Below are 57671 nucleotides of genomic sequence, written 5' to 3'. Positions count from 1 at the left end.
GGTATGTTGCCCAAACTGGCGTGCGCTACCGATGCGATTGCTGCCGGTGCCAAAAGTGCCAGCATTATTGATGGTCGAGTGCCGCACGCAGTGTTGCTGGAGCTGTTGACGGATCAGGGCGTGGGGACGATGGTGACGCCTTAAGCAATTTGCTTAAACGTTCCCGGTCTTTTTCATAACGCTGGCGCAGACGGTCTTGCTCGGTTTGATTTTCTTGCAAGGCGTGATCGTAAGCCGCCAGTGTCTTTTCGGCATCTTGAATGTAACCGTTGAGTTTTTCACGTTGTTCAGGCTCGGCGACTTTGCTGGCTTGCTCTCTGACCGCCGCTAACTTGGTTTCCAGAGACTCACGCCGTTCCGCAATGGATTGGGTATTTTTATCCAACACGGCTAATTTGCTGTGAAATACGGCTTCCAGTTCCGCTACATCCGCGTAATTAGCCAGCAGGTGGTTGTCTTGTTCTTGTTGCTTGTTATCCAAGGCATCGCGCAATTTTGCCAAGGTCTCGCGGCGTTTGCCTGCGGTAAGCTCTGCTTCGCTGGGTGCTCCCGGCACGATTTCAACGGTCATGCCTTGCTTGTTTAACTGGGCGTGACCCTGCTTTTCGACGGAGGGGGGAACCACATCAGAATAATGCACCATGCCTGCGGCATCTACCCAACGGTATAAACCCGCTTGCACGCTGTTAGCGAATAGCAACAAGGCAAATAAAGCAAAGTGCGGTAATAGGGCAATTCGTCTCATGGCGTATAAAAATCTCAAATGATTTGTATACGTGTATTTTTAGCATCTATACCGCAATAAATCGTGTGATGAGCAGAAGAGCGGGAGAATTAGCGTTACGAAGTGCGCAATGCCCCTTACAACAGAAGCATTGCGACACCCTTAAACCTTAGCGAACGGTGTAAAAAGCATCCGGCACACTGGAACGAATGCGGCTCAAATTGGCTTTAGCTTCGCTCTCGCTGCTGAAGGGGATACGCACTTTGTAATAGCCGCCCACTTGATCAACCACTGCATTGAAACCGGCGGATTGCATTTGGCTGCGCATTGCATCGGCCGTGCCTCGGTTCGGGCTGGCAACCACTTGTACAGCATAAGAGCCGCCAGCCGAGTTGCTGTAACTGCCCGCAGACGAACTGCCTGACGCAGTGTAGTCGTAATAGTTACCCGTAGAAGCCGTGGTCGTACCACTGCCGTAAGCAGAACCTGTCGATGCAGTGCCAGCGCCGTAATCATAATAAGACGTGTTGGCTGTAGTGCCTGTATTAGTCGTAGCAGGGACAGCGGCGCCGTAACCGTAATCGGTGGAAGCTGTCGTTGTACCGTAGCTATTGTTATTGTAAGGCGCGTAATCGCCACCCGTGGTTGCGCCTGCCTGCGTGTTAGCACCCGGCACAGGTGTGCAGCCAGCCATCAAGGTTGCCAGAGTCAGCGCAATTGCGCCCATTTTCAATTGATTGTTCATACGTTTAAGCCCCAAGTGCTAAGTGATTGTTGTTTTGATAGACAGTGTTAGGTTTATGAAGGTTCCCAAACGCACTGCCATTCTCAAGAAAAATGTTCATAACCTTGCCGTTTATCGGAAAAGGTATAATCCACGGATAAACCCGTTTGATTATCATCCACTTCTCCGATAACTGTAACCTGAATGTGATACTTATTAGCCACTTGCTGCACCTCATCTAAATGCTGCTTTGGCAAGGTAAACAATAATTCGTAATCATCGCCGCCCCTCAGAGCAAAATCCAGCCGCTGCGCTAACGCCAGTGGTTGCAATGCGGCTGAAACAGGAATCGCCGTGTGCTGCAAACGCGCCCCCACCCCCGAAGAAGCCGTTAAAATATGCCCCAAATCTGCCAACAACCCATCAGAAATATCCATACAAGCGCTCGCCAACCCACGCAAACACTGCCCCAACGCCACACGCGGGGTAGGATAATTCAAACGCTGCACGCAAAATGCCGCCGCCACCGTTGGCAATACCAAGCGTTGCTGCACAATCGCCAAACCTGCTGCCGCATCACCTAAAGTACCGGAAACGCAAATCCAATCACCGTGTTGCGCCCCGCTCCGCAGTAACGCCCTACCCGGCGGAACCCACCCCATGACTTGAATCGTAATACTCAGTGCACCGCGCGTGGTATCGCCCCCAATCAAGAAAATACCGTGCTGTTCCGCCAGCTCCCGCATTCCGCGCGTGAATTCCGCCACCCATTCTTGATCTGCCGCAGGCAAGGAAAGCGCCAACGTAAACCATGCCGGTTCTGCTCCCATTGCCGCCAAATCACTCAAATTCACCGCCAATGCTTTGTAACCAATCGCGTGTGGTGGCGTATCCAGCGGGAAATGCACCCCGGCATTGGAAGTATCCACCGACACCACCAATTCTTTATTCGCCGGTAATGCCAGCACCGCCGCGTCATCCCCGACACTGACACGCACACTCTCAGGCTGAGGTTGCCACAGAAAATGTTCGCGGATTAGCGAAAATTCCGACATACTATTGCCCGTTGATCGTTAAATAATAGACTCTGGCAGATTTCTGCAACCTCAGCCAGATGTTTTGTGCTAAATGCTTACGATAGAACAGCCTAGACGGGCTGTACGTTTTCTTGCTGGAGCATAAATGGACACAAGCTCAGACACAAAAATTGGGTGCTTACACGTCGCTGGCGTGATTTTATTAACTGTATTTATCTCTGTCAGCGTCACGCTGTGGGTTATTCAATACTTCTTATTTCCCAAGCCGTTTCAACCTGTCACCCTCGATGCGCGTGAAACGACTGTACTGGCGCAAAAACTCCAACAAATCGGTTTACCTGCGGATAATCTCACCCCCGAACCGTATACCGAAGTCGGCGCAAGCCGTGAAATTTCACTATCCGAAAAAGAGCTGAACGCCTTGCTCGCCAAAAACACCGACATGGCAGAACAAGCGGTCATCGATCTTGCTGACAACCTCGCCAGTGCCAAAATATTGCTGCCACTTGACCCCGAATTTCCGTTTATCGGCGGCAAAACGCTCAAAGTGAATGCGGGCATGGAATTGGCCTACGCCAACAACAATCCCATTATCAAACTCAAAGGCGTGAGCGTGTGGGGCGTACCCGTGCCCAACGCATGGCTGGGCAATCTGAAAAACGTGGATCTGGTCAACGAATTTGGCGGCAATGCCGGTTTCTGGCAATCCTTCGCCGCCGGTGTCGAAGACATCCACGTTGAAGAAGGGCATTTGCTCATCAAACTCAAGGAATAGCGCTTACAACACCGTACCGCCGCGTGTGGTCGGGTCATACGCCAAGGTCATGCCGGATACGGTATCCGCCGCAAATTGTGCCAACACCGCCTCCGCTTCAGCCCAAGTCGGCTGTTGTTTCGCCTGCTCAAGCGATGTGAAATGACGGCTGTATAAGCGCGACAACCGTGCTTGTGCCGCCGTGTCGCGATAATCCGCCAAGGCTTCCACCACCGACACGGCTGCCGCACGGTTATTGCACATCAACAACTGATCGCAACCTGCTGCCAACGCTGCTTTGGCTCGCCCCACAAAATCGCCTGCGGCTGCCGCTGCTGCCATATCCAAGGCATCGCTGAAGATTGCGCCCTGAAAACCCATTTGCCCGCGCAAAATCGCCTGCAACCAGCGCGGCGAAAACCCGGCTGGCGCAGAATCCACGCACGAATACACCACGTGCGAGGGCATCACCGCCTCCAGCCCTTGTGCAATCAAATGCCCGAACGGGGCAATGTCTTCCGCCCACAAGGTTTCCCAGCTACGCTCATCACACGGCAAGGCTTCGTGCGAATCCGCCGTCACGCCGCCATGACCGGGGAAATGCTTGCCGACTGACACCATGCCCGCCAAACGTGCGCCCTGCATCCACGCCCCCGTCAATGCCATTACCGTTGGCGTGTCTTGCCCGAAGGCACGATCACCGATCACCCGACTCAGCCCGCGATCAATATCCAACACGGGCGCAAAGCTGAAATCCACGCCCACCGCTTGCAACTCAGATGCCATCAACCAACCCATGCGTTGCGCCGCGTGCTGCGCCGCCGCTGGTGACTGTTGGTACAACGCCGCGTAATACCCCGCTGGCGGCAAACGCTGAAAACTTTCGCGAAACCGTTGCACCCGTCCGCCTTCCTGATCCACCGCCACCAGCAAATGCGGTTCGCGCACCGCCCGAATCGCTGCCGTCAACGCCGCCAATTGCGCCGGATTCTGGTAATTACGCGCAAACAAGATCACGCCCCCGACGGCGGGATGTTGCAACAATTCGCGGTCTGCGGCACTCAACTCCGTACCGGCTAAATCCAGCATGACTGGCCCCAATGACATTTGCTTACTCCTTTTGCTCACACAGTTGTGATACGTTTACGCCATGATACAAACCCTACACCACAGCGACGATGAATTCGGCTCAATCACGGTACTCGATGATGGCGAATGCCGCATTCTAGCCTTTGCACCCAATGATGAGCAAAGCCGCTGTTTAAAAGCCGCCCCGCACGTCTTGCAATACGAATACACCCAAGCGATGTTGCTGGTATTGCTGTTTTGCCAACCCAAACGGGTGCTTATTTTAGGCTTAGGCGGCGGCAGCTTAGTCACCGCTTTGCACCGCCACATCCCCGGCATTCACATTACCGCAGTGGAATTACGCGCCACCGTCATCGACGTTGCCCAGCGTTTTTTCCAAATGCCGCGCAGCAAGCGTTTACAAATCGTCCAACAAGATGCCGACGACTTTCTAAACAACGCCGAATTGCGCAAAGTGGATGTAATATTCGCCGACCTCTACCACGGTGATGGCATAGACCATGTGCAATTGCGTGCCGATTTTGTCGCCCGTTGTGCCGCCAATCTCAAGGAAGACGGCTGGCTCGTGATGAATTGCTGGACAGAACAGCGCGAAGACCCGTTGCTACGCGATGCCTTACGCGCACACTTCACCGACATACGCACCGTGCTGACCGCCAGCAGAAACTGGGTCATCATTGCAGGCAAAGCGCCGGATTTTCAAACGACACGCGCCTTGAAAGACACGGCTGAACACCTGAGCGCCTCGCTGGGCTTTCCGTTGATACGCGCCCTCATGCGCTCGCGGGCATTAGGCGAATAGCCTGTGTTATCATGCTTCCCACCCACTTCATTGGAAAAAACCATGCGCAAACTGCCACGCTTGTTCCTCGCCCTCTGCCTCACCTACGCCCCGTTTGCCCTCGCCGAAACCGTGTTGAAGCGCGGTAATGGCACTGAACCGGAAACGCTGGATATTCACCAATCCTCCGGCGTGTCTGAGGCGAATATTCAGCGCGATATGTTTGAAGGGTTGGTCACAGAAGATGCGTTTGGCAAGCTGCAACCCGGCGTGGCAGAAAAATGGGAGATCAGTGCCGACGGCAAACGCTACACCTTCCACTTGCGCAAAGACAGCCAGTGGTCAGATGGCACGGCGTTGACGGCTGATGATTTTGTCTACGCCTACCAGCGGGCGCTTGCCCCGGAAACCGCGTCCGACTACGCCTTTATCCTCTGGCCGATAGCAGGCGCAGAAGCCTTCAACAAAGGTGAAAAAAAAGACCCCACCAGCATTGGCGTGCAAGCCCTCGATCCGCAAACTTTGGAAATCAACCTCAAAGCGCCCACCTCCTATTTCCTCGGCATGTTAATGCACCCGATGGCGTTCCCCATTCCCAAACAAGCCGTTGAAAAAGCGGGCAAGGATTGGATTAAACCTGAAAATATCCGCTGCAACGGCGCGTACTGCCTGAATGAGTGGACACCGCAAGCCCACGTCAAGCTGGTAAAAAACCCACATTACCGCCGCGCCGCCGAGGTGAAAATCGACAGCGTGTACTACATCCCCACCGAAGACCAGAACAGTGAACTCAAGCGCTACCGTGCCGGGGAAATCGACATTACCTACGACGTGCCGTCCGATCAGATTAAAACGGTTGCGCAAGATTACGCCACAGAATTCCACAGCACGCCGTACATTGGCACGTATTACTACGCATTGAATCTGGAAAATCCAGCGTTCAAAGAAAACCCCAAAGTGCGCCGCGCCCTCTCGCTGGCGTTGGATCGCGGCATTCTCACCGAAAAAATTACCCAAGCCGGTGAAATCCCCGCGTGGGGCTGGGTTCCACCCGTCGATCATTACACCCAGCAAAACATGGAAGAAAAAGCGCTGGATAAGGCGGCTCGCACCAAACTTGCCCAAGAGCTGTATGCCGAAAGCGGCTACGGCGCGGACAAACCGCTGGAACTGGAAGTGCTCTACAACACCAGCGACAACAACAAAAAACTCGCGATTGCGGTCGCGGCCATGTGGAAACAAACCTTAGGTGTGAAAACCAACTTGCGCAATGAGGAATGGAAGGTCTACCTCAACTCGCGCAAGCAAAAGCAGTTCCAAGTGGTGCGTTCCAGTTGGGTTGGCGATTATAACGACGCACACACCTTCCTCAGCTTGTTTAAATCGGATGTCGGCGAAATGAACACCTCCGGCTACAAAAACCCCGAATTCGATCGTTTAATGGCAGAAGCCGAAACCCAAACCGATGCCCAAAAACGTCAGGAAGCGATGGAGCAAGCCGAACGCATTCTGCTCGCCGATACGCCGATCATCCCGATTTACTACAACACCACGCAACACTTGGTCAGCCCGAAAATCAGCGGGTGGGAAAATAATGTGATGGATGTGCATCCAACCCAGTATCTGGGCTTAGTGCCGTAATCGTGCGAATGGCTTAGTCACGGGAGTGGAATTTGCGCCCCGCAAACGCCGCCAACATGCCGCGCAAAATACTCATCTCGCTGACCGTCACTTCTGCCCGCCCGAACAGCCGCCGCAACCGTCGCATCAGCAAACGCGGGTTTTCGGGGTCGAGAAAACGCGTGTCGATCATCGACTGTTCTAAATGCGTGTAAAAACTCTCCATTGCCTCAGCACTGGCCAAAGCTTCATCCGGGTCAGTGGAAGTCGCTGAATTAGGCATTGCTAAACGCATTGCGGTCGCGCACTCGTAAGCCAATACTTGAATCGCCATCGCAATATTCAGCGACAAAAAGTCGAATGCCATCGGAATATGCACCAAGGTATTGCAGTGATCGAGTTCTTCATTGGTCAAACCGTTGCGCTCGCGCCCAAACACTAACGCGATTTTTTGCTGCTGTCGCAAACGTTCCGCTACAAATGTGCCGCATTCCCGCGCATCCATCTGCGGCCATTGCAGAGTACGCTCAGAACGCGCACTCGCCCCAATCACGATGTGGCAATCCGCCACCGCATCCGGCAAGGTCGGCACAATTTTTGCTTGCTCAATAATGTCATTTGCGCCGGATGCCAGCGCCCAAGTGTCTTGCGAATACGGTTTGCGCGGAGCAACGAGGCGTAAGTCTTGAATCCCCATGACTTTCATGGCACGCGCTGCCGAGCCAATGTTGCCGGGGTGCGAGGTTTCCACCATGACGATGCGTAAATGTTGAAGTGTAGTGTATGGCACTGGGTGGTTATCCATCCGATAGTTCGTTAAGCGGACATTATGCTATAGTCTTTTGGGCAATATGACCAATAAATGAATCGCTTGGAAGAGGAGTTCCTGCATGAGAAAAATTGTTTCCCCGCCCACAATAGCGCTTGCTCTGCTACTAACCGTGCTGCCCAGTTTGGCGTTGGCGGCGGATAGCGGTCTGGATGCTTGGTTTGGCACGCTGAATGGCTGGTTATCGACCGTCATTTTCTACGACGTGTTCCCCGGTGAAGCGACAATGCCGTTTATCGTGGCTTGGCTAATTGTCGGGGCGGTGTTTTTAACCGTGCGCTTTAGCTTTGTGAATTTGCGCATGATGGGACATGCCTTCGCCGTCTTGCGCGGCAAGTACCGCACCAAAGATGACAAAGGTGAAGTGACCTCGTTTCAGGCGTTGACCACGGCTTTGTCCGCCACAGTGGGCTTGGGCAATATCGCGGGGGTGGCGATCGCGATTTCCATCGGTGGCCCTGGTGCGACATTTTGGATGATTGTCGCGGGTTTCTTGGGGATGACCACCAAGTTTACCGAAGCAACACTGGCGCAAATGTACCGCGAGGTGCGTCCTGATGGGCGTCTAATGGGCGGGGCGATGGAATATTTATCCAAAGGCTTTGCTGAAAAAGGCATGGCTGGCACGGGTAAATTTTTAGCGGCAATGTTTGCGGTGTTCACGATTTTCGGCTCATTGGGCGCGGGCAGTGCCTTCCAAGTCAGTCAGTCGCTGGGAGCGGTTAAAGACCAGATTCCGTTTTTTGCCGAAACCCCGATTGCTTACGGTATTTTAATGGCGGTTCTAACCGGCTTGGTAATTGTTGGTGGCTTACGGCGCATTGCGCTGGCGGCAGAAGCGATCGTGCCGACGATGGTGATCATTTATTTAGGCGCATGTTTCTGGATTATTTTAAATAATATCAACGGTGTGCCTGAAGCGTTGAGTAAAATTGTGGTAGAGGCGTTTTCACCGATTGCGGTAGCTGGCGGCATTGTCGGGGCAATCGTGCAAGGTTTTAAACGAGCGGCGTTTTCGAGTGAAGCCGGTTTGGGTTCAGCCGCGATTGTGCATTCCACCGCATCAGTGAAATACCCGGTGCGTCAAGGGATGGTGGCATTGTACGAGCCGTTTATTGATACCGTGGTGATTTGCACTGCAACCGCCTTGGTGATTATTTTGACGGGTGTTTACAATGCACCGGAAACCGAGGCGATTCGGGCAGCGAAAGAAGGCGCGGCCTTGACCGCCGTTGCATTCAGAACCGTGGCGGATTGGTTCCCGATTATTCTTACGTTGTCGGTGTTCCTGTTTGCTTACAGCACCATGATTTCTTGGTCTTACTACGGGGAACGTTGCTGGGTGTACTTATTCGGTGAAAAGCTTTCTATCGTTTACAAAGCGATGTTTTTGCTGTTCATTGTGTTGGCATCAGTGGTAAGTGCGGCGAATATGCTGGACTTCACCGATTTGCTGGTATTAGCGATGGCATTCCCGAATTTGATTGGATTGTATTTGCTCAGTGGCAAGGTGCGTGTCGCGCTGACTGATTACACCGCGAAGTTAAAAAGTGGTGAGTTAGATCGCGAAGTACAGCGTTAAACCGCAACCGTTGGGGGGGAAAGATTCTTCGCCCCCAACGACACTCAATGCCGCTTCATAATGCGCTCTTTTTCACGGCTCCAATCGCGTTCTTTTTCAGTGTCACGCTTGTCGTGTTGTTGTTTGCCTTTTGCCAAGCCGATTTCGACTTTGACACGGTTATTTTTCCAATACATTGCCAAGGGTACAACGGTGTAACCTTTGCGGTCGACTGCATTATTGAGCTTGATGATTTCGGTATCGTGCAGCAACAGTTTGCGGGTGCGCAATGAGTCGGGAATAATATGAGTAGAGGCGGATAATAAGGCGCTAATGTGTGCGCCAAATAAAAATACTTCGCCTTTTTCGAGAATCACGTAACTTTCTTTAAGCTGGATACGCCCTGCCCGCAGGCTTTTCACTTCCCAGCCTTGCAGCACCAAACCCGCCTCGAAGGTTTGCTCGATGTAATAGTCGTGGCGTGCCTGCCTGTTCACGGCAATGCTTTTGCTGCCGGGGGCACTTTTCTTCTTGGTCGTCGCTTTTGCCATGAGGGTAATAATCGCCATGCAAGTTAAGGAAACATGAAATGATACGCGGGTTTGCCGTATCATCAAGTGCTTTGTGACAATACTACAGGATTCCCCATGCGCCCAGCTTCACTCAGTTCCATCCTCGACAAAGAGTTTCTCGGCACGTTAGAAGGTCATCATACCCCCGTAATGTTGTGGGGGCCGCCGGGTGTAGGCAAGTCGCAAATTGTGGCACAAGTCGGGGTTCGCCACGGTGCGCCGGTGATTGATGTGCGCTTGTCACAAATGGAACCCAGCGATTTGCGCGGCATTCCTTTCCGTGACAAGGAACTGGTGGAATGGGCGATTCCCTCCATGCTACCGGATGAAGAACGCCACGGGGCAATGGGTATTTTGTTTCTGGATGAAATCACCTCCGCCGTGCCAAGTGTATCCGCCGCCGCGTATCAGTTGATTTTAGACCGCCGACTAGGTGATTACCGCGTACCGGATGGCTGGGCAATCTTTGCCGCAGGCAATCGCCAAGGCGACCGAGGCGTGACTTACACCATGCCCGCCCCCTTAGCCAACCGCTTTTCACACTTTGAAGTCGATTTGAATCTGGATGACTGGGTAGCCTGGGCATACAAGCACCACATCGACGAACGCATTATCGGCTTTTTGCGCTTTCGCCCCGAACAATTGTTTAACTTTGATCCGGCACACAATCCGGTCGCCTTCCCTACCCCGCGTTCGTGGGAATTTGCGCACCGCGCCTTGCAGAAATTTGGCAATTCCCCCAATTTATTGTTGGGAACCTTGCAAGCCTGTGTCGGGCCAGCGGCGGGGATTGAATTGAAAGCCTTTGTGGATAGCCTCGATCAAATGCCGGATTTGGATGCAATTTTACGCGGTGAAGATGTTAAAGCGCCCAAAGAAGTGGATTTGCAATACGCAGTGGCTTCATCGCTGGTAGGGAGGGCGATTCGCGCAAAAGGTACGCCAGAAGCGGCGGAAACTTATGGGCATATTCTCAATTACGCCAAGGCATTTCCGCTGAAAGAAATGGGCGTGATGTTGGTGTCGGATATGCTCCGCGCTGTGGGTGATGAGATTTTTGGGATTCCCGCATTTGCGCAGTGGGCGCAGTCGATTGGCGATATTATGTTGTACGATTAAACGATGTTGTAGAAAAAAGCCCCGACAATGCGGGGCTTTTTTACAGAGAGTGGGTGTTACCCCGCCACTACCGGAATCGGCACAACCTTCTGCGCCGCCTTCTGATAATGCTCCATCTTATCGAAGTTCAAATAACGGTAAATATCACCCGCCATGCTATCAATCTTCTTCGCGTACTCCATGTACTCCGCAACCGTAGGCAATTTGCCCATGATCGCCGCCACAGAAGCCAGTTCCGCCGAAGCCAAGAACACATCCGCGCCAGTACCCAAACGGTTCGGGAAGTTACGGGTAGACGTAGACACAGCAGTGGAATTTTCCGCAATACGCGCCTGATTCCCCATGCACAATGAACAACCCGGCATTTCCATCCGCGCACCCGCACGCCCGAAGATGTTGTAGTAACCTTCGTCACTCAACTGCGAAGCATCCATCTTGGTTGGTGGCGTAATCCACATACGAGTCGGGATTTGCGCAGTCGTCGCATCCAGCAACTTACCCGCCGCACGGAAGTGACCGATGTTGGTCATGCACGAACCGATGAAGACTTCATCAATCTTGCGACCAGCGACTTCTGACAACAAACGCGCATCATCCGGGTCATTCGGCGCACACAAGATAGGCTCTTTGATCTCATCCATATTGATTTCGATCACCGCCGAGTATTCCGCATCCGCATCCGCACGCATCAGGCTAGGGTTCGCCAACCATGCTTCCATGCCCTTAATGCGACGCTCGATGGTGCGCGGATCGCCATAACCTTCCACCAACATCCACTTCAACATCACGATGTTAGAACGCAGGTATTCCGCAACCGATGCTTCCGACAACGCAACCGTACAACCCGCCGCCGAACGTTCCGCCGACGCATCCGACAACTCAAACGCCTGTTCAACCGTCAGGTGATCCAACCCTTCGATTTCCAGCACCGTGCCGTTGAACACGTTCTTCTTGCCCTTCTTTTCCACCGTCAGCAAGCCTTCTTTGATCGCTTGGTGTGGAATGGCATGAACGAGGTCACGCAACGTGATACCCGGTTGCATTGTGCCGGTGAAACGTACCAACACCGATTCCGGCATATCCAATGGCATAACGCCAGTAGCAGCAGCAAACGCCACCAGACCCGAACCCGCCGGGAAGGAAATACCAATCGGGAAACGGGTATGCGAGTCACCGCCCGTACCCACGGTATCCGGCAACAACATCCGGTTCAACCACGAGTGGATAACACCGTCACCGGGGCGCAACGACACACCGCCACGAGTCATGATGAAATCAGGCAACGTGTGGTGCGTTACCACGTCAACCGGCTTAGGGTAAGCCGCCGTATGGCAGAAAGACTGCATCACCAAATCCGCCGAGAAGCCCAAGCAAGCCAAGTCTTTCAGCTCGTCCCGCGTCATCGGGCCAGTAGTATCTTGTGAACCCACCGTCGTCATTTTCGGTTCGCAATACATACCGGGGCGTACACCCGTCATGCCGCAAGCCTTACCGACCATTTTTTGCGCCAGTGTAAAACCTTTACCCGTGTCAGCAGGCTGCTCAGGCGTGCGGAACAAATCAACCGGCGGCAGCCCCAGTGACTCACGCGCCTTAGCCGTCAAACCACGCCCGATGATCAAATTGATACGACCACCCGCACGCGCTTCATCCAACAACACTTGGGTTTTCAGGCTGAAGGTGGAAATAACTTCATCCGTACCATGACGCTTGGCAACGCCCTCATACGGATAAACATCAACCACGTCACCCATGTTCATTTGGGCAACATCCATTTCAATCGGCAGCGACCCAGAATCTTCCATCGTATTGAAGAAGATCGGCGCAATTTTGCTACCAAAGCAGTAACCGCCCACGCGCTTGTTCGGAATCCCCGGCATATCGTCGCCAAAGAACCACAGCACGGAGTTGGTGGCAGACTTGCGCGAAGAACCCGTACCCACCACGTCACCGACGTAAGCCACTGGGAAGCCTTTCGCTTTCACCGCTTCGATTTGCTTCAAAGGGCCGACGCTGCCTTGGACTTCTGGCTCGATACCATCACGCGCCATTTTCAGCATCGCGTTAGCATGGAGTGGGATGTCAGGGCGTGACCACGCATCCGGTGCAGGCGACAAGTCGTCAGTATTGGTTTCGCCGGGAACTTTGAAAACGGTAACGGTGATTTTCTCAGCCACTTCAGGCTTAGATGTAAACCACTCGCCTGCTGCCCAAGATTCCATGACTTTTTGTGCAGACGCATTGCCCGCTTTCGCTTTGGCTTCTACATCATGGAATGCATCAAACATCAGCAAGGTGTGTGACAAGGCTGTAGCTGCTGCGTCCGCCGTTGCAGGCACATCCAGCGCAGCAATCAACGGTTGCACGTTGTAACCACCCAACATCATGCCGAGAACTTCGACCGCACGCACCGGGCTAATCAATGCACAAGTGGTTGCACCCGTGACAACGGCAGCAAGGAAACCGGCTTTCACATAAGCGGCTTCGTCTACACCCGCCGGAACACGGTTTTCCAGCAAATCAACCAGAAAGGCTTCTTCGCCCGCCGGAGGGTTTTTCAGCAAATCAACCAGTGCAGCGGTTTGTGCCGCATCCAATGGCTTCGGCGGGATGCCTTGAGCGGCGCGTTCGGCAACGTGTTGGCGATATTCTTGCAACATTCAATCAATCTCCTCAAAACAACAAAACTTATCTTTCATCCACTGGAACATAATCGCGGCTTTCCGCACCCATGTACAACTGGCGTGGACGGCCGATGCGCGACTCCTCATCACCCATCATTTCATCCCACTGCGAAATCCAGCCGATGGTACGTGCCAGCGCAAACATCACCGTAAACATGCTGACCGGAATCCCCATGCTCAGGAATATAACACCGGAATAGAAATCGACGTTCGGGTACAGGTTACGCGCTTTGAAATACTCATCGTTCAATGCCACGTGTTCCAGCTCACGCGCAATCGCAAACAACCGTTGGTTCGGGTCATTGGCGGGCAAACGATCCAGAATCTCATTCGCCAATTCGCGGATAATCCGCGCGCGTGGGTCATAGTTTTTATACACGCGATGCCCGAAACCCATCAAACGGAAACGGTCATTTTTGTCTTTGGCGCGTTCTACCCAATGCGACAATGGCAAGCCGGATTTTTCCATGTCACGCAACATGGTAATCACCGCCTCATTAGCCCCACCGTGCGCAGGCCCCCACAACGACGCAATCCCCGCCGCCACCGCTGCAAACGGATTCGCTTCCGAACTGCCCGCCAAACGCACTGTAGACGTGGATGCATTTTGCTCATGGTCAGCGTGCAAAATCATAATGACTTCCAACGCTTTCACGTGCAACGGGTCAGGGATGTAAGGCTCGGTCGGCACGGAGAACATTAGGTGCAAAAAATCTGCCGCATACGACAAATCATTGCGCGGGTAAACAAACGGCAAGCCAACCGAATAACGGTAGCTCCACGCCGCAATCGTCGGCATTTTCGCAATCAAACGGTGCGCGGAACGCTTACGTTGTTCTGGGTCATGGATGTTCATGTCATCGTGGTAAAACGCCGACAACGCCCCCACGACCCCCACCACGGTTGCCATCGGATGCGCATCACGGCGGAAACCCCGGAAGAAATACTGCACTTGATCATGCAACATGGTGTGGCGCGAGATCATGTACTCAAAATCCGCCAACGCTTGCTTGGTGGGTAAAGTTTTATTCAGCAGCAAATAGCAGACTTCCAAAAAGCTGCTGTGTTCTGCCAACTGCTCAATCGGATAACCACGGTAGAGCAGCGTGCCTGCATCCCCATCCAAATAGGTGATTTCACTGGAACAACTCGCCGTTGACATAAAACCGGGGTCATAGGTGAAATACCCCAGCTCCTTGTACAGTTTGCGGATGTCAATGGTTTTGACCCCGATGCTAGGCTGAAGCACGTCCAGCTCAACCTGTTTGCCGGTAGCGTTATCAATGATGGTGACAGTTTGTTTGGTCATGCAGGCACTCCAAAAAATTAACGAATACTTATCTTTGCAGGGCTGCGAATGCAGCAGCAACGCCCTTTCCTAGTTCAGCCGGAGACTGAACAGTATACACGCCCGCTTGTTGCAGTGCAGCATACTTTTCCTGAGCCGTACCTTTCCCGCCTGCAATAATCGCACCAGCATGACCCATGCGCTTACCCTTGGGTGCAGTCACGCCTGCAATGTAGGAAACCACTGGCTTGGTTACGTTGGCTTTAATGAATTCCGCCGCTTCTTCTTCCGCTGAACCGCCGATTTCGCCGCACATCAAAATGACTTCGGTTTGTGGGTCAGCCTGGAACAAGGTCAGCGCATCAATGAAGCTTGTGCCCGGAATCGGGTCGCCACCAATACCGATACAGGTGCTTTGACCCCATTCGTTGGTTTGCTTGACCGCTTCGTAAGTCAGCGTGCCGGAACGTGACACGATACCGACACTGCCAGGTTTGTGGATGTGACCCGGCATAATGCCGATTTTGCATTCGCCCGGTGTAATAATGCCGGGGCAGTTGGGGCCAATCAGACGCACGCCAAGGCTATCCACCACCACTTTCGCATCCAGCATATCCAGTGCCGGAATGCCTTCGGTAATACACACGATCAGCTTAATACCGGCGTAGGCCGCTTCAATAATCGAATCTTTGCAGAATGCTGCCGGAACGTAGATCACGCTGGCATCCGCGCCTGTCGCTTCCACCGCTTCGCGCACGGTATTGAACACCGGCAAACCTAAATGCGTTGTGCCGCCTTTACCCGGTGTAATCCCGCCGACCATGTTGGTGCCGTAAGCAATCGCTTGCTCAGAGTGGAAAGTCCCTTGCTTGCCGGTGAAACCTTGGCAGATGACTTTGGTGTCTTTGTTGATTAATACGCTCATGCGGCATCTCCTACGGCAGCAACGATTTTCAGGGCAGCATCGCCAAGATCGCTTGCAGCAATCACAGCCAAGCCGCTATTAGTCAGCAATTCAGCACCTTTTTCGGCATTATTGCCTTCCAAACGCACTACAACAGGGACAGAAACGTTCACTTCTTGCACCGCTTTGATAATCCCTTCGGCAATCAAATCGCAACGCACAATGCCACCGAAGATATTAATCAGAATGCCTTTAACCGCAGCGTCGGACAGAATGATCTTGAAAGCTGCCGCTACCCGTTCAGCCGTTGCACCACCGCCTACGTCGAGGAAGTTGGCCGGTTGACCGCCGGACAGTTTGATAATGTCCATCGTCGCCATTGCCAAGCCTGCGCCGTTGACCATGCAACCGATATTGCCTTCGAGTGCGACGTAGTTCAGTTCCCATTCGTCTGCTTCCAGCTCACGCGCATCTTCTTGGGATTTGTCACGCATCGCTACCAGTTCAGGCTGGCGGTAGAGCGCGTTGCTGTCCACATTCACTTTGCCGTCAAGACACAACAAGTTGCCTTCAGCCGTGACTACCAGTGGGTTGATTTCGACCAGGGACAGGTCTTTTTCCTTGAACATTTTGCCCAAGCCGACCAGCAACTTGGTGAATTGCCCAATCTGTGCGCCTTGCAAGCCTAAGCCGAATGCGAGTTCACGGCCTTGGTACGGCATCACGCCAACCAGCGGATCAACCTGCACTTTGAGGATTTTTTCCGGGGTTTCGTGCGCAACCTTCTCGATTTCCATGCCGCCTTCGGTGGAAGCCATGATCACGATGCGGCGGCTGGAACGATCCAACACTGCGCCGAGGTACAGTTCGCGGGCAATATTGCAGGTTTCTTCCACCAAAATGGTGTTGACGGGTTGACCGTGTTTGTCGGTCTGGTATGTGACCAGGTTTGTACCCAGCAAGCTGGCAGCAAATGTACCCGCTTCTGCCGGAGTCTTAACCAGTTTCACGCCACCGGCTTTGCCACGTCCACCCGCGTGGACTTGCGCCTTGACTACCACCGTCGCAGTGCTTAGAGAAGCCGCTGCTGCTTCGGCTTCAGCCGCTGTGGAGGCGATTTTGCCAGTGGGTACAGGCATACCGTATTGGCTAAAAACCGCTTTGGCCTGATATTCGTGTAAATTCATCCTCAGTCTTCCTTTGGTAGTTCACCGCGAAAACGCGGGTTATAATCGTACAAACGCCACGCATCTGCGTGCAGCAGACCGTGGCGTTAAAGCGTAGGGGTTAACGGTGTGGCTTACTTACGCTTTTTGCCAACGGCATGTAATGCCCGCCCATCCACTGCCAGCATGGCCTCGTGTATTGCCTCGGAAACGGTTGGGTGCGCAAATGTCATGCGAGCCAAATCTTCTGACGAACATTCGGTTTCAATCGCAATCACTGCCTGCCCGACCAATTCGGAAGCCAATGGCCCCACAAAATGCACGCCCAGAATGCGGTCAGTTTTGGCATCTGCCAGCACTTTCACCAAACCATCGGCTTGATCCATCGCTTTGGCGCGACCGTTGGCGGCAAACGGGAAGCTGCCTGTGTTATACGCAACACCAGCGGCTTTCAATTCGGCTTCGGTCTTACCGACCCACGCGATTTCCGGGTGCGTGTAAATAACCCACGGAATCGCGTCGTAATTGATGTGCGGCTTTTGACCGGCAATCTGCTCAGCAACCAGCACACCCTCTTCCGAGGCTTTGTGTGCCAGCATTGGCCCTACAATGCAGTCACCAATCGCGTAAACACCCGGCACGGCAGTTTGCAGATGCGCATCGACAACGACACGTCCGCGATCATCCAGTTGTACACCGCAATCAGCCGCGAATGCGCCAGCAGTATTGGACTTGCGCCCGACAGCGACGATCAAGCGATCAACCAGCAAGGTTTGCTCACCGTTCGGATCGTTGTAGGTCACGGTTACGCCGTTATCGCCTGCTTCGACCTTGGCAACCTTGGAGCTAAGGCGGATGTCCAGCCCTTGCTTTTTGAATTGCATCTGCGCGGATTTAGCCACGTCACGGTCAGCCGCACCGAGGAAATCGTCCATCGCTTCGATGACCACCACTTCAGAGCCGAGCCTGCGCCACACGCTGCCCATTTCCAAACCGATCACGCCTGCACCAATCACACCGAGTTTGCCGGGAGTGGTTTCCCAATCCAGCGCACCGGCAGAATCCACAATGCGGGTATCCAGCCATTTGGCAATCGGCAGTTCAATCGGGGTAGAGCCTACCGCGATGATGACGTTATCAGCCGCAGCCGTTGAAACCGTGCCATCATGCGCGGTGACTTCGACTTGCTTGCCAGCCAGCAACTTGCCACGGCCTTGCAACCAGGTAATACCGTTGGCTTTGAACAATTGCTCAATACCGCCAGTCAGTTGGCTGACGATTTTGTCCTTGCGGGCAATCATCTTGGCAACGTCAATCTGCAAACCGTCAACCGTGATGCCGTGGTCAGCATTGTGTTTGGCGATTTCTTCGTAACGCTCGGAGCTTTCCAACAACGCTTTGGAGGGAATACAACCAACGTTCAAGCAAGTACCGCCGAGGGCTGGCTTTTGCTGTTTGTTGATCCACTCTTCCACACACGCGGTTTTCAAACCGAGTTGAGCGCAACGGATAGCGGCGACATAACCGCCGGGGCCTGCCCCGACGACGATGACATCATATTTATCAGTCATGGTGCAAAATCTCCATGAATAAATTCCCCTCAAACATCCAGAACCAAGCGAACCGGGTTTTCGACCAATTCCTTGATGGTTTTGAGGAAAGTGACAGCACCTTGACCGTCAACAATGCGGTGGTCATACGAAAGAGCCACATACATCATCGGGCGAATAACAATCTGATCATTGACAACGACAGGGCGCTTCTGGATCGCGTGCATCCCCAGGATCGCGCTTTGAGGAGGGTTTAGAATTGGGGTTGATAGCAACGACCCAAAAACGCCCCCGTTGGTTATAGTGAACGTACCACCAGTCAGATCGCTCATATCCAGCTTACCTTCACGAGCTTTGGCAGCGTAACCGGCAATGCCGGATTCGATGTCAGCCAAGCCCATGTTTTCGGTGTTGCGCAGGATAGGCACGACCAGACCGCGATCAGATGACACGGCAATCCCAATATCGCAGAAGCCGTGGTAAACAATGTCATTGCCATCAATCGAGGCATTGACTTCAGGAAAACGTTGCAGCGCAACAGCGGCTGCTTTGACGAACAGGGACATAAAGCCCAGTTTCGCTTTGTGTTTTTTCTCGAATGCGTCTTTGTATTCAGTACGCATATCCATCAACGGCTTCATGTCGATTTCGTTGAAGGTAGTCAGCATCGCGGTCGATTGCTTGGCGTACATCAGGCGTTCGGCGATGCGGGCACGCAGGCGAGTCATCGGCACACGCTGTTCGGTGCGAGCGCCGGAAGCAGAAACAACAACGGTTGGTGCAGGTGCGGTGGCGACGGGTGCAGGCGCAACAACAGGAGCGGGTGCGGCAGCAGACTTCGCGACAACAGCGGCTTGCACGTCTTCTTTAAGGATACGGCCTTGTTTGCCGGAACCGTCAACATCCGCAGCAGAAAGATCGTTTTCTGCCATCAGTTTGCGGACAGCGGGGGCAGTTTGTGGCTCGGCGCTTGCTGCTGGAGCAGAAGCCGCAGGTACTGCTTCGACTTTCGGGGCTGCGGCAACTGCGCCAATCGTCATACGCCCCAGCAATTGGCTGCTAATGACGGTTGCACCCGCTTGTTGAACGATTTCGGTGAGGACACCATCGGCAGGAGCAGGTACTTCCAGTACCACTTTGTCGGTTTCGATTTCAACCAGCACTTCGTCCTGTTTGACACTATCGCCCACTTTTTTGCTCCATGTCACCACGGTAGCATCGGCGACGGATTCCGGCAGTACCGGGGTCAGAATCTCACTGCTCATCTGCACACATCCTTACTATTCTACTAATCTTAGAAATTGTCGACATTATAGGGCTTTTAGTACGAAAGGTCAATCAAAAAACACAATATTGTCGACACATTGCATGTGTTTGCGTTAAAAACACCGCTAAATAATAACATAAACACAATATTGTCGACACCAAAAACAAAAGACCCCGTAGGGTCTTTTGCTAACATCGGAGGAAAGGAAAAATCTTACTCGCCTTCGCCCACGGCTTTCATGCTCAAGCGCATCCGACCTTGGCGGTCGATTTCGATGACTTTGACTTTAACCACATCGCCTTCGTTGACGAAATCGGTCACGCGCTCGACGCGCTCATCGCTGATTTGTGAAATGTGCAGCAACCCGTCTTTGCCCGGCAGAATGGTGACAAATGCACCGAAGTCCATCAAGCGCACGACTTTACCCGTGTAAACCTTGTTCAGTTCCACTTCGGCAGTAATCGCTTCGATCATGCTGCGGGCTTCGTAAGCCGCTTTCGCATCAATTGCCGCAATCTTGATGAAACCTTCGTCATTAATGTCAACGCTTGCGCCGGTCGCAGCGGTAATACCACGGATGGTTTCGCCACCTTTACCGATGACTTCGCGGATTTTGTCCGGGTTGATTTTCATGGTGACATAACGCGGTGCGTATTCAGACACTTCATCACGCGGTGCTTCCAAACCTTTCGCCATTTCACCCAAGATGTACAAACGGCCTGCTTTGGCTTGCACCAGCGCTTGCTGCATGATTTCTTTGGTAATGCCGGTGATCTTGATGTCCATTTGCAGCGCGGTGATACCGTCAGCAGAACCCGCTACTTTAAAGTCCATATCACCGAGGTGATCTTCGTCGCCGAGGATGTCGGACAATACCGCAAAACGCTCACCTTCTTTGATCAAGCCCATGGCGATACCCGCGACTGGCGCTTTCAAGGGTACGCCCGCATCCATCATCGCCAAGGAACTGCCGCACACGCTCGCCATGGAGCTAGAACCGTTGGATTCGGTGATCTCAGACACGCAACGAATGGTGTACGGGAAATCATCAAGGTTAGGCACCATCGCTTTCACGCCGCGTTTAGCCAAACGCCCGTGACCAATTTCACGCCGCTTGGGTGAACCGAAACGCCCGGTTTCACCGACACTGTACGGCGGGAAGTTGTAGTTAAACAGGAAGTTGTCTTTGTATTCGCCGGTAATCGCATCAATCACCTGTGCATCGCGTTCTGTCCCCAACGTGGTCACAACCAACGCCTGCGTTTCACCACGGGTAAACAGCGCGGAACCGTGAGCACGCGGCAATACACCCACGCGGACGGTAATTTGACGCACGCTATCCAGCGCACGACCGTCGATACGCGGTTTGCCATCCAAAATACTACCGCGCACGACTTTCTTTTCAGCGTTTTTGAATTCACCTTTGATGTCGTCAGCAGAGAAACCTGTCTCGCCTTCTTTCGCTGCCAGTTTCTCAACCAATGCGCCTTGCACGTCGTGGATACGCGCATAACGCGCTTGCTTGTCGGCAATTTGGAAAGCTTCAACCAGATCAGCCGAACAAGCTGCTTCCACGGCATCTGCCAGTGCAGTGTTTGCCACTGGTGCCGTCCAATCCCACGCGGGAGTAGCAACTTCTGCCGCCAATTCTTTGATGGCTTGGATAGCAACTTGCATTTGTTCATGACCAAACATCACCGCGCCCAGCATCACGTCTTCGCTGAGTTCTTTCGCTTCAGATTCCACCATCAGCACTGCACAGTCAGTACCGGCGATAACCAAATCCAACTCGGATGTTTCCAGTTCTTCCTTAGATGGATTCAGCAAATAGCCGCCATCACGGTAGCCAACCCGCGCCGCACCCATCGGGCCTTGGAATGGCATACCGGACAGCGCCATCACCGCTGAAGCCCCCAACAATGCCGGAATGTCCGCGCTGACGGATGGATTCATGGAAACCACGGTGGCAATCAATTGCACTTCGTGGGTAAAGCCTTCCGGGAACAACGGGCGCAACGGACGGTCAATCAAACGTGCAATTAGTGTTTCTTCTTCGGTAGCACGCGCTTCACGTTTAAAGAAACCACCGGGAATGCGCCCCGCCGCGTAGAATTTTTCTTGGTAATCCACGGTCATTGGGAAAAAGTCACGACCTGGCACCGTTTCTTTACTGCCAACGACAGTGACTAACACACTGGTGTCGTCCATGGTAATTAAAACGGCGGCGGTGGCTTGTTTGGCGATTTCGCCGGTTTCGATAGTGACGGTATTATTGCCGTATTGGAAAGTCTTGGTGATTTTTGCCATGACGTTGGAATTTCCTTTGATAGGTTTTATTGCGAGTGAAGTTCACGGGCAGGCTGTTGAGAAAAGTTCGGCAGTAAACACGGTACAAACCCTTATCAACAACCTTCCTGCGTGACAAATAATAGTAAACAATTCGTGCGTACATAACAAAACACCGCACAATGGCGGTGTTTTGTAGTGGTTGCCCCGACTTAGCGGCGCAGACCCAAGCTGGAAATCAGCGCTTGATAGCGATTCAGATCCTTACGCTTCAGGTAATCCAGCAGCTTACGGCGCTGGCTGACCATTGCCAACAACCCGCGACGGGAATGGTGGTCATGTTTGTGGGTTGCAAAATGGTCCGTCAGATGCTGAATCCGCGCTGTTAATAGCGCAACTTGCACTTCCGGGGACCCGGTATCTGTGTCTGATTGGCGGTATTGTGCAACAACACCCGCCTTAATTTCTGCACTCAGAGACATATTCGCCTAGGCTCCAGATTAAAGGTTGCTAAAAAGGCGCAGATTATACACATAAGGCTAAATGTAGTATAGTTTTACGTAACACTAAAATAATTATTGGCTACTATCATGCGTGTTCAACATTACCGTTATGGCATTCCTATTCAAAAATACTATTTTGCCCACACCACTCGACCCACTTGGCGTGATGTGTTACTTCCCACCGCGTATATGGATTGCTACGCAGCAACAAAACCAGCGCTGTTTTATACCGAATACCGGCACACCTTGCTGACCGATTTGAATGCGGATGAAGCCGCTATTTTCCAGAATTTTTCTAAAGACGCTCGCAATCAAATCCGGCGCTGCGAGCAAGGACGGTATTTCAGCCTCAATCTGAATGCCGCGCTGGAAGACTTTATGCCGCTGTACAATGCCTTTGCAGAAAAACGCGGCTTATCTCCATTTACCGATCACGATGCACGCGCCATCGGCAGCGAAAATTACCACATTTTCAGCGTTGAACACGCAGGCCATCCGATCATTTGCCATTTTTACTTGCAATGCCCACAACAGGGTGTAACCAATCTGCTGATTTCAGCCAGCTCCCAAGCATACAATCACGACCCGGATATGCGGCGTTCGATGGGGTTTGCCAATCGCTGCTTGCATTGGCAAGGAATGCGGCATTTCAAAGCAGCGGGGTTCCACACTTACGATTGGGGCGGTTATGCCGTGGATGCTACCGACCCGGTGATGCAAGGCATTAATCGCTTCAAGCGCACGTTCAATGGTAAACTTACGCCGATTTACAATTACTACTCACCTTTTTATGCTTTTATTGAAAAGCTACGCCACACCCTGCGACAATCGCAATCTCACGTATAACGATTTATGCCCTCACTAACATTCAAGGAAATAACCCATGAATATGTTTACTAAAATCTTCGCCATCGCCGTCACCGCCATGAGCGTTGCCGCCATCTCCACCGTAACGGCTGAAGAGAAATCACCCGAAGAAGCCGCGATTGAATACCGTCAGTCCAGCTTCAAAATGATTAAGCACCATTTCGGCCCAATGGGCGCCATGGTTAAAGGCGAAAAAGAGTTCAACGCAGAAGAGTTTGCAAAAAATGCTGAAGCAGTTGCAGCATTGAGCAAATTTCCAATCAACGGCTTCACCGCAGGCAGCGACATGGGCGAAACCGACGCGAAAAGCGAGATCTGGGCAAACATGGATGACTTCAAAAAGAAGATGGAAACCTTCCAAGTAGAAGCGGCATCATTGGCAGAAATTGCTAAAAGCGGCGACATGGCAGCCATCAAGCCACAATTCGGCAAAGTGGGCGAAACTTGCAAAGCTTGCCACAAAGAGTACAGAAAAGACTAAGGGGATACCCTAAGCCCCAGCCCTTTGCCCGGTAAGGGTGAAGGGTTGTTCGAGGCAGCTTTCAGGGCATCGGCTTTGCGATCGACCAGCCAATCCATGATACCTGCGCCGATCCACATGCTAAACAGTGCGACCCAAGCGGTAATAACCAAAATAACGCCGCCGGTAACACCCGCACCCACAGCGCAACCACCCGCCAGCATTCCGCCAAACCCCATCAATACCGCCCCAATAAAAAACCGGGTAAAGCCGCTGTCTTGCGTGAATTGTTGCCATTTGAATTCATGTGTCACCAGCGCTGCTAAAAATGACCCCAGAAACACGCCCGGCACTAACCCAATATTGAAACTCAGTGACAAGTAAGGTTGGTTAATTAAGCCCATTAAAGTATCTGCCGAAGGGCCAGTGAAACTAACACTCTGCACCTGCACGATGTCAAACGAATTACTGGCTTGCCAACTGGTCAAGAACCATCCCAACGCCACGGATAAGCCGGTGATCATCGCCGCAAGGCTGTACCATTTACCCACCTCGTGACGTTTCGCGAACCACAAGGCAACTGCCAAAAAAGCCACACCTAACATCATGCCACCGTAAGGCGGCAACCAGCCCGCGAAACTGCGCGAACCGCCATCAACTAACCACCAAGAAGAAATTTCTTCGCGCAAGGGTGACAAACCGCCCGTCAAGGAAGCCTGCGCCACAATTGTCACCACCAGCCCCGCCACCATCGTGCGCATATTGCCAGTTGCCGACAACACCAGCAAACGGCTGGCACAACCGCCCGCCAACACCATCCCGCCACCAAACAACAAGCCGCCGATAATCGCACCAGACATAGACCCTGCATTATTCAACTGCCGAATCTGCCCGGTATCAATTGCACCTGTTGCAATAAAATATTGAGTACCCAGCATCGCCGCCCCAAAAGCCAGCAGCCAAATTGCAAACTTTTTACCCGTCTGCCCACGCCAAAATTCCACGCACGCGGCGCGCAAACAAAAACGGCTTTGCTGTGCAAAAACACCGAACGTCAACCCCACCACTATCCCAATGACAGCGGAAATCTCTGCGGTACTCAAATAATTTACCAAGGTCTCGTAATTCATTTCACTCTCCCTTCACTGCGCGAATTCACAATGAAGCCATGCCATAATCAATACAGCATATGTTAATTAGTATATTAAGAAATGCTAATGATCTATATCAAGATAGTGTGTAATGGTTACGATCACTGTGACAAAAAAACAATACCGAGCACAACACCCGCGTAGACCAGTACAAATACCAACAACCCCAACCATGCAGGTTTGAATACCAATGACTTAGGCGGCGACTGTTGTGCGGGCCAGTCGGCCTCCCCCACGACCATTGCCTTGATTAAATTAGTGCGCTTGTAAAAGCGGTAAAAAAAGACCGCAGCAATATGCACCCCAGCCAATAACAAAATACTATTAAAACCGAGATGATGAATAGATGTCAGCCATTCAGCCGTACTGCCAGACACCAATCCCATCAACGGCCCTTCAGTCATAATGTCATCAGTAGCAAACAAACCTGTCACGGCCTGCGTCAACACTGCCAACAATAAAACCACCACCATCCACGCGCCTAACGGATTGTGCCCGCCATGAAACGCAGTAGCCTGACTGCGTAACTCGCGCAAATGTTCCAACGCTTTGGCGGGAACTGCCAAAAATTGCCGAAACCGTGAAGTATCACTGCCGATAAACCCCCAGATAACCCGAAACAGCACCAATGCCAGCAGCAAAATACCGCTGCGCTCGTGCCATACCATCCAGTTACCACCGATTTCCGCACTGAACCACGAAAACCCGATACCGATTACTAACGTCCAGTGAAACAGACGTGTCGGCAAATCCCAAAGCCTTACCGGAATCGTTTGCATCATTTCAGCCCTAGCACATCTTGCATATCAAACAAGCCCGATGCTTTATCATCAAGCCAACCAGCAGCCCGTACCGCACCTTTCGCAAACGTCATCCGGCTGGATGCTTTATGGGTAATTTCCACCCGCTCACCCACATCGGCAAACAATACCGTGTGATCACCGACCACATCGCCAGCGCGTACCGTGGCGAACCCAATGGTCTGGCGTTCACGTTCGCCGGTTACGCCTTCGCGCCCGTAAACCGCGCATTCTTTCAAATCACGCCCCAGCGCATTCGCCACCACCTCACCCATGCGCAACGCCGTGCCGGAAGGCGCATCGACTTTGTGGCGATGATGCGCTTCCATAATCTCAATATCGACGGTATCGCCCAGCACGCGTGCTGCCATATCGAGCAACTTCAGGCACAAATTCACGCCCACACTCATATTCGGCGCAAACACCACCGCGATTTGCTCGGCAGCTTTGGCGATAGCAGCTTTGCCATTGTCATCAAAACCTGTCGTGCCAATGACAATTTTTTTGCCTTTGGCAACACACCAGTTCAAATGCAACAAGCACGGCTCAGGGCGCGTAAAGTCGATCAATACATCGAAATCGTTCGCCGCATCATCCAGTGTTGGCGCAATGACCACACCGTTTTTGCCAATGCCCGCGACTTCACCCGCATCCGCCCCGATCAGCGAACTCGCGGGTTGTTCGGTAGCAACCGTCAGTTCCAAGCCGTCGGTTTGCGCACACGCTTCAATCAACGCCTTGCCCATACGCCCAGCCGCGCCTACGATGGCAATCCTAGTCATTATTTGTCACCTTCAAACAAGTCTTTGACGAAACCTTTGGCCTTGTCCAACCAGCCGTGCTCTTGCGGGCTGTGTTTTTTGCCGCCGTGCACAAAGGTAGCATCCAATTCTTCCAACAATTCACGTTGCCGTTTGGTCAAATTCACCGGCGTTTCCACCACGACACGGCAAATCAGATCACCAACAGCAGCGCTGCGCACCGATTTCACGCCCTTGTTGCGCAAGCGGAACTGTTTGCCGGTTTGCGTTTCGGCGGGAACTTTAAGACTGACGCGATTGCCGTCCAGCGTTGGCACTTCAAACTCGCCACCGATGGCAGCCGTGGTGAAGCGAATCGGCACTTCGCAATGCAAATTATCGCCTTCGCGCTGGAACAAATCGTGTGGCTTGACGAATACTTGCACGTACAAATCGCCCGATGGCCCACCGTTAATACCGGCTTCGCCTTCACCCGCTAAGCGTACCCGATCGCCATTGTCCACACCTGCTGGAATGCGCACTGACAGGGTTTTCTGCTTTTCTTTGCGGCCTTGACCGTGACAATCAGGGCAGGGGTCGGCAATGATTTTGCCCTTGCCGTGACAATGCGGGCAAGTCTGCTGAATAGCAAAGAAACCTTGCTGAATCCGCACCTGACCACTGCCATGACAGGTTGGGCAGGTTTGCGGGTGCGTGCCCGCTTTTGCACCACTGCCGTTACAGGTATCGCAATGTTGCAAGGAAGGCACACGAATATCGGTAGTAGTACCGAATACCGCATCTTCCAGTGTCAATTCGAGATTGTATTGCAGGTCGCTGCCACGGTAAGCACGATTTGCGCCACCACCGCCTCTGCCGCCGCGTGCGCCACCAAAAATGTCGCCGAAAATGTCCTCAAACACATCGCCGAAACCACCTTGAGCACCACCGCGCCCGCCGCCGCCAAAACCGCTGGACTGATCGACACCGGCATGACCGAACTGATCATACGCAGCACGCTTTTGCGGGTCATTCAGCACTTCGTAAGCTTCTTTGGCTTCTTTGAATTTGGCTTCTGATTCGGCATTGTCAGGGTTGCGGTCGGGATGATGCTTCATCGCCAAACGGCGGAATGCCTTTTTCAGGTCATCTTCGCTGACATTCTTTTGTACACCAAGGACTTCGTAATAATCCCGCTTGGACATAAATTCTATCCCCACTTAAACGCAATCAGGCACAGCAAGAGTTCCTGCTGCGCCTGCATATTTAGAAGACAGTAAGTGTATTACTTCTTGCCATCGACTTCTTCAAATTCAGCATCAACGATGTCGTCATCGCCCGCTTTGCCACCGGCTTGTGCGCCTGCACCCGGCTCAACGCCGCCGTCTGCGCCGCCCGCCATTTGCTGCATCAGCTTGCCAGATGCTTCCATCAACGCTTCGGACTTGCGCTCGATCACGTCTTTGTTGTCGCCTTTAATCGCATCACGCAATTCGCTGATCAGGGATTCGAGGTTAGCACGCGATGCGCCATCCACTTTCTCACCGTACTCTTTCAGTGACTTTTCCGTGCCGTGTATCATGCTGTCGGCTTGGTTACGCGCATCGACCAATTCGCGAGATTTACGGTCATCTTCCGCGTGCGCTTCCGCATCCTTCACCATTTGCTGGACTTCAGCATCGGACAAGCCGGAAGAAGCCTTGATCACGATGGTTTGCTGCTTGCCGGTAGACTTGTCTTTCGCGCCAACGTTCAAGATGCCGTTCGCGTCGATGTCAAACGTCACTTCTACTTGTGGCATACCACGCGGTGCAGGTGGGATGTCTTGCAGGTCGAAACGACCCAGTGACTTGTTGTCACGCGCCATTTCACGTTCACCTTGCAGCACATGCACGGTCACAGCCGTTTGGTTGTCTTCAGCGGTCGAAAACACTTGCGATGCCTTGGTGGGGATCGTGGTGTTCTTTTGGATCAGCTTGGTCATAACGCCGCCAAGGGTTTCGATACCCAATGACAGTGGGGTAACGTCCAACAACAGAATGTCTTTAACGCCGCCGCCCAATACGCCGCCTTGAATCGCGGCACCAACAGCAACCGCTTCATCAGGATTCACATCTTTACGTGGCTCTTTGCCGAAGAAGTTTTTCACCGCTTCTTGCACTTTAGGCATCCGGGTCTGACCACCGACCAAAATAACATCGTTAATTTGTGCAGCAGATAAACCTGCATCTTTCAGCGCAATTTTACACGGTGCCATGGTGCGCTCAATCAGATCATCCACCAGTGATTCCAGCTTGGCTCGGCTCACTTTGATATTCAAGTGCTTCGGGCCAGTCGCATCAGCGGTAATGTACGGCAAATTCACATCCGATTGTTGGCTGGTTGACAACTCAATCTTGGCTTTTTCTGCCGCATCTTTCAGACGTTGCATCGCCAGTGCATCGCCTTTGAGGTCAATGCCGCTGGTTTTGCGGAATTCGTCTGCCAGATAGTCAATCAAGCGCATGTCGAAGTCTTCGCCACCGAGGAAAGTGTCACCGTTGGTAGACAATACTTCAAACTGCATTTCGCCATCAACGTCGGCGATTTCGATGATGGATACGTCAAACGTACCGCCACCCAAGTCGTAAACGGCAATTTTGCTGTCGCCTTTGGCTTTATCCATGCCGTAAGCCAGTGCAGCGGCGGTTGGCTCATTGATGATACGCTTGACTTCCAAACCGGCAATTCTGCCCGCGTCTTTAGTGGCTTGGCGCTGCGAGTCGTTAAAGTAAGCCGGAACAGTAATAACCGCTTCGGTGACAGGCTCGCCCAAGAAATCTTCAGCGGTTTTCTTCATCTTCATCAGCACGCGGGCGGAAATTTCTGGCGGGGCCATTTTCTTGCCGCGCACGTCTACCCACGCATCGCCGTTGTCGGCTTGGACAATTTTGTACGGCACGAGTTTGATGTCTTTTTGTACCGCATCTTCTTGGAAACGGCGACCGATCAAACGCTTAATCGCGTACAGGGTGTTCTCTGGGTTGGTGACGGCTTGGCGCTTAGCGGTTTGACCGACCAGCACTTCGTCTTCCATGAACGCAATGATCGACGGGGTAGTACGATCACCTTCTGCGTTTTCGATAACACGGGGCTTGTCGCCATCCATGACCGCCACGCAAGAGTTAGTTGTACCCAAGTCAATACCGATAATCTTTCCCATAGTGTCTCTCCAGAATGCTTTTTGTAGGGCTAATACGAATGTTGTCAGTTGGCTTGTTTATGTGGGGCTAACTGCCCGTTTTCAAGAGCCGATGTGACAGAATCTTTACTTTTTGCTAACCATGACCATCGCAGGGCGTACCACGCGACCGTTCAGCAAGTAACCTTTTTGCATGACCAGCGACAAGGTATTGTTGTCGAACTCAGGGTGCGGCTGCATCGACATGGCTTGGTGGTGTTCAGGGTTGAACACGTCACCGGGTTTGCCAATCGAAGTGATGTTGAATTTTTCCATGACGGTTTCAAACTGCTTGAGGGTAAGCGCCATGCCTTCGCGAATTTGCTCGATGTCACCTTGCGCTTGCATTCCCATTTCCAAGCTGTCAATCACCGGAATGATAGATTCGAGGAATTTTTGGGCAGAATATTTGTGCGCGTCTTCAATTTGTTTTTCAAAACGACGGCGTTGATTCGCCATTTCCGCTTGCGCTCGCAGCAATTGTTCGTAGTTATCGGCGGCTTCCGCTTTGGCTTTGTCGAGTTCAATTTGCAAGGTATCAGTGTCTAATGGCTCAATGTCCATCACGTCCATCACAGCGTCTTCAGCATCGTTTGTCGCTGCGTCTTGCAGGTTGTTGTCTTTGGGATCATTCATTGTGCTACTCCACGGCGATAAAAATCATTTCGCCGTGGAAAGTAGGGTTTAGTTTGGGGATTTCAAGGGCGACACCCGAAAAATGCCAGCAATACGGCAGGAAATATCAATAAAGCAACGCAAACAATTTATTACGATACTTTTTCACCAACGGATTGCCCGAACCGATCAATTCAAACGTATTGAACAGCCCTTGCTTACCCGCGCCATTCTCGAAGCTGCTATCTTTCTTATGGACAGCAAAATACAGCTCCAAACCCGCTTCGACCTCATCCATCGCCACGCGGATTTTGGCAAGTTCCAACATGGTCGCAAGGTCGTCAGGATTTTCCGCTAAACGCTGCTCCAGTGCTGACGTGTCCACACCAACCACTTGCGCCTGCAATTTGGCACGTTTCACATCCGCCAACAGTTGGCTGAGGATTTGGTTGTCGATCGCATCCGGCGGAATGCTTTGCAACAATACTTCGGCTTCATCAGCACGTTCTTGCTGAATCAGCATTCCCGCCAGTTCCACCACGGCTTCGTAGAAATCCGGCTCGTGTTGCACCACTTGTTCCATCAACTGCGTTGCGCCCGGCAAATCACCGTTGTTGTACATTTCCAGTGCTTGCTGGCGGTACGGCTCAGTTTTGCGCGTGCGGTGGCGGTCGATGAGTTTGCGGATTTCAGACTCTGGCTGTACCCCCGTGAATTCATCCACGATTCTGCCATCCTTGATGACCTTGACGGTCGGCAAGTTGCGTACACCGAATTGGGTGGCGAGTTGCTGCTGTTGGTCGCTATTGACCTTCACCAGAATGAAACCGCCTTGGTATTCGTTTGCCAATTTCGCCAAAATCGGCATCAGCGTTTTGCAGGGTTGACACCAGTCCGCCCAGAAATCCACCAAGATCGGGACTTGGAATGAACTGTCCATAATCTGCTGGAAATTCTGCGCGGTCGCTTCAAAAATGTACGGGGAAGTTGCGTTTTCTGCCATTATTCTTTACTCCTTGTTAGCGTCTGCGGCGGGTGCTGCTTCAGTCGCAGGCGCTTCCTCAGCCCCCATTTGCTGCTGCATTTGCTGCAACTGTTTCATAATCTCGATGGTTTCTTTAGGCACATCATCGCTTTCTTCCAGTAATTGAATCATTTCTGGGGTTAGACCTTCTGCCTCGATCTTTTTCATCAAATCTTCAGGAATGCCCATATTCGGGTCGCCGCCCTCTTCCATCATGTTCTGATCCATACCCGGCGGCGCCAGCATAGCCACAAAGTCAGCAAACGGCATCTGTTTGCCATTCAGGGTAACATTTTCGCCCGCCAGCTCGATGGCACTGGTAATTTTCTCGCCGTCCAATTTCAGCAAACCCTGTTCACTAAGCGGGGTCAACATCAGCTCAGAACCGGGAGGCAGCAAGGCTTTATCGGCATCCAAGGTTACTTTGCCTTTCATGAGTTTTGCCCAGTCATTGGGGCCGTAACTGGCAAGCGCCATCATATCGGGGGCTGCTTTACCCGTGTAGGTCAAATCCACATCGGCATTCAGCTTACCCTTGGGGCTTTCGGTCAAGAGCGTGGTATGCAGACGGCTTTTGTCGGTTTTCAGCACTTTAGCAAACAAGGTTTCGACGACTTTGCCGGTAGTATCGGTCAATTGCGTCATCAACTCCTGCTGTTTTTGCTGGCCTTCCGGGGTTTCGGTGGCTTCGCTGCTCCACAGCATTTGATTTTGAAGGCTTTGCAACTCAGCTTGTAGCTTGCCCAATTCTTCTGCGCCAGCCATATCCAAACCGCTAAGGTCGAGTTTGAAATCCAGCTTGCTAAACGCGTCGTCGACGCCCTGAACATTGCTGGCTTGCGTGGCAATTGTAAACGCCAATTCATTGTCAGTAACGCCGCTGTCGGACTGCATCGCCAAATCAAAGCTGACGGGTACGGTCGTGTCTTCCGCTAAAATGCTCACGCCCGGCATCTTGAGATCGAACGTTCCCAACGCTTGCCCGCCAATCATGCCGGTCATGTCGCCTTCTAATTGCATGGAAGGCAGGGTGAATTGCGCCGTGGTATCTTTAATTTCAATTTTACCCGCTTGCATCGAAATCTTACCCGTCATATCCGGCGCTGAAGTGCCAGACAAGGTAATGCTATCCATTTGTGCGGTCGTGCCATCCTGATCCACTTTCAGCGGATTCGTGGTGAAGTGGTAATCCGTATTGCCGCCAAAACCAATCACGGTGTGGCCTTCTAACGGCGCTTTACCCGCAAATGCCGTGGTTAACCATTGACGCTGCTCCGCATCCAACGCTTCGGTATCCAGTTGCGTGTGGATTCGTGCGGTGCCGAACTGCACCGGGCTGCCGCCACCGATAAACACCGGGCCATTGCTAATTTCATTGATGAATTGGATTTCACCCAAACCGCTCAACGGTGGCACGTCCATGATCAGCTTGGTAATCGCAGTAGCGCCCAATGCGCTTTTTTCATAGCTGACCAGTTCTTGCTTGATACCATTTTGGGCGGAGGCTTGATTTTGTTGGTCGATAAACTGTTTCAAGGTGGTTTCAGTCTGTTGACCGACATACCAATTAGTACCGCCCCACGCGACCAGCAAAACAACGGGAACAGACAGCAGTATAACTAACTTTTTCATTATAGATTCCTGTAGGATGTATTTTGACACTTGCACGAAGTGTACCAGAGAAAAAAGTTTCAGCGCCCCAACATTTGTTTAAACGGCATACCCAGCAACCGCAACGCTGTAAAATAGCTGCTTAACGCCAGCACCATCAGCGCCGTCAACCAGCCAATTCTTGCCCCTGTGGAAGCCGTTTGCCACCACGCATCCGCCGGAGATGCCAACCAAACCAACGCCGTCATCACGCCGCAAGCCACGCCGATTTTCAGCAAAAAGATGTACCAGCCGTTCGTGGGTTGAAAAATCTGCTGTTTACGCAAGTGATAAAACAACAACCCCGCATTCACATACCCCGCCAACGCAGTTGCTAATGCTAAACCCGCGTGCGCCCCCGCGATACCTGAAAAATACCAAGGCAACACGATCAACACATTCAGCGCCATGTTCGCCCCAATCGCGATCATGCCGATTTTAACCGGGGTTTTGGTATCTTGACGCGAATAAAAACCGGGCGCTAACACTTTCACCAGAATAAACCCACTTAAGCCGACCGCATACGTCATCAAACTCAAGGACGACATTTGCACATCACGCCACGCAAATTCACCGTGCATCATCACCGTTGCCAGAATCGGCTTTGCCAACAACACCAAACCCAGCGTCGCAGGCAGCGAAATCAACACCCCCAGCCGCAATGCCCAATCCATCGTTTGCTGAAATTGCGCCGCATCTGCCTTGGCATGGTCGCTGGATAATTTGGGCAAAATCACCGTCCCTAACGCCACCCCGACAATCGCCAACGGCAATTCCACAAAACGGTCGGAATAATACAACCACGAAATACTGCCCACTGCCAAAAACGACGCCAGCAAGGTATTGATCAACAAATTCAACTGCGCCACTGACGAACCAAACAAAGTCGGAATCATCAGCGTCATAATCCGGCTAACCCCTTCGTGAGCCTTACGCAAACGGAAACGCGGTAGCAATCCCAAGCGCGTCAAGGTCGGCAACTGAAACACCAATTGCGCCAACCCCGCAAAAAACACCCCCCACGCCAACGCCAAGATTGGCTCGTCAAAATAAGGCGCACCCCACACCGCTGCCGCAATCATCACCACATTCAACAACGCAGGCGTTAAAGCCGGAATCGCAAACCGATGAAACGTATTCAAAATCCCACTGACAAACGCCGTCAGCGAAATAAATAAAATGTAAGGAAAGGTAATCCGCAGCATTTCCACGGCTAAATCCGGTCGCGCACTCGGTTTGCTGGCAAACCCCGGTGCAAACACCCACATCACCACAGGTGCTGCGATCACGCCGATGACGGTAATCACCAGCAAAATCAGCGCCAGATAACCCGCCACATGATCAATCAAATCCTTGAGTTCTGCCTGACCACGCTTTTCCTTGTATTCCGACAACACCGGCACAAAGGCTAAGGAAAACGCCCCTTCCGCAAACAAACGCCGCAACAAATTAGGGATGCGGAATGCCACATAAAACGCATCGGTTGCGCCATCCACCGGAAAATAACGCGCAACGATCATATCGCGCAGCAAGCCCAACACGCGGGAAATCATGGTCATGGCGCTGATCACAGCACCGGAACGCAATAAACGGCTCATGGTTTAACGGGGTTTCCACAAAAAGAAGCCGCGATTCTGCCCGAATCACGTGCAAAGGTCATGCAGGAAATGTGGAGTTGCCGTCACATCTGCCCCAATGCCGAGTGTTGGAACAACACTTTGCCCATGTAACGCGCTCCTTCCTTGGTCAAATGCCGCCCGTCATACGAAATCAAATTCACATCATCGGTAAACAACGGGCAGCTCGTATCATCGCCACACACCAAATTGTGCGGGTCAACAAACAATACCTCTTTGCCTAAGCCCTTCGCCAACACCGCATTGATGGCTTTTGCTTCGCTAGGGTCTACCTCATTTTCCAACTTTTTCAAATCATTGGCAGGCATTCGCAAGTATTGCCGCACCGAAATCTTGCCGAAAAACTTGCTGCCCACCACCACTACCCGTTGCCGGTGTTGCAAACCCAAGGTATGCAAGGTCTGTGGCAATGCCGCCGCAATCTCCGGTTTCCAGCGGGATGCAAAAATCACCACATCGGCTTCTTGCATCTGCGCTTTAGCACGCTCCAAACTGTCGGCTCGCTCTGGCGTGGCACACAAGCTACGATCTTTGGCAGCAATGTACTTAGGAGCCGCATCGCCCGCCACGGTTTGGCAGTCATACGGAATAAAACGCAGCGCAATCTGGTAATCACGCAAATACCCGTTTTCCTGCATACTGTTCAAAAAATCGCAGGCGTAACTGTCGCCGACAATCAGCGCTTTTTTCGTCGATTTAGTCGCGTCAAACGTCTGCCCTGTCAACGCACGGCACTGAGAAAAAGCGTATTCGCCACTGGCTTTGGTATCAGCCGCCGTCATCAAATTCTGTTTCAACGACGTTTCTGCCGCCGTCGACATAGACCACACCACCATGCTGGCAAGCAACCCTGCTGCTTTGCGAAACATGCAAACCTCCTTCAAATGAGCGCAAACCCGGTACTATAGAACAAATCGGTCAATCAATCCTGCTCTACAACGGACGTGCCGCCACCTCACGTTGATGATCCGGCTCCACAGGCGGTTCAAATACCGGCGGCTGCCCCGGCGAACTTATCTCCAACCCCTGCTCCGCATCCACCAAATCTTTGGCTAAATCAGCGCCACTCATTCCCGCTAACGCCCCAATCAGCCGGGCGCGGGTGTAATGTTTCACTTTGCCTTCCAAACTTTCGCACAAGCTATTCGCCAGCAAAAAACGTTGCGTCACTTCCAAACGTCCTTGAAACAAGGTGAGTTGCTCCAAGGTTTTGCCATACAAAAAGAAATTCACCCCAGCAACAAATTGCACCATAGCACCGCCAATCACACTGATGATGGCGACATCCATGCTCTGACCCAGCATAAAGCCAATCGCCGCGAGGAAAAACAGCAAGCCCACCACACTGGCAATTAATGCCCACCGAAAACTGCGCCCTGCTTGCGACAAGGATAAATCGTAAAAACGCGACAGCAATTCAATTTGCGACGCGGCAATTTCTTTCACATCACCGCTGGCGGCCTCGGTCAAGCGCTTCAACGCGGGTTCGGTGACGCCGGAAATGGCTTCTTGGCGGACATTAAGAAAACCGCCCAACATACTCTCACGATTACTGGTGTTCATTTTATTACGGCTCACAGGTTATGATGCTTGGATTATAGCGCAATGGAACCCCAACGCCGTGATACCTCTGTTATCCATTCAGCAATTACAGCTTTGTTTTAACACCCCTGACGGCGTGATCGAAGCCGTGCGCGGCGTGGATTTGCAACTCATGGCGGGCGAAACCCTCGCGGTAGTGGGCGAATCCGGTGCGGGCAAAAGCCAACTGTTTCACGCGGTCATGGGCTTACTGCCACGCAATGCCCAAACCCGTGGCAGCCTGCAATTTGCGGGTACAGAATTGCTGAATCAGCCGCCGCGCGTCCTCAATCAATACCGTGGCAAGCGCATGGCGATGATTTTCCAAGACCCGATGACAGCGTTAAACCCGCTACTGACCATCGGGCGACAACTCACTGAAGTGCTGGAAGTCCATCAAGGCATGAGCGCGACAACAGCACAACAACAAGCACTGACCATGCTCGATCAAGTGCGCATTCCCGATGCCCGCCGCCGCTTACACAGTTACCCGCACGAACTTTCTGGCGGAATGCGCCAACGGGTAATGATTGCAATGGCACTGCTGTGCGAACCCGAATTGCTGATTGCTGACGAACCCACCACCGCTTTGGATGTCACGGTACAATCCGAAATTCTCGCACTGTTGCGGGACATTCGCGCCCAGCGGCAAATGGCGCTGGTGTTGATTACCCACGATTTACCCTTGGCGGGCGGGGTGTGTGACCGCATCGCCGTCATGCGTCACGGTCAAGTGGTAGAAACCGGCACCGTAAACCTTATGTTTGATCATCCGCAACACCTTTACACCCGTGAATTATTGCTTGCTTCCCGATACTGAACATTTCTTTATTCTGACAGTCTGAAGCAGTAGACTGGGCTTCGGGGGCAAACAAGGAAATCATTATGCACACCACATCGCACACCGTATTCGCAGGATTATTGCTGATCAGCAGTTTGCTCCCTGTCAGCGGCTGTGCCGGGGAAACCCTAAAAACTGACGGTGCCGCATTGTGGCAACCGGGGTGGCAATGCGGGCAAGCCGAGCGCGTCAGCAAAGCGTTTGTAAACTCACTGATTAAAAACAATGCGTTACACGGTTATGCCTTAAAGGGCGTAACACTGCCGTTGTTGATTGGGCAAAATCCGGCGGAATCGGGCGCTATTTTATTCGCCAAACGCGATACTGTTTGGCAAGCCTACCCGATTGCGGATGGCAGCGCGGTACTCGCCGCTTACAGCACACCATCGTTGAACCGCGTGACCTTGTTTGCCACGTGGGGACGCGAAGGCCCCGGCAATGATTACATTGTTTTGCAGGGCAAAAACCAGTTGAGCGACTTCAGTTGCACCACCGTGCATCTTCCCGCTGAATTAAATCGCCCCAATTGGGGCAACCATTACCCCGGTCTGCACGATTTCAATATGGATAAGCAAGGGCGCGGCACACTGATCACGGCGGCGTATGTGCCAGCGGGCAGCGGTGAACGCAAACAATGGTATCAATACAGCAGCAATGACTGGGGCAATAGTTGGAGCGAAGCCCGCCAAATAACCGCAATGCCCACCAAATTGAGCGGCATTTTTCAGCCGATTGCGGAGATTCCCGCCCCCACATGGCTGGTAAAAAGCTTAGTAGCAGGCACACCGTAACGTCAAACCAGCAAACCATGCCGCGCAAATACACTCAGCAAATGCTTAACATTCGCCGCAATTTCTTTCTCCAAGCCTTTAGCGCTGGCTTGTGCTTGTTTACCACCGGGGATTGGTAACGCCCCAGTGGTCACTTCCTCACACAAAAGCTGGGTAAGTTCGGGAACAGTGTGCGTGCCATCCAACGCCTGCAATAAACGGCTGGAAAAATTATCCAGGCTCAGGGCTTGGTGGCGAATACTCGCCACACTTTGCCAACCTTCAGCCGCTTGCAAGCGTGCCAAAGCCTTGGCTTCAGGGCGTTCCGACCATTCGGGCTTGATCAAGCAGGGATGCAAATGCCCATACACCGCACGATAACTGTACAAGCTGAACCATTCACTCACCAATTCGCTACGAGCATTCGCAAATTGCTTGCCGCCAGCATCACGTACCCGTTCGGCGGCATGAGCGTATAACTCGGTGAAATCCGGGGTGTAAGGGTGTACTTCCTGCAAATACAGCAACGCAGCTTTGCTCAACGGGTGTGTCACCGTCAACTCAGTATTGTCTGGCGTCAAAAACGCCACCGGCTTGGTATTGCTCAGATTCGCTTTGCCTTTAAGCCGCAGATCCGCGCTGTAAAAAAACTCGGTGAACACATCCACATCCACCGCACGTTCCAGCGGCACCTCGGCACGGCATAACACGCTTTTGCGGAATGCCCGCATCCGCACAAAATCCATCCATTGCTCATGCTGCAACGGGTCTTCAATATCACCCAAGGCAGCTTGCGCGGCTCCGCTCAGCGTGGTGTCGAACAAGGTGTGCAAATCGGTTTCGCACACGTATTGCAATTCATGCCGCTGGGCATCAGCAAGGAATTCGCTAAATAAAAAAGCGTTGTTTTCGCCCGCCAAATATTCGTGCAATAAATAACTGGGGTGCGAACCGAGCAAATAAGTGATTTCTTTTTGCACATAACGTTGGCTATCCGCTTCCGCCCCCACCAAAGCCTGTTGCAAACGCTCTAAAGCGGCAATCGCGGCACGGTATTTAGCCGCCGCCCCCGTTACCTCGCGGGTCGCGTGCAATAACAAATCACGCAAACTGCCCCGCATTCGCCAGCCGGGAAGTAAGTTGTAACTGATGTAAGCCAGCCCGTGCGGTGTCAGACATTCCCGCGCCACCGCCAAGATTTTTTCACGCACCACAGCGGGAACCCAGGAATAAACGCCGTGGGCAATAATGTAATCAAACTGCCCCAACGCGGCAGGATCAATCTCCAAAATATCGCCGACATCCAAACGAATATTTTGCAACGGTAATTGCTCGACAATCCGCTGCCCAATCGCCACTTGCGCACCGGATAACTCGACTCCCACAAACTCACTGGCGGGTAAATGCCAAGCCATCGGGATTAAATTGCCGCCAGTCGCCGAACCCAATTCCAATACCCGGCATTGTTGCGGTGAGGCAGTCGGAATCCCGAATAAACGCCCTAATGCAGCCAGATTACCGGGGTGCGTTTCGGGGAAAGGATTGGTTTCGTATGCAAGTTCGTCATAAAAATCGACCATAACAGCAGGCTTCCTACGCAAAGCAACGTCAATGAATTGGCAATGCTACCACCATCCTGAATTCCAAACGGGCATTACCTGCCGCTTTTAGCCAGAAATTTTGCACTGCCAATTGATGCGCAGGGGTTTGCTTGAATTGCATGGTGTAAGTGTCATCCACCGCCACGGCTCCCAATTCTGCGCGAACCGGCGCTGACTGCCACACCACCATCCCATTGCGCACATTCAGGATATACGCCACGCCCTCGCGCCCGTTTAAACGCTTTTGAGTCGTCAACGTTTCCAAATTTTGTTGCATCGCAGGATCATCAACCGGGCTGAAACGCCCATCGTCTTGGTATTCCAAACTTCCCAACAAATCGTACAGCAGCTCGCCCTGTACCTCAGGGTTCGCTGCCAGCTTATAAGGGAACACCAACAGGGCTGCTGCTAAAAACGTTAGCATCAATCCTGTTAGGGCGATCCCCAAAGCAAAATGACGGGCGATGTTACGCTGCGCCGCGTACCGTCGTTGCATATTATTCCAACCTATCTAACACTCGAATATTTTGATTATAGACCAGAATAAGAAAAATGAATCGAAACTGAACGAAAGAGTCCGCAAAAGTTCAATCACCGCGATAAACGGCTTCCAAATAGTGATAAACGGCAAACAAACCCATCGCCTCCCCACCCACCGGACGACCGGCACGTTCACGGGTATTCCAGGCCATCACATCAAAATGCGCCCAAGGTATGGACTCCGGCACAAACTCATTCAGGAATAATGCCGCTGTAATTGCACCGCCATAGCTCCCGCCACTGTTGGTAAAATCGGCACAGCCGCTTTTCAACTGATCGGAATACGGGCGATGCAAGGGCAGATTCCAAATCAATTCTTCCGCATCCGCCGCTACTGCTTGCAGTTTAGTGGTCAGTGCTTGGTTATTGCTGAAAAATACCGGAATTTCCGTTCCCAACGCCACCCGCGCTGCGCCGGTTAATGTCGCAAAATCCAACAGCAAATCCGGCTTGTGACTCACCGCATCCGCCAGCGCATCACACAACACCAAGCGCCCTTCGGCATCGGTATTATCCACTTCCACCGATTTGCCCGCACGGGTTGCCAAAATATCGCCGGGGCGAAACGCATCCCCGCCAATCGCATTGTCCACCGCCGGAATCAGCACACGTAACCGCACCGGAAGCTGCAATTGCATAATCAATCGCGCCAAGCCCAGCACATGCGCCGCGCCGCCCATGTCTTTCTTCATCAAACGCATGTATTGCGACGGTTTAATGTCCAAACCGCCGGTATCAAAACACACGCCCTTGCCCACCAACGTCACCGCCGGATGCTCAGGATTACCCCATTGCAAGGTCAGCAAACGCGGCGCATGAGCACTGGCACGCCCCACCGCGTGGATAGCGGGGTAATTCTGCGCCAGCAACGCATCACCCACAATTTCGCTGAAATCCGCACCAAACGCACGCGCCAATTCCTGCGCAGCGGCAGACAAATGTTGCGGCATCATGTGATTCGCGGGTTGATTCACCAAATCCCGTACCAATGCCACCGCTTGCACAAAAGCCTTGGCACGCGCTTGCTGATTTTCCACGAATAACACCGGGCGGGCTTTATTATCCGGTTTGGTGTAATACTCAAAGCGGTAATAGCCCAAACCCCAGCCAATGCTCGCTTGTAACTGCGCCTCCGCCGACCAATCGCACACCAGATGGTAATGTCCACCCGGCAATTTGTTCGGTAATGCCGCCAGCGCCCAACGTACTCCAGCGTCGGCACTATAACCCACCAGCACTTTACTAATGCCACCCTGTCCGTCTGGAATCAAACACAGTTGCCCAGCATTCGCCTTAAAATCGTGCAATTTTGCCCATTGCCGTTCAGCCTCAGGCAGAGAGGCGCTAAACGCCTCCCACGCGGCTGGCAACAACGGGTGAATCACTACCGAATACGCCGGTTTTTCGTGTGTAAACATCGTCTTCCCCCTGAATCTTAACGCTTACAACCATCCCACCAGCACGGCGTGCTGCGGATAAAGTCCAGCAATGCTTGATACTTTGGCGCTTGGCTGGTCGGTTGCGTAATGTATTCCTTCGTACCCCACGGGCCGTGCTTGGTGAACGTGCGCGGCGCGGTGTAATGCATAAACAAAGTACCACCCTCGGCTTTCCACGCATTCAACAAGCGGTCGTAAACACCGCGCATCCGAGGGTCACGGTTCGCCGCAAACAACACCGGATTAGGGAACTCATCATCGCTTTTCGTTTTAAAATCCGCCAGCCCTTGACCCGCTTCATACGCGACCAAGCGCAAACCGTATTTATCGGTAATCGCTTTTTGCATCCGCACATAACCCATTTCTTTGTCGAGTGAATGGCGGTAAATCGGGTTATTAATCAAGTCAAAGGCTTCTTCAACCGTTCTGACATTGCGAATTTCCGCATGACCACCGAACACATACGGCCCAATCGCGAAGGCATCCACGTGTTTGTAAGCATCTTGATGGCTCAACACGGTTTCGGTCAACTTATCATTCACCGTCCAGCCCGCCAAAATACGCACCAAACGCTCAGAGCCACCGTACACGCCTTCCCAAATCTTGAAAATCTCCACCGAACGTTGCGAATAATAACGGTGTCCGGCACGCTGCGCATTGGAATCCAAGCCCAAACGCATCCCCATATCAATCATGTAGTTAGCTTGGGTGAAAATCGTATTCCACGCCTCGTTGCTGTATTCGATATGCGGCTTGAGGTTACTGTTCAAATGCTGTTTCACATAAGTTGCGAATTCACGCACGTAGTTATCGTCTGCCTCGTGCGGCAGCGTGAACCACGGGTCAGCATTCAAACGGTTGGCGAGTTCCACCTGAATTTCCAGCGGTGCGCCGCGTGAGGCTTCTTTACCACCCCACGTTGCCTTGCTCATTTGATTGCGATCTAACCAGGTGCGTTCATCACTGCGGGTCACGCCACTCATGTTCATGAAGCGAATCGCGCGAAAATCTTTCATGAATGCCATGAAATCAGGGTTGAAAATAATGCTACCGGAATGTTCTGCGAACGCTTTGAAATCCCCACACGCGGCGGCGGACGCCACACGCTGGAACGGATTACTCGCACAAATCCCGCCCGGTGGCAGAATGCGGATGTTGCGCACGTAATTTTGTGGGTTACTGCGGGTAATCAGCAACGATGTATTCAACATGCCATCATCACCGGCGGCAATCGCAATACTGTCCCGACCCGGTTGGCGCTCGATCAAAATCGCATCATTCATGTATTGAATTTCGCCTTCGCCGTCATACAGCACGGTGTAGGTGCCTTCAGGAATAACGGCGGCGGGTAAATTGGAGAGGAAGCGTGTCCCCGCTTGCCCGCCATTTAAATTGGCAGGCCAACCATCGGTATCATAAAGCACATTGCCTTTGGTCAGCCAAGGGCTGGCTTCTTGGAAAGGCATCGCCGCTCGCATTAAGTCGATGAAAGGCATACTTGCATCGCTTTCCAAAATTTCGTTGGTATTCATGCCCAAGGGAGAGGCCGCATTATTGGTAGAAAATGCAGTTTTCGTCGCAGACAGCGCAGTGGAATCCTTTATCACCGCCTTGCCGCCAGTGGTCGTACCGCAGCCAGTTACGCCCAGTGACAATACACCACTTATAATTATCAATCGGGTCAGTTTCGCCAGCATATTAAGTCCTTTTCATCGATTATTGCTTGTGATTTACCGTTTGTAATGAAGTCTAGCACGGGGTTTGCACTTGATGCGACGAATATGCTTTGCCTGCATGATGCACACCCATTACAATTGCGTCCTTATTATAACCTTAACTTTTTATTGGAGTATCCCGCATGGCGATCGAGCAAACCATTTCCATTATCAAACCTGATGCTGTTGCTAAAAACGTAATCGGTCAAATCTACAGCCGTTTTGAAAACGCTGGCCTGAAAATCGTTGCCGCGAAAATGACTCACCTGAGCCAAGCGGATGCTGAAGGTTTCTATGCAGTGCATAAAGAGCGCCCTTTCTTCGGTGATTTGGTGGCATTCATGATATCTGGCCCGGTCATGATCCAAGTGCTGGAAGGCGAAGACGCCGTTAGCAAAAACCGCGAACTGATGGGTGCAACTAACCCTAAGAACGCCGACGCTGGTACAATCCGTGCAGACTTCGCTGATTCCATTGACGAAAATGCCGTTCACGGTTCTGACAGCGCAGAAAATGCTGCGATTGAAATCGCTTACTTCTTCGGTACCGATGGCGTATGCCCACGTACCCGCTAATTTAAGGTAAACGTCATCTGTGTCTGACACTGTTAAACAAATTAATCTGCTGGATTTTAGCCATGAAGGGCTGAAAGCGTATTTCACCTCCATCGGTGAAAAGCCGTTTCGTGCCACCCAAATCATCAAGTGGCTGCACCAGCTTAATGTTGACAGTGTTGACCAGATGACCAATATCAGCAAACCGTTGCGCCAATTTTTAACGGATAATGCCGTGATTCGCGCCCCGGAAATTGTGATGGATCAACAATCCGCCGATGGTACACACAAGTGGTTGTTGCGGTTGGACGATGGCAATGCCATTGAAACCGTGTTCATCCCCGAAGACGATCGCGGTACGCTGTGCATTTCCTCGCAAGTCGGTTGTGCGCTGGATTGCACCTTCTGCTCCACCGCCCGCCAAGGTTTCAACCGCAATTTAACGACAGCGGAAATCATCGGGCAATTGTGGGTTGCCAAACGCACCCTGCAAGCTGACCCCAAAGGCGCTCGCGTTGTCAGCAATGTGGTGATGATGGGCATGGGCGAACCTTTACTGAATTTCGATAACGTCATCAATGCCTTGCGCCTGATGATGGATGACAATGCTTACGGTCTGAGCAAACGCCGTGTCACCCTCAGCACCTCTGGCGTATTGCCTGCGCTGGATCGTTTAGCCGATACGCTGGATGTTTCGCTGGCAGTATCGTTGCACGCCCCGAATGACGCATTGCGTGACCAACTGGTGCCGTTAAACCGCAAATACCCGATCAAGGACTTGCTCGCCATGTGCCGCCAGTTCTTGGAGAAAAAAACCACCGAACGCAATCACATTACGTGGGAATACGTGATGCTGGATGGCATCAATGATAGCGATGCCAATGCCCACGAACTCGCCAAAATACTCAAAGGCATTCCCTCGAAGATTAACCTGATTCCGTTTAATCCGTTTCCCGAAACGCGCTATAAACGCTCTAGTAACAACCGGATACACCGCTTCCGTGATATTTTGACCGAAGCCGGTTATACTGTGATTACCAGAAAAACACGGGGTGACGACATCGACGCGGCTTGCGGGCAACTTGCAGGCCAAGTCAATGACAAAAGCCGCCGAGAAATACATTTCGCACGCATCGAACGGTCATAAAATACCAATGAAAATAATAAAGTACGCATTGTTGGCGCTATTGATTAGCAGCATGGGCGGCTGCTCCAACACAACCTCCAGCACTGATGATAAAACGGGCAGCTATTACACCCAATTAGGCATCGGTTATTTGCAGAAAGGGCGTTTGGATTTAGCCAATATGAATCTGGAAAAAGCCTTGGCGCAAGATTCGCGTTCTGCACCGGCACACCATTATTATGCCTTGCTTCAAGAACGTTTGAAGGATGATGCTAAAGCGAATAAACATTTCCGCAAAGCACTCAGTCTTACGCCCAACGATCCCGATTTACTGAATAATTACGGCTCACACTTGTGCCGCACGCAACAGTATGCGGCCGCAGAAACGGCTTTTCTCAAAGCGCTTAGTGATCCGCTTTATAAAACGCCGGAATTTGCCTACACCAATGCAGGCATTTGCACCAAAAAAGCAGGCAATGTGGCAGCAGCGGAAACGTATTTCCGCCAAGCACTGGAAAAAAACGACCGTTTCTCGGAAGCGCTTTACCAGATGGCCAGATTGCACCATGAAAAAGGTGAGCCAGCCAAGGCAGAAGCGTTTATTTACCGCTATAATGAAGTGGCACCGGCAACCCCAGACGGTTTGCTGCTGTGTTACCAAGTACAAACACGCTTGAATGCAATGGATAAAGCGGATGCCTGTGCCAGCACCTTGCGGGAAAAATTCCCTGATAGCAGCGCTGCCAGCCAAATTAATTGATTAAATTGGAGGACACGTGACAGAGACAGCCCACTCAGTCGAAGAAAGGACATCTGCGGCGGTGCAACCCGGCGACCTGACCGCCCTGCTCATGGCCTGCCGTGAAAAAGCGGGGCTTGACATCGAACAAGCAGCGGAAGAATTGCACCTATCCACTCACATTATTAAAGCACTGGAGCGGGAAGATTTCGCTCACCTGCCCGAACCGCCTTATGTTCGGGGCTATTTGCGCGGCTATTCCAAACTGGCAGACATTGATGCTAAAGAGCTGATTCGTACTTACGAAGCCCTACGCGGCGCAAAACCCGATGAAATTGCCCATCACTTTGCCCCCGCCAGACCGCTTAACAAAGTGGCACAGCCCATGATCTCAACCTCCACCCTGAAATTTATCGGGTTTGGGGCATTAGTCTTATTATTGGGATTATTTTCCATGATTCCGGGGGTGCGTGACTGGGCAAACCATACTTGGTCATCGTTTTCTGCACAAACCAATCCACCTGATTCCCAACAACGTCCGCCATCTGCAATGGAAGCTTACGTTGCGCAAAAAGAAGCCTTGGAACGCGAAAAAGCCGCCGCCGAACAACAAGCTCAGCAAGCAGCAGCACCCAGCACTCCTGCACCAACGCCAGCGCCTGTTCCTGAAGTGGTAGCAACCGCGCCAAGCATTCAAGCAACGCAGAATCCTGCCACACCAGCACCGGAAGCAACGGTTACAAGCACTCAAGATACCGCCGCGCCAACCGAAGCTAAAGCGGCTGAAACAACCGCCGTAACCCCTGCTCCTGCAACCACGCCTGCAACAACAGCACCCAACGCAGCGGAAACACCTGTCACACCACCGGCAACAACCCCGACCGATAACGCTGCAACACCCACCGATACCGCTGCAACACCCACCGCTGGTGAAGTCAGCATCAAAATGGAATTCGCCGAAGAAGTCTGGATGCAAATCAAAGGTGATGATAAAAAGACCTTGTTCGAGTCCCTCAACACGGCTGGCAATATCAAAGAATTCAAAGCCGCACCGCCGCTGAATGTCAAAATCGGTAATGCACCGGGCGTTAAGATTTTCGTCAATGGTCAACCCTTCGATTTGACTGCACACACCAAGGGCAGCGTTGCCCGTTTCCGAGTCGAGTAAGCATGAGCAAAAATATCCAATCTATCCGGGGGATGAATGACATTCTCCCGGATGCCACCCCCGCATGGCAGTACCTAGAAAACACCGCCCGTACCTTGCTGAATCGGTACGGCTACAGCGAAATCCGTATGCCTATCGTCGAGCAAACCGATTTGTTTTCCCGTGCTGTTGGCGAAGTGACCGATATTGTCGAAAAGGAAATGTACACCTTTACTGACCGTAACGATGACAGTTTAAGCTTACGCCCGGAAGGTACGGCAGGCTGTATTCGTGCCGGAATCCAACACGGGCTGTTACACAATCAGCAACAACGCCTGTGGTATACCGGCCCGATGTTCCGCCACGAACGCCCCCAAAAAGGCCGTTACCGTCAATTCCACCAAATTGGCGTGGAAGCGTTCGGCATGGCGGGGCCGGATATTGACGCCGAACTCATCGCCATGACTGCGCGGTTATGGAAAAGCCTTGGCCTGCGCAACTTGCGCTTGGAATTAAACACGCTGGGCACGCCCGAATGCCGCCATGCGTATCGCGAATTGCTGGTGGACTATTTCACCGCTCATCACGACACACTCGATGAGGATTCCAAACGCCGCCTGCACACCAATCCGCTGCGCATTTTGGATACCAAAAATCCTGACCTGCAAGCCATCGTAGCCGCTGCACCCAGTTTGCACGATCACTTGAATGCGGTTTCCCGCGAACACTTTGCGACCCTGCGTTCCTTGTTGGATAGCATGGGCATTGATTACGAGGTCAATCCGCGCTTGGTACGCGGGCTGGATTACTACACCCACATGGTATTCGAGTGGATAACGGATGATCTCGGCGCACAAAGCACCGTCTGCGCAGGCGGGCGTTACGACGGCTTAGTGGAACAATTGGGCGGCAAACCGACCCCCGGCGTGGGCTTCGGCATGGGTTTGGAACGCCTGATTCTGCTGCTGGAAACTCAAGGTATTGCTCCACCCGTCACCGCCCCCGATGTTTATTTGATCATGGCAGGCACCGCCGCGATTCAAACCGGCTTGACATTGGCAGAAACCTTGCGTGATGCCCTGCCCGATTTGCGCCTGATCAGCAATGGTGGCGAAGGCAGTTTCAAAACACAAATGAAACGAGCTGATAAATCTTCCGCCAGTTTTGCCCTGATTCTGGGGGAAAATGAAGTGGAACGTGGCGAAATCGGCCTCAAACCCTTGCGTGACGGCGGTGAGCAGATTACGCTCCCGCTCAGCCAAGTGGCGCAACACCTTGCCGTTTTGCTTGAAAAAACACAATAAATACCAATTTAACTCAATAATTCAGGGGCAAACTGATGTCTGATTACAAAACCGATGATGAAAAAGTCGAAGAACTCAAAGCTTGGTGGAAAGAAAACGGCACTTCCGTCATAGCCGGTATCGCACTGGCAATTGGCGGTTTATTCGGCTGGCAGTATTGGAAAGACTACCAAGAAACCACAGCAGCAGAAGCCTCGGCGCTCTATGCCAAAGTTGAAAAAGCCAGTGAAACTTCATTGGAACAAGCGCAAACAGACATCCAAGCCTTGCAAAGCGGTTACGCCTCCACCCCGTATGCGGCGATTGCCAGCATGAAAGCAGCGCAGCAATACGCTGAAAAAGGCGAATACGAACCGGCAGCCACCGCATTACGCTGGGTCGTCGACAATAGCAAGGAAGCGGATTTCAAACACCTTGCCAATATCCGCCTCGCCCGCGTGTTGCTTGCCATGAAAAAAGTGGACGAAGCGCAAACACTCATCACCCAAACCTACCCTGAGGCGTATCAAGCGCTGATCGAAGAGCTGAAAGGCGACATTTACGTTGCCCAAAATAAACCCACCGACGCACGCGCGGCTTATGACAAAGCAATGCTGGGCGCAGCGGGCAGTTCCAGCGAATTGATCAAACTGAAACGTGACAACCTCGGTGAGGGAACCTAACAAGGACACCATGAAACACATTAGCGTCGCCCTGCTCGTCGCTGTCGCCTTATCGGGTTGCGGCACACTCTCACAAATGACCACAGCGGTTATTCCTGCCAAAACGGAAAACCCGCCGAAAGCCTTGAAAGAAGTCAAAGCCACTGCCACCGTGCGCACCTTATGGCAAGTCAGCACGGGTAGCAGCAGCGGCAAAGACTATGTGCGTATCCACCCGACGGTGGATGACAGCGCCGCATTAGTGGCGGGCGGGCGTTCAGCCAGTGCCTGGAGTAAAGCCAACGGCGGGCGCATTTGGCAAACCACGCTTGATGGCGACGTCACTGGTGGAGTCAGCGGCGGCGCCGGTGGCGTATTCCTCGGCACAGGCAACGGTAATGCAATTGCCTTAGAGCGGCAAACCGGCAAAATCCTGTGGTCAACGCCCTTGGGCAGTGAAGTATTGGCAGCATCAGCGCCTAATAACGGTGTTGTGGTATTCCGCACCAGTAACGGCGGTTTGCACGGCCTTTCCACCCAAAGCGGGCAAGTCCTCTGGCGTGAAGGGCGCAAAAGCCCGACGCTTTCGTTGCGTGGCGCAAGCACCCCGATTGTCGTGGGCGGCATGGTCATCGCCGGTTTCGATAACGGTGTGGTCACGGCTTTCGACATGCAAAGCGGCAAAGGGCTGTGGGAAGTTACCTTGTCCGTGCCACGCGGCAGCAGCGATCTTGACCGCATGACCGACGTGGATGGCGAGATGAAAGCCCTGGGCGAAGCGCTGTTTGCCGCGAGTTACAACGGGCGAATTGCAGGCATCAATATGCGCGACGGCAGTGTCGCCTGGGCAGCGCCCTACTCCAGCTATACCGGCGTGGATGCTGACCCGAACGGCTTGTATACCAGCAATGACGCGGGCGATCTGTGGAAACTGGAACCGCTTTCTGGCAACCCGGTGTGGAAAATGGATGACCTGCAACGTCGCCAACCCACTGCGCCCGCGCTACTGGGGCAATACCTCGTCATCGGTGATTACCAAGGCTATTTGCATTGGATCAATACCAGCAACGGGCAAGTGGCAGCACGCACCCAAGGCGATAAAACCGGCTACACCGTCGCCCCCGTTAAAGACGGCAATGTTATTTATACCTTAGGGAAAAGCGGCTTACTCGCGGCTTTCAGCGTCCAATAAGCCAAGCCACGCGGGGTGTGCTGCCAAAGCTTGCAGCGCATCCTGCAACAAGGTTTTTCCCGGCTCAGTACGAAACCACGTCGACAAACCTGATGGATGCGGCAGCGGCAGCAAATCGACTTCGCGCCCGTCGATCACCGTGCGATGGCATTTCCCCACCACTTCATCCAACTTTTTGGCGCTAAGAAATTGGCTAATGGCCAATTTGCCAATCAAAATCAACAGTTGCGGACGCAATAAGCGAATTTCTGCATTCAGCCAGCGTGAGCAATTCGCCACCTCTTCCGTCGAGGGAACGCGATCACCGCCTTGCGCTTGCTTGCCCGGAAAACACCGACAAACTGCCGCCATGTAAACCCGTTGCCGAAATGCCGTTTCATCCAAACCAATCCCTTCAAACCATTTGAAGAGGGTTTTGCCTGCTGTCCAACCAAACGGGCGCATGACCTTGGCCTCGTGGATACCGGGCGCTTGCCCGATGGACATCACGGGTGACACAACGGGTTCGCCAGTAATGACCGGGCGGATCATCAGCGGGCAAAGCGTGCATTGACGCAAGGCTTGTTGGTGTTGCACCAAATCGACGGGGGCATACGCGGGCAATGCCATCACAAGCAAACCCGAATTAGGTGCGCAATATCGCTATCGGTCAGCGCAATCGGGTTGGTTTTCATGCTGGAACCGCGTGAATGTGCGACGATTTTCGGAATATCCGCCTCCGTAACCCCAAAATCTGCTAAACGTGGCAATTGCAATTGATGCGCCCAAGTGGTCAACGTGTGTACCAAAAACACCCGCGCCCCGACCGGATCAACATGGCTACGCCCTCGGAACAATTTACCGACCGTGGTGTATTTTGCCAATGCGGGGTTGTCGGGTTCATTGGCCTCCATCAGGTCAATGTTTAAGCGCGTGGCTTCAGTCACCAACATGCCGCAGCCGACCCCGTGCGCAATCGGGTGAAACGCCCCCAGCGGTGCGACCACACCGTGCACCGAACCCAGCCCCGTTTGTGCCAAACAAATACCCGATAACAGCGCAGCGTAAGCCATTTTGCCGCGAGCCGCGCTATCGCTGGGGTCATGGTAGAAATTTAGCAAGCTATCGCGTACCGCTTCCATGCCCGACAACGCCAGCGCATCGGTCAGCGGATTGGCACGGGTGGACACGTAAGCTTCCAGCAACTGGGTGAACGCATCCATGCCATTCGCTGCAATTTGCGCGGGTGGGCAAGTTGCCAGTAAATCGGGGTCAATGATGGCGTATTCGGCAACCAAGCGCTCGTCGCGAAACGATTTTTTAAAACCGTATTCGCCCTGCACCGACAACACCGCGTTTTTGGTGGCTTCTGAACCCGTGCCAGCCGTGGTAGGCACGGCGATGAACGGTGTAGCAGCACCTTGATACGGCAATTCGGGGCCGACACCTTCCAAATGATCCAGCACCGAATTGCCGGGTTTGAGCAGCCCCGCCACCGCTTTGGCAGCATCCAAGGGACTGCCGCCGCCAATGCCAATGACTGCATCAAAACCCCTATCCGGCAAGGCATTGCAGGCGGCGACGGTGGCATCCACCCATTGCGGGGAAGGCTCTTGTGTCACCCGCCGAATTTCCCACCTAAAACCAGCCGCTTGCAAGTCGTGAAACAACGCTTCAGCAGCAACAGAATCCGTGAATGAGCCAGCCCCGGTGATAATCAGCAAACGTTTGCCGTATTGCGCGGCAATCGCGGGCAACTTACGGATAGCCCCTGCGCCGAATTCGATACGCGGCAAGCGGGCGATTGAAAAAGGGGCAAGCGTGGTTTGCATCAGGCGACTCCGGTTTGAATAAGCTTAAGCGCAAGCAAGCATGACGCATCCAAGCAACTAGCGCAACGCCTGCACCTGCGCCATAATTCGCGCTTGATTCCTTGCAAGCTGACGCAAATCCATGAAAAAAGCAGTCATTCTTCTCAGTGGCGGACTCGATTCCACGCAACGTTATGGTCTGCCCCCGGTGATAATGGCAAACCGTGTGTGCATTGCCGATCCATTATTGCTGCACGACTGAACCCATTTTTTACTATACTGAAAGCCACCGTCAATCTCAGGATCAACACACAGCATGGACACCACCGCACTGCAAGCCATCATCGACCGAGGCGAAGACGGGCAACATCAGTTCAAGTCCGACGTAACCAACATCAATGCCTTGGCGGCTGAAATGGTGGCATTCAGCAACGGCATTGGTGGCATGATCTTGATCGGTGTCAAGGATGATGGTTCATTTGCAGGCTTAACCCGTGAAGACATCGGACGCTTGAACCAACTGATTGCGAATGCCGCCTCCCAATCCGTGCGCCCTCCCATCAACCCGCAAACGGAAAATATCGCCACCGCTGGCGGTTTGGTGATGGTCATTCAAATTCCTCAAGGCATTAGCAAGCCTTACATGGATAACAACGGTTTGATCTGGGTAAAAAGTGGCGCAGACAAACGTAAAGTGAGTGCCCGTGAAGAGATTCAACGGATGTATCAAGCGGCTGGCTTGTTGCATGGCGATGAAATCCCCGCCAAAGGCTTGACGGTCAAGGATTTGGATAAAGATTATTTCGCCTCTTTCTTGCAAAAACACTTGAACACTGTCGTCGATGAACTGGAAATCCCCCTGCCTACCCTGCTGGAAAACATGAATTTGATGCGGGATGGCGTGCTTAATGTGGCGGGTGCGTTGCTTTTTGTGCGTAACCCCAGTTTTCACCTGCCTACCTTTATTATCAAAGCCATTGCCTTTCCCGGCACAGACTTAAATACCACGACTTACTTGGACAGTCAGGATATGAGCGGCAAAATGCTGGATGTGTTTCAGCAAGCCATCGGTTTCGTCATGCGTAACCTGCATCATGTGCAAGCGGGGCAAAGCGTCAATTCCTTGGGTGAGCTGGAAATTCCCCGCATTGTGTTTGAAGAACTGATTACTAATGCACTGCTGCATCGGGATTATTTTGTCTCTGCCACCATCCGCCTGTTTATTTTTAAAGATCGGATCGAAATTATCAGTCCGGGACATTTACCCAACAATTTGACCGTCACCAAAATTAAGCTGGGTAATTCCAATATCCGCAACCCGATTTTGGTGTCGTTTGCCAGCCGCATGTTGCCTTACCGGGGCTTGGGGAGCGGCATTGTACGGGCATTAAGTGCCTACCCCGATATTGAATTTGTCGATGATCGCGACAACAATTTGTTTAAAGCGATTATTCAACGTCCCCCCTTTCCTCCTCTAAACTAGTCGAGACGACCATGAAAAAAGCAGTCATTCTTCTCAGTGGCGGACTCGATTCCACCACCGTCCTTGCCATTGCCAAAGCACAAGGCTATGAACCCTACGCGCTCTCGTTCCGCTACGGGCAGCGCCACAGCGTCGAACTTGCGTCCGCACAACGGGTGGCGGCGGCGATCCAGGTCAAGGAACACGTCATTGCTGACATTAACCTGCGTGCTTTTGGCGGTTCGGCATTGACGGCTGATATTGATGTTCCCAAAGGGCGTGATACTGCCGCGATGGAAGCCGATATTCCGATCACCTACGTCCCCGCTCGCAATACGATTTTCCTATCGTTCGCGCTGGGCTGGGCGGAAGTGCTGCACGCTAACCATATTTTTGTGGGGGTGAATGCGCTCGATTATTCGGGCTACCCCGATTGCCGCCCGGAATTCATCAGCGCGTTTGAAACGATGGCGAATCTTGCGACCAAAAGCGGGGTTGAGGGCAATAAGCTCACTATCCACGCGCCACTGATTGAGATGAGCAAGGCCGACATTATCCGTAAAGGGTTGGAACTGGGCGTGGATTATGGCTTGACCAGCAGTTGTTATGACCCCGGTGCTGACGGCAAACCGTGCGGGCAATGCGACTCTTGCCTGCTGCGTGCCAAAGGCTTTGCGGAGGCGGGCATTGCTGATCCGTTGTTGCGTGAAGAATAGCTAAAACAAAACCGTGGCGCACTCGATACTTACAATGAGCGCATCGAACAACGCGGCGTATACTCAAAACGCGCGTCATTGTGCCGTTAGAAGTCTATGGCAATGCCAAACCAGCCCAAACGCTGACGCCCGTTTTCGACATTGAAAATACGCTGATGATGATGTCCACACCGGAATTAGCGGGTATTCCTGCGCGTTATTTGGGCGAATACGTCACATCGCTCGCCAGCCAACGCCAAGAAATCATGGCTGCGCTGGATTTGTTATTTTAGAGGATATAGCCAACACTTTACGGATACGCCTTAACCCGCTATGTTGACGCGCACTAACCGTATCGCTCAAAGGAATAACCCTTGCCCACGCTCAACTGGATTGGCAAACAAGCCGTTGCCTCGCATCACAAGGAAGTGCCGTTCCGTTTGGTCGAACCCGTACCGGAGCTATCCGCCGGGGATGTGGAGAGCGGCAACCTGATTGTGCAGGGCGACAACCTCTTGGCTTTGAAAGCCTTATTGCCGCGCTACGCTGGGCAAGTAAAGTGCATTTACATCGACCCGCCGTACAACACCGGCAACGAAGGCTGGGTCTACAACGATAATGTCAACAGCCCCGAAATCCGCCGCTGGTTGGGTGAAACGGTTGGTAAGGAAGGCGAAACACTCGACCGCCACGACCGCTGGCTGTGCATGATGTACCCACGCCTCATGCTCCTCAAACAATTCCTCCGCGAAGATGGCGCAATCTTCATCTCCATCGACGACAACGAAGCGGCTAATTTACGCCTAATCATGGATGAAATTTTCGGCAGAGAGAACTTTTTATGTACTTTTGCTTGGGAAAAACGCTATGCACCACCGCCAGATACCAAAGATTTTGGTTACTTACATGAAACGTTGATTGCGTATAGAAAAACGTCGGCTTTTAAACGCCATTTGCTGCCATTAACTGGAGATCAAAAGTCTCGATATAAAAATCCAGATAATGATTCTCGCGGTTCATGGAAGGCTGAAAATTACACATGTCGATATACTGCTGATGAAAGACCCAATCTTTATTATCCAATAACTCAGCCAGTGACTGGAGAACTGATATATCCTAAACGCACAAGAGTTTGGGCTATGTCACAAGAAACCCATGAAAAAAATGTAGCTGAAGATCGCCTATGGTGGGGGTTAAAAGGCGAAAATACGACACCATCGCTAAAAAACTTTATGTCAAAAATACAACAAGGAATGATGCCTGTAACGCTATTAAAACATGAAATAGCTGGGCATACAGACGAAGCTGCCAAAGAGTTGCGCGAGTTGGTGCCGTGGATCAAGTTCACACCAAAACCAACCAGGCTTATTCAATATTTGTTGAAAATTGCGAGTGATAAGGATTCGTTGGTGCTGGACAGCTTCGCGGGGTCAGGCACAACCGCCCATGCGGTGCTGAAACAGAACGCGGAGGATGGCGGCAACCGCCGTTTCATTCTGGTGGAAATGGACAACACCATCGCCAAAACCGTCACCGCCGAACGGGTCAAGCGCGTCAGCCAAGGCTACACCAGTGCCAAAAACAAAGAAGTTACCGGACTCGGCAGCGGCTTCCAGTTCTACCAACTCTCCCAAGAACCGCTATTCGCCGCCGATGGCAAAGTCCGCCCCGACGTGACTTTCCGCCAACTCGCCGAATTCGTTTGGTTCACCGAAACCGGCACAGGCTTAACCCTTGAACCCGCCACCACGTTCACCACCCCGTTACTCGGTATCTTCCAGAATCGCGCTATTTTCATGCTCTACAACGGCATTCTCAAAGACAAAACCGACCTCGGCGGCAATGTCTTAAACGCCAAAACCTTACACCTGCTGCAAACTCTGCTCCCCGAAAAAGACATGCCGTGCGTAGTGTTTGGCGCACGTACCCGTTTCGATAAAAATACGCTCACCAAGCTCAATATCACCTTCCACCAATTGCCTTACGAACTGGCGGCGAAAACATGGTTTTAAGACTCAAAGATTACCAAGAGCAATTGCTGGACGCGCTCGAAGGTTTCCTCAGCCGCACCCGCGAATTGCAAAACCCCGCGATGGCATTTTGGGAAAGTACCAAGGAAGTCTTCGGCTACGGTTTGCCCTATACCCCGTTACCCGGCGCGGAATCTGTGCCGTATGTGTGCCTGCGCGTCCCCACGGGCGGCGGCAAAACCCGCATTGCAGGGCAGTCGATTGCACGGGTCAAAAGCGCGTTCCTCGCCACCGAATACCCGCTGGTGTTGTGGCTTGTCCCGTCCGAGCCGATTCTGGAACAAACTCTCTACACCCTGACAACACGCGGTGAAATGCTCCACGCAGATATGCGCGAACTGTTCGGCGCGGTGAATGTGCTGGACATTAACCAAGCCCTCTACATGACGCGCCCGATGTTGGACAGCGGTGTCACGATCATTGTTGCCACCATGCAAAGCTTCAAACGTGACACCGCCGAAGGCTTGCGCGTTTATCGGCAAAACGGCGCGTTGATGTCGCACTTTGAACACCTGCCCGCCGATTTGAAAGGCGACCATTCGCTGGTGGATGCCATCCGCTTACAGATGCCGTTCATCATCGTGGACGAAGCCCACAACCAAGGCACACCGTTGGCAATGGATACCTTGGTGCGCTTCAATCCCAGTTGCATCCTCGAACTGACCGCCACCCCTGACCGCATTAACCAGCCTTCCAACGTATTACGCAGCGTTTCCGCCGCCACCTTGCAAGCGGAAGACATGCTCAAACTGCCGCTGGAACTGGCAATCCACCCCGAATGGCGCACCTGTTTGACCGAAGCCATTGCACGTTTACGCACGTTGGAACAGGAAGCCCAAACCGAACAGCAATTGACGGGCGAAATCATCAATCCTGTCATTATGCTGATTCAAGCCGAGCGCAAAAATGCCAACAGTGAAAGTTTCGTGCCGGAACGAGTCAGGCAATTCCTCATCGACGATTACCAAATCCCCGCCGCACGCATCGCCATTGCCACTGGCGCATTGGACGAATTGTCCGGTAAAAAGCTGACCGACCCTGATTACCCGCAAGTCATTATTACCGTGGACAAATTGCGCGAAGGCTGGGATTGCCCGTTTGCCTACGTGCTGTTTTCCTTCCGCAACACCACCTCCGCCACTGCCGTTGAACAGGTGTTAGGGCGCGTGTTACGGATGCCGCACGTCAAACGCAAACAGCGCGAAGCCCTCAACCGCAGTTACGCCTACGTGGTTTCCGACCAATTAGCCGCCACCGTGCAAGGCTTGCGGGATGGCTTGGTGCAAAGCGGCTTTGAACGTCAGGAAGCCAAAGATTTAATCAATATCCCGAATGCCCGCAGCGGGGATTTATTCGCCCCCATTAACGACTTGGTGGTGACACTCCCCACCGCCAACGACACCGTTGTTATTCCCAGCAGCGCGGCGATTGCGGTATTGCCCAAAGCCTTGCGCGACAAAATCGAAATCTCCCCCGAAGCGGGCACATTGACGCTCAAAGGCGGCGCGACTCCCGAACAAATCAAAAAAGTGGCGGAAACCTTCAAGCAACCGGAAGCCGCTAAAGCCGTGCGCGAACAATTGGATACGGCACGCGCTAGTGCCATCACCCCCCAGCAACGCGAACCAACGCCCGCCGAACGTGGCATTGTCGCCACCGTACCCTTGTTGGGTCTGCACCAGTTTGGTTTCTTTGACGTGTTTGATACCCGCGCCCTCTCGGATGCGGATTGGGAACTGAGCGACTTTGACCCCAAGTTGACCGCTGATGAATTTGCACCGGATGCGGAGGTGATGAGCCGCGCCCAATTATCCATTACTCAAAAGGGCAAGCTGCAACTCGATTTCTACGACAAACTGGATAACCCGCAACTCAAGATCGA

53 protein-coding genes (2 of these 53 running past the window's edge) are annotated in these 57671 nt (G+C 52.6%); 22 read left to right on the top strand and 31 right to left on the bottom strand.

Going from position 1 to position 57671, the window contains the following annotated elements; genetic code table 11:
* On the top strand, positions 1-144 hold the 3' portion of the coding sequence (gene argB, locus L3K52_10275; protein ID UOG90593.1) for an acetylglutamate kinase. 714 nt of this gene lie to the left of the window's left edge; only the last 144 of its 858 coding nucleotides appear in the window; the start codon falls outside the window, past its left edge; it ends in the stop codon at positions 142-144.
* On the opposite strand, the gene L3K52_10270 is transcribed toward argB, so the two are convergent.
* The 3 genes from L3K52_10270 to thiL form a co-directional block, all read right to left on the bottom strand.
* Entirely contained in the window at positions 65-745 is a 681-nt protein-coding gene (locus L3K52_10270; GenBank protein ID UOG90592.1) for a DUF4124 domain-containing protein, read from the bottom strand. The genes argB and L3K52_10270 overlap by 80 nt on opposite strands.
* Before the next feature lie 148 nt (positions 746-893).
* Positions 894-1469 carry an SPOR domain-containing protein gene (locus tag L3K52_10265; protein UOG90591.1) on the bottom strand — a complete coding sequence of 192 codons (576 nt, stop codon included), beginning with the start codon at positions 1467-1469 and terminating at the stop codon, positions 894-896.
* Positions 1470-1552: 83 nt separating this feature from the next.
* Entirely contained in the window at positions 1553-2503 is a 951-nt protein-coding gene (gene thiL, locus L3K52_10260; protein UOG90590.1) for a thiamine-phosphate kinase, read from the bottom strand.
* A gap of 127 nt (positions 2504-2630) precedes the next feature.
* Here thiL and L3K52_10255 point away from each other — a divergent pair, with 127 nt between their 5' ends.
* Positions 2631-3260, top strand: a complete 630-nt coding sequence (locus L3K52_10255) for an arginine N-succinyltransferase (GenBank protein UOG90589.1) — start codon at positions 2631-2633, stop codon at positions 3258-3260.
* Between the two features lie 3 nt (positions 3261-3263).
* Here the strand turns inward: L3K52_10255 and nagZ are convergent, their stop codons facing one another.
* Positions 3264-4346: a beta-N-acetylhexosaminidase gene (gene nagZ, locus L3K52_10250; protein ID UOG90588.1), complete on the bottom strand. Its 1083-nt coding sequence runs from the start codon at positions 4344-4346 to the stop codon at positions 3264-3266.
* Positions 4347-4389: 43 nt separating this feature from the next.
* Here nagZ and L3K52_10245 point away from each other — a divergent pair, with 43 nt between their 5' ends.
* Together L3K52_10245 and L3K52_10240 are read left to right on the top strand one after the other, a co-directional pair.
* Entirely contained in the window at positions 4390-5130 is a 741-nt protein-coding gene (locus tag L3K52_10245) for a fused MFS/spermidine synthase (protein ID UOG90587.1), read from the top strand.
* A 42-nt stretch (positions 5131-5172) separates the two neighbouring features.
* Positions 5173-6750 carry a peptide ABC transporter substrate-binding protein gene (locus L3K52_10240; protein UOG90586.1) on the top strand — a complete coding sequence of 526 codons (1578 nt, stop codon included), beginning with the start codon at positions 5173-5175 and terminating at the stop codon, positions 6748-6750.
* Between the two features lie 13 nt (positions 6751-6763).
* Here L3K52_10240 and L3K52_10235 read toward each other — a convergent pair whose 3' ends face one another.
* Entirely contained in the window at positions 6764-7519 is a 756-nt protein-coding gene (locus L3K52_10235) for an RNA methyltransferase (GenBank protein ID UOG90585.1), read from the bottom strand.
* Between the two features lie 100 nt (positions 7520-7619).
* On the opposite strand from L3K52_10235, the gene L3K52_10230 reads away from it, so the two are divergent.
* Complete coding sequence (locus L3K52_10230; GenBank protein UOG90584.1) at positions 7620-9140, top strand: alanine:cation symporter family protein; 1521 nt, start codon at positions 7620-7622, stop codon at positions 9138-9140.
* Between the two features lie 44 nt (positions 9141-9184).
* Here L3K52_10230 and smpB read toward each other — a convergent pair whose 3' ends face one another.
* A complete protein-coding gene (gene smpB / locus L3K52_10225; protein UOG93993.1) occupies positions 9185-9670 on the bottom strand; it encodes an SsrA-binding protein SmpB in 486 nt (161 codons plus the stop codon).
* Positions 9671-9766: 96 nt separating this feature from the next.
* Here smpB and L3K52_10220 point away from each other — a divergent pair, with 96 nt between their 5' ends.
* On the top strand, positions 9767-10810 hold the full coding sequence (locus L3K52_10220) for an AAA family ATPase (GenBank protein ID UOG90583.1): 1044 nt from the start codon (positions 9767-9769) through the stop codon (positions 10808-10810).
* A 56-nt stretch (positions 10811-10866) separates the two neighbouring features.
* Here L3K52_10220 and acnB read toward each other — a convergent pair whose 3' ends face one another.
* From acnB to rpsO, 8 genes are all read right to left on the bottom strand, one after another.
* The gene (acnB, locus tag L3K52_10215; GenBank protein ID UOG90582.1) at positions 10867-13470 is read right to left on the bottom strand and encodes a bifunctional aconitate hydratase 2/2-methylisocitrate dehydratase; all 2604 of its coding nucleotides are present in this window, start codon (positions 13468-13470) and stop codon (positions 10867-10869) included.
* Positions 13471-13498: 28 nt separating this feature from the next.
* Entirely contained in the window at positions 13499-14803 is a 1305-nt protein-coding gene (locus L3K52_10210; GenBank protein UOG90581.1) for a citrate synthase, read from the bottom strand.
* Between the two features lie 28 nt (positions 14804-14831).
* Entirely contained in the window at positions 14832-15707 is an 876-nt protein-coding gene (sucD, locus tag L3K52_10205; GenBank protein UOG90580.1) for a succinate--CoA ligase subunit alpha, read from the bottom strand.
* Entirely contained in the window at positions 15704-16873 is a 1170-nt protein-coding gene (gene sucC, locus L3K52_10200; protein ID UOG90579.1) for an ADP-forming succinate--CoA ligase subunit beta, read from the bottom strand. Before sucC ends, sucD begins: the two co-directional genes overlap by 4 nt.
* 113 nt (positions 16874-16986) lie before the next feature.
* On the bottom strand, positions 16987-18423 hold the full coding sequence (lpdA, locus tag L3K52_10195) for a dihydrolipoyl dehydrogenase (GenBank protein ID UOG90578.1): 1437 nt from the start codon (positions 18421-18423) through the stop codon (positions 16987-16989).
* Between the two features lie 29 nt (positions 18424-18452).
* The gene (gene odhB, locus L3K52_10190) at positions 18453-19667 is read right to left on the bottom strand and encodes a 2-oxoglutarate dehydrogenase complex dihydrolipoyllysine-residue succinyltransferase (GenBank protein ID UOG90577.1); all 1215 of its coding nucleotides are present in this window, start codon (positions 19665-19667) and stop codon (positions 18453-18455) included.
* A 215-nt stretch (positions 19668-19882) separates the two neighbouring features.
* Positions 19883-21976, bottom strand: a complete 2094-nt coding sequence (pnp, locus tag L3K52_10185) for a polyribonucleotide nucleotidyltransferase (protein UOG90576.1) — start codon at positions 21974-21976, stop codon at positions 19883-19885.
* Positions 21977-22167: 191 nt separating this feature from the next.
* Positions 22168-22437 (bottom strand): 30S ribosomal protein S15, encoded by a 270-nt coding sequence (gene rpsO, locus L3K52_10180; GenBank protein ID UOG90575.1) that lies wholly within the window; start codon positions 22435-22437, stop codon positions 22168-22170.
* A gap of 108 nt (positions 22438-22545) precedes the next feature.
* On the opposite strand from rpsO, the gene L3K52_10175 reads away from it, so the two are divergent.
* Positions 22546-23304 carry a GNAT family N-acetyltransferase gene (locus tag L3K52_10175; GenBank protein UOG90574.1) on the top strand — a complete coding sequence of 253 codons (759 nt, stop codon included), beginning with the start codon at positions 22546-22548 and terminating at the stop codon, positions 23302-23304.
* A gap of 37 nt (positions 23305-23341) precedes the next feature.
* On the top strand, positions 23342-23806 hold the full coding sequence (locus L3K52_10170) for a cytochrome c (protein UOG90573.1): 465 nt from the start codon (positions 23342-23344) through the stop codon (positions 23804-23806).
* On the opposite strand, the gene L3K52_10165 is transcribed toward L3K52_10170, so the two are convergent.
* The 11 genes from L3K52_10165 to L3K52_10115 all read right to left on the bottom strand — a co-directional run bounded on the left by L3K52_10165 (position 23803) and on the right by L3K52_10115 (position 36185).
* The gene (locus L3K52_10165; GenBank protein ID UOG90572.1) at positions 23803-24915 is read right to left on the bottom strand and encodes a YeeE/YedE family protein; all 1113 of its coding nucleotides are present in this window, start codon (positions 24913-24915) and stop codon (positions 23803-23805) included. The genes L3K52_10170 and L3K52_10165 overlap by 4 nt on opposite strands.
* Positions 24916-25037: 122 nt before the next feature.
* A complete protein-coding gene (locus L3K52_10160) occupies positions 25038-25718 on the bottom strand; it encodes a cytochrome b/b6 domain-containing protein (GenBank protein ID UOG90571.1) in 681 nt (226 codons plus the stop codon).
* Positions 25715-26518, bottom strand: a complete 804-nt coding sequence (dapB, locus tag L3K52_10155; protein ID UOG90570.1) for a 4-hydroxy-tetrahydrodipicolinate reductase — start codon at positions 26516-26518, stop codon at positions 25715-25717. Before dapB ends, L3K52_10160 begins: the two co-directional genes overlap by 4 nt.
* Positions 26518-27681, bottom strand: a complete 1164-nt coding sequence (gene dnaJ, locus L3K52_10150) for a molecular chaperone DnaJ (protein ID UOG90569.1) — start codon at positions 27679-27681, stop codon at positions 26518-26520. The genes dapB and dnaJ overlap by 1 nt, the downstream gene beginning before the upstream one ends.
* 80 nt (positions 27682-27761) lie before the next feature.
* The gene (gene dnaK, locus L3K52_10145; GenBank protein UOG90568.1) at positions 27762-29678 is read right to left on the bottom strand and encodes a molecular chaperone DnaK; all 1917 of its coding nucleotides are present in this window, start codon (positions 29676-29678) and stop codon (positions 27762-27764) included.
* A gap of 105 nt (positions 29679-29783) precedes the next feature.
* On the bottom strand, positions 29784-30332 hold the full coding sequence (gene grpE / locus L3K52_10140; GenBank protein UOG90567.1) for a nucleotide exchange factor GrpE: 549 nt from the start codon (positions 30330-30332) through the stop codon (positions 29784-29786).
* A gap of 106 nt (positions 30333-30438) precedes the next feature.
* A complete protein-coding gene (gene trxA / locus L3K52_10135; GenBank protein UOG90566.1) occupies positions 30439-31314 on the bottom strand; it encodes a thioredoxin in 876 nt (291 codons plus the stop codon).
* A 6-nt stretch (positions 31315-31320) separates the two neighbouring features.
* Positions 31321-32967, bottom strand: a complete 1647-nt coding sequence (locus tag L3K52_10130; GenBank protein ID UOG90565.1) for a YdgA family protein — start codon at positions 32965-32967, stop codon at positions 31321-31323.
* 59 nt (positions 32968-33026) lie between these two features.
* The gene (murJ, locus tag L3K52_10125; protein ID UOG90564.1) at positions 33027-34583 is read right to left on the bottom strand and encodes a murein biosynthesis integral membrane protein MurJ; all 1557 of its coding nucleotides are present in this window, start codon (positions 34581-34583) and stop codon (positions 33027-33029) included.
* A gap of 83 nt (positions 34584-34666) precedes the next feature.
* Entirely contained in the window at positions 34667-35491 is an 825-nt protein-coding gene (locus tag L3K52_10120) for a hypothetical protein (protein UOG90563.1), read from the bottom strand.
* A 64-nt stretch (positions 35492-35555) separates the two neighbouring features.
* A complete protein-coding gene (locus L3K52_10115; GenBank protein ID UOG90562.1) occupies positions 35556-36185 on the bottom strand; it encodes a hypothetical protein in 630 nt (209 codons plus the stop codon).
* Positions 36186-36243: 58 nt separating this feature from the next.
* Between L3K52_10115 and L3K52_10110 the strand changes: the two genes are divergently transcribed.
* Together L3K52_10110 and L3K52_10105 are read left to right on the top strand one after the other, a co-directional pair.
* Positions 36244-37023, top strand: a complete 780-nt coding sequence (locus L3K52_10110; GenBank protein UOG90561.1) for an ABC transporter ATP-binding protein — start codon at positions 36244-36246, stop codon at positions 37021-37023.
* 65 nt (positions 37024-37088) lie between these two features.
* Positions 37089-37835 carry a hypothetical protein gene (locus tag L3K52_10105; GenBank protein UOG90560.1) on the top strand — a complete coding sequence of 249 codons (747 nt, stop codon included), beginning with the start codon at positions 37089-37091 and terminating at the stop codon, positions 37833-37835.
* A 2-nt stretch (positions 37836-37837) separates the two neighbouring features.
* Here L3K52_10105 and L3K52_10100 read toward each other — a convergent pair whose 3' ends face one another.
* The 4 genes from L3K52_10100 to L3K52_10085 form a co-directional block, all read right to left on the bottom strand.
* The gene (locus L3K52_10100; GenBank protein UOG90559.1) at positions 37838-39394 is read right to left on the bottom strand and encodes a class I SAM-dependent methyltransferase; all 1557 of its coding nucleotides are present in this window, start codon (positions 39392-39394) and stop codon (positions 37838-37840) included.
* Between the two features lie 28 nt (positions 39395-39422).
* Positions 39423-39911, bottom strand: a complete 489-nt coding sequence (locus tag L3K52_10095) for a hypothetical protein (protein UOG90558.1) — start codon at positions 39909-39911, stop codon at positions 39423-39425.
* 91 nt (positions 39912-40002) lie between these two features.
* Positions 40003-41373 carry a leucyl aminopeptidase family protein gene (locus L3K52_10090; GenBank protein ID UOG90557.1) on the bottom strand — a complete coding sequence of 457 codons (1371 nt, stop codon included), beginning with the start codon at positions 41371-41373 and terminating at the stop codon, positions 40003-40005.
* 17 nt (positions 41374-41390) lie between these two features.
* Complete coding sequence (locus L3K52_10085) at positions 41391-43091, bottom strand: hypothetical protein (GenBank protein ID UOG90556.1); 1701 nt, start codon at positions 43089-43091, stop codon at positions 41391-41393.
* Positions 43092-43252: 161 nt separating this feature from the next.
* On the opposite strand from L3K52_10085, the gene ndk reads away from it, so the two are divergent.
* From ndk to bamB, 7 genes are read left to right on the top strand one after another with little or no spacing between them, the layout of a single operon-like run.
* Positions 43253-43684 (top strand): nucleoside-diphosphate kinase, encoded by a 432-nt coding sequence (ndk, locus tag L3K52_10080; GenBank protein UOG90555.1) that lies wholly within the window; start codon positions 43253-43255, stop codon positions 43682-43684.
* A 19-nt stretch (positions 43685-43703) separates the two neighbouring features.
* A complete protein-coding gene (gene rlmN / locus L3K52_10075; GenBank protein UOG90554.1) occupies positions 43704-44810 on the top strand; it encodes a 23S rRNA (adenine(2503)-C(2))-methyltransferase RlmN in 1107 nt (368 codons plus the stop codon).
* A 7-nt stretch (positions 44811-44817) separates the two neighbouring features.
* A complete protein-coding gene (pilW, locus tag L3K52_10070; GenBank protein UOG90553.1) occupies positions 44818-45549 on the top strand; it encodes a type IV pilus biogenesis/stability protein PilW in 732 nt (243 codons plus the stop codon).
* A 16-nt stretch (positions 45550-45565) separates the two neighbouring features.
* A complete protein-coding gene (locus L3K52_10065; protein UOG90552.1) occupies positions 45566-46696 on the top strand; it encodes a DUF4115 domain-containing protein in 1131 nt (376 codons plus the stop codon).
* Between the two features lie 2 nt (positions 46697-46698).
* A complete protein-coding gene (gene hisS, locus L3K52_10060) occupies positions 46699-47979 on the top strand; it encodes a histidine--tRNA ligase (protein UOG90551.1) in 1281 nt (426 codons plus the stop codon).
* Between the two features lie 35 nt (positions 47980-48014).
* Positions 48015-48641, top strand: a complete 627-nt coding sequence (locus tag L3K52_10055; protein ID UOG90550.1) for a tetratricopeptide repeat protein — start codon at positions 48015-48017, stop codon at positions 48639-48641.
* A 10-nt stretch (positions 48642-48651) separates the two neighbouring features.
* Positions 48652-49812: an outer membrane protein assembly factor BamB gene (gene bamB / locus L3K52_10050; GenBank protein UOG90549.1), complete on the top strand. Its 1161-nt coding sequence runs from the start codon at positions 48652-48654 to the stop codon at positions 49810-49812.
* Here bamB and L3K52_10045 read toward each other — a convergent pair.
* Both L3K52_10045 and L3K52_10040 read right to left on the bottom strand, forming a co-directional pair.
* Positions 49786-50421, bottom strand: a complete 636-nt coding sequence (locus L3K52_10045; protein ID UOG93992.1) for a uracil-DNA glycosylase family protein — start codon at positions 50419-50421, stop codon at positions 49786-49788. The two genes, bamB and L3K52_10045, sit on opposite strands and share 27 nt — an antisense overlap.
* On the bottom strand, positions 50421-51623 hold the full coding sequence (locus tag L3K52_10040) for an iron-containing alcohol dehydrogenase (protein UOG90548.1): 1203 nt from the start codon (positions 51621-51623) through the stop codon (positions 50421-50423). Before L3K52_10040 ends, L3K52_10045 begins: the two co-directional genes overlap by 1 nt.
* A 295-nt stretch (positions 51624-51918) precedes the next feature.
* Here L3K52_10040 and L3K52_10035 point away from each other — a divergent pair, with 295 nt between their 5' ends.
* The 5 genes from L3K52_10035 to L3K52_10015 all read left to right on the top strand — a co-directional run.
* Positions 51919-53085: a putative DNA binding domain-containing protein gene (locus tag L3K52_10035; protein ID UOG90547.1), complete on the top strand. Its 1167-nt coding sequence runs from the start codon at positions 51919-51921 to the stop codon at positions 53083-53085.
* Between the two features lie 11 nt (positions 53086-53096).
* Positions 53097-53780, top strand: coding sequence for a 7-cyano-7-deazaguanine synthase QueC (gene queC, locus L3K52_10030; protein ID UOG90546.1), 684 nt, complete (start codon positions 53097-53099; stop codon positions 53778-53780).
* 80 nt (positions 53781-53860) lie between these two features.
* Positions 53861-54052: a CcdB family protein gene (locus L3K52_10025; protein UOG90545.1), complete on the top strand. Its 192-nt coding sequence runs from the start codon at positions 53861-53863 to the stop codon at positions 54050-54052.
* An 81-nt stretch (positions 54053-54133) separates the two neighbouring features.
* Entirely contained in the window at positions 54134-55771 is a 1638-nt protein-coding gene (locus tag L3K52_10020; protein ID UOG90544.1) for a site-specific DNA-methyltransferase, read from the top strand.
* Positions 55762-57671, top strand: the 5' portion of a protein-coding gene (locus L3K52_10015) for a DEAD/DEAH box helicase family protein (GenBank protein UOG90543.1). Its footprint extends 700 nt past the window's final position; only the first 1910 of its 2610 coding nucleotides appear in the window; the start codon lies at positions 55762-55764; its stop codon lies beyond the right edge, outside the window. The genes L3K52_10020 and L3K52_10015 overlap by 10 nt, the downstream gene beginning before the upstream one ends.

It is taken from the genome of Candidatus Thiothrix sulfatifontis (assembly GCA_022828425.1).
GTDB lineage: Bacteria > Pseudomonadota > Gammaproteobacteria > Thiotrichales > Thiotrichaceae > Thiothrix > Thiothrix sulfatifontis.
Note: the sequence above shows the minus strand (reverse complement) of the source record. Positions and strands in the feature narration are given on the sequence as shown.

Excerpts from the sequence above, each read along its gene's own strand:
- L3K52_10095 (UOG90558.1), bottom strand. The coding sequence starts at position 39,911 with ATGCAACGACGGTACGCGGCGCAGCGTAACATCGCCCGTCATTTTGCT.
- L3K52_10130 (UOG90565.1), bottom strand. The coding sequence starts at position 32,967 with ATGAAAAAGTTAGTTATACTGCTGTCTGTTCCCGTTGTTTTGCTGGTC.
- dnaJ (UOG90569.1), bottom strand. The coding sequence starts at position 27,681 with ATGTCCAAGCGGGATTATTACGAAGTCCTTGGTGTACAAAAGAATGTC.
- L3K52_10045 (UOG93992.1), bottom strand. The coding sequence starts at position 50,421 with ATGGCATTGCCCGCGTATGCCCCCGTCGATTTGGTGCAACACCAACAA.
- L3K52_10085 (UOG90556.1), bottom strand. The coding sequence starts at position 43,091 with ATGCTGGCGAAACTGACCCGATTGATAATTATAAGTGGTGTATTGTCA.
- sucC (UOG90579.1), bottom strand. The coding sequence starts at position 16,873 with ATGAATTTACACGAATATCAGGCCAAAGCGGTTTTTAGCCAATACGGT.
- L3K52_10090 (UOG90557.1), bottom strand. The coding sequence starts at position 41,373 with ATGTTTACACACGAAAAACCGGCGTATTCGGTAGTGATTCACCCGTTG.
- odhB (UOG90577.1), bottom strand. The coding sequence starts at position 19,667 with ATGAGCAGTGAGATTCTGACCCCGGTACTGCCGGAATCCGTCGCCGAT.
- nagZ (UOG90588.1), bottom strand. The coding sequence starts at position 4,346 with ATGTCATTGGGGCCAGTCATGCTGGATTTAGCCGGTACGGAGTTGAGT.
- L3K52_10245 (UOG90587.1), top strand. The coding sequence starts at position 4,390 with ATGATACAAACCCTACACCACAGCGACGATGAATTCGGCTCAATCACG.
- murJ (UOG90564.1), bottom strand. The coding sequence starts at position 34,583 with ATGAGCCGTTTATTGCGTTCCGGTGCTGTGATCAGCGCCATGACCATG.
- L3K52_10230 (UOG90584.1), top strand. The coding sequence starts at position 7,620 with ATGAGAAAAATTGTTTCCCCGCCCACAATAGCGCTTGCTCTGCTACTA.
- L3K52_10265 (UOG90591.1), bottom strand. The coding sequence starts at position 1,469 with ATGAACAATCAATTGAAAATGGGCGCAATTGCGCTGACTCTGGCAACC.
- L3K52_10220 (UOG90583.1), top strand. The coding sequence starts at position 9,767 with ATGCGCCCAGCTTCACTCAGTTCCATCCTCGACAAAGAGTTTCTCGGC.
- L3K52_10270 (UOG90592.1), bottom strand. The coding sequence starts at position 745 with ATGAGACGAATTGCCCTATTACCGCACTTTGCTTTATTTGCCTTGTTG.
- pilW (UOG90553.1), top strand. The coding sequence starts at position 44,818 with ATGAAAATAATAAAGTACGCATTGTTGGCGCTATTGATTAGCAGCATG.
- rpsO (UOG90575.1), bottom strand. The coding sequence starts at position 22,437 with ATGTCTCTGAGTGCAGAAATTAAGGCGGGTGTTGTTGCACAATACCGC.
- L3K52_10165 (UOG90572.1), bottom strand. The coding sequence starts at position 24,915 with ATGAATTACGAGACCTTGGTAAATTATTTGAGTACCGCAGAGATTTCC.
- L3K52_10120 (UOG90563.1), bottom strand. The coding sequence starts at position 35,491 with ATGTTTCGCAAAGCAGCAGGGTTGCTTGCCAGCATGGTGGTGTGGTCT.
- L3K52_10255 (UOG90589.1), top strand. The coding sequence starts at position 2,631 with ATGGACACAAGCTCAGACACAAAAATTGGGTGCTTACACGTCGCTGGC.
- dnaK (UOG90568.1), bottom strand. The coding sequence starts at position 29,678 with ATGGGAAAGATTATCGGTATTGACTTGGGTACAACTAACTCTTGCGTG.
- L3K52_10210 (UOG90581.1), bottom strand. The coding sequence starts at position 14,803 with ATGACCAAACAAACTGTCACCATCATTGATAACGCTACCGGCAAACAG.
- L3K52_10035 (UOG90547.1), top strand. The coding sequence starts at position 51,919 with ATGGACACCACCGCACTGCAAGCCATCATCGACCGAGGCGAAGACGGG.
- L3K52_10170 (UOG90573.1), top strand. The coding sequence starts at position 23,342 with ATGAATATGTTTACTAAAATCTTCGCCATCGCCGTCACCGCCATGAGC.
- ndk (UOG90555.1), top strand. The coding sequence starts at position 43,253 with ATGGCGATCGAGCAAACCATTTCCATTATCAAACCTGATGCTGTTGCT.
- queC (UOG90546.1), top strand. The coding sequence starts at position 53,097 with ATGAAAAAAGCAGTCATTCTTCTCAGTGGCGGACTCGATTCCACCACC.
- L3K52_10040 (UOG90548.1), bottom strand. The coding sequence starts at position 51,623 with ATGCAAACCACGCTTGCCCCTTTTTCAATCGCCCGCTTGCCGCGTATC.
- hisS (UOG90551.1), top strand. The coding sequence starts at position 46,699 with ATGAGCAAAAATATCCAATCTATCCGGGGGATGAATGACATTCTCCCG.
- grpE (UOG90567.1), bottom strand. The coding sequence starts at position 30,332 with ATGAATGATCCCAAAGACAACAACCTGCAAGACGCAGCGACAAACGAT.
- trxA (UOG90566.1), bottom strand. The coding sequence starts at position 31,314 with ATGGCAGAAAACGCAACTTCCCCGTACATTTTTGAAGCGACCGCGCAG.
- acnB (UOG90582.1), bottom strand. The coding sequence starts at position 13,470 with ATGTTGCAAGAATATCGCCAACACGTTGCCGAACGCGCCGCTCAAGGC.
- L3K52_10160 (UOG90571.1), bottom strand. The coding sequence starts at position 25,718 with ATGATGCAAACGATTCCGGTAAGGCTTTGGGATTTGCCGACACGTCTG.
- L3K52_10175 (UOG90574.1), top strand. The coding sequence starts at position 22,546 with ATGCGTGTTCAACATTACCGTTATGGCATTCCTATTCAAAAATACTAT.
- dapB (UOG90570.1), bottom strand. The coding sequence starts at position 26,518 with ATGACTAGGATTGCCATCGTAGGCGCGGCTGGGCGTATGGGCAAGGCG.
- L3K52_10100 (UOG90559.1), bottom strand. The coding sequence starts at position 39,394 with ATGGTCGATTTTTATGACGAACTTGCATACGAAACCAATCCTTTCCCC.
- L3K52_10105 (UOG90560.1), top strand. The coding sequence starts at position 37,089 with ATGCACACCACATCGCACACCGTATTCGCAGGATTATTGCTGATCAGC.
- bamB (UOG90549.1), top strand. The coding sequence starts at position 48,652 with ATGAAACACATTAGCGTCGCCCTGCTCGTCGCTGTCGCCTTATCGGGT.
- L3K52_10055 (UOG90550.1), top strand. The coding sequence starts at position 48,015 with ATGTCTGATTACAAAACCGATGATGAAAAAGTCGAAGAACTCAAAGCT.
- smpB (UOG93993.1), bottom strand. The coding sequence starts at position 9,670 with ATGGCAAAAGCGACGACCAAGAAGAAAAGTGCCCCCGGCAGCAAAAGC.
- pnp (UOG90576.1), bottom strand. The coding sequence starts at position 21,976 with ATGGCAAAAATCACCAAGACTTTCCAATACGGCAATAATACCGTCACT.
- lpdA (UOG90578.1), bottom strand. The coding sequence starts at position 18,423 with ATGACTGATAAATATGATGTCATCGTCGTCGGGGCAGGCCCCGGCGGT.
- L3K52_10240 (UOG90586.1), top strand. The coding sequence starts at position 5,173 with ATGCGCAAACTGCCACGCTTGTTCCTCGCCCTCTGCCTCACCTACGCC.
- sucD (UOG90580.1), bottom strand. The coding sequence starts at position 15,707 with ATGAGCGTATTAATCAACAAAGACACCAAAGTCATCTGCCAAGGTTTC.
- L3K52_10115 (UOG90562.1), bottom strand. The coding sequence starts at position 36,185 with ATGAACACCAGTAATCGTGAGAGTATGTTGGGCGGTTTTCTTAATGTC.
- thiL (UOG90590.1), bottom strand. The coding sequence starts at position 2,503 with ATGTCGGAATTTTCGCTAATCCGCGAACATTTTCTGTGGCAACCTCAG.